At 66.6% G+C, this 56,068-nt stretch carries 51 protein-coding genes, 1 tRNA gene and 1 pseudogene (1 of these 53 running past the window's edge); 20 read left to right on the forward strand and 33 right to left on the reverse strand.

Features of this window, described 5'->3' with window-relative positions:
* Positions 1-46: 46 nt before the first annotated feature.
* Positions 47-772, forward strand: coding sequence for a DUF2726 domain-containing protein (locus AC3WW4_RS15745; RefSeq protein ID WP_488829392.1), 726 nt, complete (start codon positions 47-49; stop codon positions 770-772).
* Here the strand turns inward: AC3WW4_RS15745 and htpG are convergent.
* On the reverse strand, positions 741-2,639 hold the full coding sequence (htpG, locus tag AC3WW4_RS15750; RefSeq protein ID WP_488829393.1) for a molecular chaperone HtpG: 1,899 nt from the start codon (positions 2,637-2,639) through the stop codon (positions 741-743). The two genes, AC3WW4_RS15745 and htpG, sit on opposite strands and share 32 nt — an antisense overlap.
* A gap of 163 nt (positions 2,640-2,802) precedes the next feature.
* Here htpG and AC3WW4_RS15755 point away from each other — a divergent pair.
* Together AC3WW4_RS15755 and AC3WW4_RS15760 are read left to right on the forward strand one after the other, a co-directional pair.
* Positions 2,803-2,879 (forward strand) — tRNA-Met (locus AC3WW4_RS15755).
* Between the two features lie 215 nt (positions 2,880-3,094).
* Complete coding sequence (locus AC3WW4_RS15760; protein ID WP_488829394.1) at positions 3,095-4,696, forward strand: methyl-accepting chemotaxis protein; 1,602 nt, start codon at positions 3,095-3,097, stop codon at positions 4,694-4,696.
* 33 nt (positions 4,697-4,729) lie between these two features.
* Here AC3WW4_RS15760 and gdhA read toward each other — a convergent pair whose 3' ends face one another.
* Positions 4,730-6,076, reverse strand: a complete 1,347-nt coding sequence (gene gdhA / locus AC3WW4_RS15765; protein WP_488829395.1) for an NADP-specific glutamate dehydrogenase — start codon at positions 6,074-6,076, stop codon at positions 4,730-4,732.
* Between the two features lie 237 nt (positions 6,077-6,313).
* Here gdhA and AC3WW4_RS15770 point away from each other — a divergent pair, with 237 nt between their 5' ends.
* Positions 6,314-7,339, forward strand: coding sequence for a Fe(3+) ABC transporter substrate-binding protein (locus tag AC3WW4_RS15770; protein WP_488829396.1), 1,026 nt, complete (start codon positions 6,314-6,316; stop codon positions 7,337-7,339).
* 3 nt (positions 7,340-7,342) lie between these two features.
* Here the strand turns inward: AC3WW4_RS15770 and AC3WW4_RS15775 are convergent, their stop codons facing one another.
* A complete protein-coding gene (locus tag AC3WW4_RS15775; protein ID WP_488829397.1) occupies positions 7,343-9,055 on the reverse strand; it encodes an ABC transporter permease in 1,713 nt (570 codons plus the stop codon).
* Between the two features lie 54 nt (positions 9,056-9,109).
* On the opposite strand from AC3WW4_RS15775, the gene AC3WW4_RS15780 reads away from it, so the two are divergent.
* From AC3WW4_RS15780 to AC3WW4_RS15805, 6 genes are all read left to right on the forward strand, one after another.
* Entirely contained in the window at positions 9,110-10,222 is a 1,113-nt protein-coding gene (locus tag AC3WW4_RS15780; protein WP_488829398.1) for an ABC transporter ATP-binding protein, read from the forward strand.
* Positions 10,191-10,934, forward strand: coding sequence for an N-acetylmuramate alpha-1-phosphate uridylyltransferase MurU (gene murU, locus AC3WW4_RS15785; protein WP_488829399.1), 744 nt, complete (start codon positions 10,191-10,193; stop codon positions 10,932-10,934). Before AC3WW4_RS15780 ends, murU begins: the two co-directional genes overlap by 32 nt.
* Positions 10,935-11,025: 91 nt before the next feature.
* Positions 11,026-11,409, forward strand: coding sequence for a hypothetical protein (locus tag AC3WW4_RS15790; protein WP_488829400.1), 384 nt, complete (start codon positions 11,026-11,028; stop codon positions 11,407-11,409).
* Between the two features lie 14 nt (positions 11,410-11,423).
* Positions 11,424-12,791 (forward strand): tRNA (N6-isopentenyl adenosine(37)-C2)-methylthiotransferase MiaB, encoded by a 1,368-nt coding sequence (gene miaB, locus AC3WW4_RS15795; protein WP_488829401.1) that lies wholly within the window; start codon positions 11,424-11,426, stop codon positions 12,789-12,791.
* 55 nt (positions 12,792-12,846) lie between these two features.
* Entirely contained in the window at positions 12,847-13,773 is a 927-nt protein-coding gene (locus AC3WW4_RS15800; RefSeq protein ID WP_488829402.1) for an HD-GYP domain-containing protein, read from the forward strand.
* A gap of 133 nt (positions 13,774-13,906) precedes the next feature.
* A complete protein-coding gene (locus AC3WW4_RS15805) occupies positions 13,907-15,028 on the forward strand; it encodes an HD-GYP domain-containing protein (RefSeq protein WP_488829403.1) in 1,122 nt (373 codons plus the stop codon).
* Here AC3WW4_RS15805 and bioF read toward each other — a convergent pair.
* A complete protein-coding gene (bioF, locus tag AC3WW4_RS15810; protein WP_488829404.1) occupies positions 15,013-16,245 on the reverse strand; it encodes an 8-amino-7-oxononanoate synthase in 1,233 nt (410 codons plus the stop codon). The two genes, AC3WW4_RS15805 and bioF, sit on opposite strands and share 16 nt — an antisense overlap.
* 37 nt (positions 16,246-16,282) lie before the next feature.
* Positions 16,283-17,188 carry a transcriptional activator NhaR gene (nhaR, locus tag AC3WW4_RS15815; protein WP_488829405.1) on the reverse strand — a complete coding sequence of 302 codons (906 nt, stop codon included), beginning with the start codon at positions 17,186-17,188 and terminating at the stop codon, positions 16,283-16,285.
* 120 nt (positions 17,189-17,308) lie between these two features.
* On the opposite strand from nhaR, the gene AC3WW4_RS15820 reads away from it, so the two are divergent.
* Positions 17,309-18,001: a Bax inhibitor-1/YccA family protein gene (locus tag AC3WW4_RS15820; protein WP_320362506.1), complete on the forward strand. Its 693-nt coding sequence runs from the start codon at positions 17,309-17,311 to the stop codon at positions 17,999-18,001.
* Positions 18,002-18,127: 126 nt separating this feature from the next.
* Here the strand turns inward: AC3WW4_RS15820 and bioD are convergent, their stop codons facing one another.
* The 5 genes from bioD to AC3WW4_RS15845 all read right to left on the reverse strand — a co-directional run bounded on the left by bioD (position 18,128) and on the right by AC3WW4_RS15845 (position 21,730).
* The gene (gene bioD / locus AC3WW4_RS15825) at positions 18,128-18,841 is read right to left on the reverse strand and encodes a dethiobiotin synthase (protein WP_488829406.1); all 714 of its coding nucleotides are present in this window, start codon (positions 18,839-18,841) and stop codon (positions 18,128-18,130) included.
* Between the two features lie 23 nt (positions 18,842-18,864).
* Positions 18,865-20,298, reverse strand: a complete 1,434-nt coding sequence (bioA, locus tag AC3WW4_RS15830; protein WP_488829407.1) for an adenosylmethionine--8-amino-7-oxononanoate transaminase — start codon at positions 20,296-20,298, stop codon at positions 18,865-18,867.
* Between the two features lie 98 nt (positions 20,299-20,396).
* Positions 20,397-20,771 (reverse strand): 6-pyruvoyl trahydropterin synthase family protein, encoded by a 375-nt coding sequence (locus AC3WW4_RS15835; protein WP_320362503.1) that lies wholly within the window; start codon positions 20,769-20,771, stop codon positions 20,397-20,399.
* 25 nt (positions 20,772-20,796) lie between these two features.
* The gene (gene queE, locus AC3WW4_RS15840; RefSeq protein WP_488829408.1) at positions 20,797-21,459 is read right to left on the reverse strand and encodes a 7-carboxy-7-deazaguanine synthase; all 663 of its coding nucleotides are present in this window, start codon (positions 21,457-21,459) and stop codon (positions 20,797-20,799) included.
* A 1-nt stretch (position 21,460) separates the two neighbouring features.
* Positions 21,461-21,730: a hypothetical protein gene (locus AC3WW4_RS15845; protein ID WP_488829409.1), complete on the reverse strand. Its 270-nt coding sequence runs from the start codon at positions 21,728-21,730 to the stop codon at positions 21,461-21,463.
* Positions 21,731-21,882: 152 nt separating this feature from the next.
* On the opposite strand from AC3WW4_RS15845, the gene hemA reads away from it, so the two are divergent.
* The 6 genes from hemA (at position 21,883) to AC3WW4_RS15875 (ending at position 27,036) form a co-directional block, all read left to right on the forward strand.
* Positions 21,883-23,226 carry a glutamyl-tRNA reductase gene (hemA, locus tag AC3WW4_RS15850; protein WP_488829410.1) on the forward strand — a complete coding sequence of 448 codons (1,344 nt, stop codon included), beginning with the start codon at positions 21,883-21,885 and terminating at the stop codon, positions 23,224-23,226.
* 8 nt (positions 23,227-23,234) lie between these two features.
* Entirely contained in the window at positions 23,235-24,335 is a 1,101-nt protein-coding gene (gene prfA / locus AC3WW4_RS15855) for a peptide chain release factor 1 (RefSeq protein WP_488829783.1), read from the forward strand.
* On the forward strand, positions 24,328-25,173 hold the full coding sequence (gene prmC / locus AC3WW4_RS15860; protein WP_488829411.1) for a peptide chain release factor N(5)-glutamine methyltransferase: 846 nt from the start codon (positions 24,328-24,330) through the stop codon (positions 25,171-25,173). The genes prfA and prmC overlap by 8 nt, the downstream gene beginning before the upstream one ends.
* A gap of 111 nt (positions 25,174-25,284) precedes the next feature.
* Positions 25,285-26,037, forward strand: a complete 753-nt coding sequence (locus AC3WW4_RS15865) for a hypothetical protein (protein ID WP_488829412.1) — start codon at positions 25,285-25,287, stop codon at positions 26,035-26,037.
* A 100-nt stretch (positions 26,038-26,137) separates the two neighbouring features.
* The gene (gene grxD / locus AC3WW4_RS15870; RefSeq protein ID WP_488829413.1) at positions 26,138-26,461 is read left to right on the forward strand and encodes a Grx4 family monothiol glutaredoxin; all 324 of its coding nucleotides are present in this window, start codon (positions 26,138-26,140) and stop codon (positions 26,459-26,461) included.
* On the forward strand, positions 26,461-27,036 hold the full coding sequence (locus AC3WW4_RS15875; protein WP_488829414.1) for a UbiX family flavin prenyltransferase: 576 nt from the start codon (positions 26,461-26,463) through the stop codon (positions 27,034-27,036). Before grxD ends, AC3WW4_RS15875 begins: the two co-directional genes overlap by 1 nt.
* A 41-nt stretch (positions 27,037-27,077) precedes the next feature.
* Here AC3WW4_RS15875 and AC3WW4_RS15880 read toward each other — a convergent pair whose 3' ends face one another.
* The 3 genes from AC3WW4_RS15880 to AC3WW4_RS15890 all read right to left on the reverse strand — a co-directional run bounded on the left by AC3WW4_RS15880 (position 27,078) and on the right by AC3WW4_RS15890 (position 30,576).
* The gene (locus AC3WW4_RS15880) at positions 27,078-27,914 is read right to left on the reverse strand and encodes a PEP-CTERM sorting domain-containing protein (RefSeq protein ID WP_488829415.1); all 837 of its coding nucleotides are present in this window, start codon (positions 27,912-27,914) and stop codon (positions 27,078-27,080) included.
* Between the two features lie 81 nt (positions 27,915-27,995).
* On the reverse strand, positions 27,996-28,703 hold the full coding sequence (locus tag AC3WW4_RS15885) for a lytic transglycosylase domain-containing protein (RefSeq protein WP_488829416.1): 708 nt from the start codon (positions 28,701-28,703) through the stop codon (positions 27,996-27,998).
* A gap of 109 nt (positions 28,704-28,812) precedes the next feature.
* Positions 28,813-30,576, reverse strand: coding sequence for a proline--tRNA ligase (locus AC3WW4_RS15890; RefSeq protein WP_488829417.1), 1,764 nt, complete (start codon positions 30,574-30,576; stop codon positions 28,813-28,815).
* Positions 30,577-30,677: 101 nt separating this feature from the next.
* On the opposite strand from AC3WW4_RS15890, the gene AC3WW4_RS15895 reads away from it, so the two are divergent.
* On the forward strand, positions 30,678-31,292 hold the full coding sequence (locus AC3WW4_RS15895) for an RNA pyrophosphohydrolase (RefSeq protein ID WP_488829418.1): 615 nt from the start codon (positions 30,678-30,680) through the stop codon (positions 31,290-31,292).
* A gap of 108 nt (positions 31,293-31,400) precedes the next feature.
* On the opposite strand, the gene AC3WW4_RS15900 is transcribed toward AC3WW4_RS15895, so the two are convergent.
* From AC3WW4_RS15900 to AC3WW4_RS15965, 14 genes and pseudogenes are all read right to left on the reverse strand, one after another.
* Positions 31,401-32,462: a putative solute-binding protein gene (locus tag AC3WW4_RS15900; protein WP_488829419.1), complete on the reverse strand. Its 1,062-nt coding sequence runs from the start codon at positions 32,460-32,462 to the stop codon at positions 31,401-31,403.
* A 143-nt stretch (positions 32,463-32,605) separates the two neighbouring features.
* A complete protein-coding gene (proB, locus tag AC3WW4_RS15905; RefSeq protein ID WP_488829420.1) occupies positions 32,606-33,724 on the reverse strand; it encodes a glutamate 5-kinase in 1,119 nt (372 codons plus the stop codon).
* A gap of 731 nt (positions 33,725-34,455) precedes the next feature.
* A pseudogene (cgtA, locus tag AC3WW4_RS15910) lies at positions 34,456-35,493 on the reverse strand (Obg family GTPase CgtA); the annotation flags it as partial.
* Between the two features lie 134 nt (positions 35,494-35,627).
* Positions 35,628-35,885 carry a 50S ribosomal protein L27 gene (gene rpmA, locus AC3WW4_RS15915; protein WP_300156345.1) on the reverse strand — a complete coding sequence of 86 codons (258 nt, stop codon included), beginning with the start codon at positions 35,883-35,885 and terminating at the stop codon, positions 35,628-35,630.
* Positions 35,886-35,930: 45 nt separating this feature from the next.
* Positions 35,931-36,242 (reverse strand): 50S ribosomal protein L21, encoded by a 312-nt coding sequence (gene rplU / locus AC3WW4_RS15920; protein WP_290730197.1) that lies wholly within the window; start codon positions 36,240-36,242, stop codon positions 35,931-35,933.
* A gap of 95 nt (positions 36,243-36,337) precedes the next feature.
* On the reverse strand, positions 36,338-37,363 hold the full coding sequence (locus AC3WW4_RS15925; protein WP_488829421.1) for an HD domain-containing phosphohydrolase: 1,026 nt from the start codon (positions 37,361-37,363) through the stop codon (positions 36,338-36,340).
* Positions 37,356-39,947, reverse strand: a complete 2,592-nt coding sequence (locus tag AC3WW4_RS15930; protein WP_488829422.1) for an ATP-binding protein — start codon at positions 39,945-39,947, stop codon at positions 37,356-37,358. Before AC3WW4_RS15930 ends, AC3WW4_RS15925 begins: the two co-directional genes overlap by 8 nt.
* Positions 39,944-40,873 carry a phosphate/phosphite/phosphonate ABC transporter substrate-binding protein gene (locus AC3WW4_RS15935; RefSeq protein ID WP_488829423.1) on the reverse strand — a complete coding sequence of 310 codons (930 nt, stop codon included), beginning with the start codon at positions 40,871-40,873 and terminating at the stop codon, positions 39,944-39,946. The genes AC3WW4_RS15930 and AC3WW4_RS15935 overlap by 4 nt, the downstream gene beginning before the upstream one ends.
* The gene (locus tag AC3WW4_RS15940; RefSeq protein WP_488829424.1) at positions 40,870-42,120 is read right to left on the reverse strand and encodes a patatin-like phospholipase family protein; all 1,251 of its coding nucleotides are present in this window, start codon (positions 42,118-42,120) and stop codon (positions 40,870-40,872) included. Before AC3WW4_RS15940 ends, AC3WW4_RS15935 begins: the two co-directional genes overlap by 4 nt.
* Positions 42,117-43,067 (reverse strand): arginase, encoded by a 951-nt coding sequence (gene rocF, locus AC3WW4_RS15945; RefSeq protein WP_488829425.1) that lies wholly within the window; start codon positions 43,065-43,067, stop codon positions 42,117-42,119. The genes AC3WW4_RS15940 and rocF overlap by 4 nt, the downstream gene beginning before the upstream one ends.
* A 5-nt stretch (positions 43,068-43,072) precedes the next feature.
* Positions 43,073-43,981 (reverse strand): LOG family protein, encoded by a 909-nt coding sequence (locus AC3WW4_RS15950; protein ID WP_488829426.1) that lies wholly within the window; start codon positions 43,979-43,981, stop codon positions 43,073-43,075.
* A 21-nt stretch (positions 43,982-44,002) separates the two neighbouring features.
* Positions 44,003-44,797 (reverse strand): HesA/MoeB/ThiF family protein, encoded by a 795-nt coding sequence (locus tag AC3WW4_RS15955; protein WP_488829784.1) that lies wholly within the window; start codon positions 44,795-44,797, stop codon positions 44,003-44,005.
* A 31-nt stretch (positions 44,798-44,828) separates the two neighbouring features.
* A complete protein-coding gene (locus AC3WW4_RS15960; protein WP_488829427.1) occupies positions 44,829-46,271 on the reverse strand; it encodes a S41 family peptidase in 1,443 nt (480 codons plus the stop codon).
* Positions 46,272-46,453: 182 nt separating this feature from the next.
* On the reverse strand, positions 46,454-47,422 hold the full coding sequence (locus AC3WW4_RS15965; RefSeq protein WP_488829428.1) for an MBL fold metallo-hydrolase: 969 nt from the start codon (positions 47,420-47,422) through the stop codon (positions 46,454-46,456).
* 120 nt (positions 47,423-47,542) lie between these two features.
* On the opposite strand from AC3WW4_RS15965, the gene AC3WW4_RS15970 reads away from it, so the two are divergent.
* Positions 47,543-50,308 carry a CHASE domain-containing protein gene (locus AC3WW4_RS15970; protein ID WP_488829429.1) on the forward strand — a complete coding sequence of 922 codons (2,766 nt, stop codon included), beginning with the start codon at positions 47,543-47,545 and terminating at the stop codon, positions 50,306-50,308.
* An 18-nt stretch (positions 50,309-50,326) separates the two neighbouring features.
* Here the strand turns inward: AC3WW4_RS15970 and AC3WW4_RS15975 are convergent, their stop codons facing one another.
* Positions 50,327-52,189 (reverse strand): polysaccharide biosynthesis protein, encoded by a 1,863-nt coding sequence (locus AC3WW4_RS15975; RefSeq protein WP_488829430.1) that lies wholly within the window; start codon positions 52,187-52,189, stop codon positions 50,327-50,329.
* Positions 52,190-52,260: 71 nt separating this feature from the next.
* Here AC3WW4_RS15975 and AC3WW4_RS15980 point away from each other — a divergent pair, with 71 nt between their 5' ends.
* Positions 52,261-52,506 (forward strand): DUF1653 domain-containing protein, encoded by a 246-nt coding sequence (locus AC3WW4_RS15980; protein WP_488829431.1) that lies wholly within the window; start codon positions 52,261-52,263, stop codon positions 52,504-52,506.
* 31 nt (positions 52,507-52,537) lie between these two features.
* Here the strand turns inward: AC3WW4_RS15980 and AC3WW4_RS15985 are convergent, their stop codons facing one another.
* The 5 genes from AC3WW4_RS15985 to AC3WW4_RS16005 all read right to left on the reverse strand — a co-directional run.
* Positions 52,538-52,852: a 2Fe-2S iron-sulfur cluster-binding protein gene (locus tag AC3WW4_RS15985; RefSeq protein ID WP_488829432.1), complete on the reverse strand. Its 315-nt coding sequence runs from the start codon at positions 52,850-52,852 to the stop codon at positions 52,538-52,540.
* Positions 52,821-53,066: a hypothetical protein gene (locus AC3WW4_RS15990; RefSeq protein ID WP_488829433.1), complete on the reverse strand. Its 246-nt coding sequence runs from the start codon at positions 53,064-53,066 to the stop codon at positions 52,821-52,823. The genes AC3WW4_RS15985 and AC3WW4_RS15990 overlap by 32 nt, the downstream gene beginning before the upstream one ends.
* A 64-nt stretch (positions 53,067-53,130) precedes the next feature.
* Complete coding sequence (gene dinB, locus AC3WW4_RS15995; RefSeq protein WP_488829434.1) at positions 53,131-54,294, reverse strand: DNA polymerase IV; 1,164 nt, start codon at positions 54,292-54,294, stop codon at positions 53,131-53,133.
* 28 nt (positions 54,295-54,322) lie between these two features.
* Positions 54,323-54,622: a flagellar basal body protein gene (locus AC3WW4_RS16000; RefSeq protein ID WP_488829435.1), complete on the reverse strand. Its 300-nt coding sequence runs from the start codon at positions 54,620-54,622 to the stop codon at positions 54,323-54,325.
* Between the two features lie 19 nt (positions 54,623-54,641).
* A protein-coding gene (locus AC3WW4_RS16005) for a DUF748 domain-containing protein (RefSeq protein ID WP_488829436.1) crosses the window boundary here: on the reverse strand, positions 54,642-56,068 show its final stretch. 2,365 nt of this gene lie beyond the right edge of the window; the window shows 1,427 of its 3,792 coding nt (coding positions 2,366-3,792); its start codon lies beyond the right edge, outside the window; it ends in the stop codon at positions 54,642-54,644.

The raw sequence follows: 56,068 nt of genomic DNA on the forward strand, positions 1-56,068 counted from the left end.
TCGTCAGACGGGCGTCGTACCATCCCACCGTTGAACGGAGAGCGGCATGGCGTCGAGTGCGTGGTTATGGCTAGTGTGTGCGTCAGCCTTGATCGGCGGTTTGCTGTTGGGCTGGGCCGGGCATGCCTATGTCACCCGGGCACGCCACCAAAACTGGCCCAAGCGCTGGAATCTGCAAGCGCGCCCGCTGCTGAATGCCCACGAGCGCGCCCTGTTCCGAGAATTGCAGGCCACACTGCCTCAGCACGTGGTGTTCGCCAAAGTCAATGTGCTGCGCTTTTGCCAGGCCGCCGACACCCGTGACGCCCGCGCCTGGTACGACCGACTGCAGGCCCTCAATGTGTCCCTGCTGGTGTGCACACCCAACGGGGTGGTGATCTCGGCCATCGACCTGGAGTCTCAGTCGCCCGCCCCCCGCTCCACGGGGCGCTCGCAAAAACTCAAGGAAGCCACCCTGGAGGCGTGTCGCGTGCGCTATCTGCGCTGCCGCCCCGGTCAGTGGCCGCAAGGCGCCTTGATGGCCGCCTGGGCCTTGGGGCAGGATGTCGCCACCCCGCAGCATGAGCGCCCGGGCGATGAGTTCAACGATGCGGGCGATCAACTGGCACGCAAGCTCAAGGAGCGGCGCGCCGAACGTGCGGCCTTGTGGGCCGAGTCCAGCTTTGCGCAGGACTCCTTTTTTGCGTTCGACAGCCGCTTTGACGGGGTCACGGGCTCGGCGCCCGCGCCCCTGGACGAGCTCAGACCGACGCGTTCAGCAGCAGCGCGTTGACACGACGCACATAGGCAGCCGGGTCTTCCAGCTGACCCCCTTCGGCCAGCAGGGCTTGGTCGAACAGGATGTGCGCCAGGTCATCGAAGTGGGCGCTGGCGTCCAGCTTCTTGACCAGGGCGTGCTCGGGGTTCACCTCCAGGATGGGCTTGACCTCGGGAGCCTCCTGACCGGCTTGCTTCAGCAGTCGCGCCAAGTGTGCGCTCATGTCGCCCGACTCGGTCACCAGGCAGGCCGGTGAGTCCACCAGGCGGGTGGTGACGCGCACTTCCTTGACACGGTCACCCAAGGCGGTTTGCAGGCGCTCCAGCACGGGCTTGAAGGTGGCCGCAGCTTCTTCGGCCTTCTTCTTTTCTTCCTCGTCCTGCAGCTTGCCGAGGTCGACCGCACCCTTGGTGACGTTCTGCAGCGGCTTGCCCTCGAAGTCGTAGAGGTGCGAGAGCAGCCACTCGTCAACGCGGTCGGTCAGCAGCAGCACCTCGATGCCCTTTTTCTTGAAGAGCTCCAACTGCGGGCTGCTCTTGGCGGCGGTCTGGCTGTCGGCGGTGATGACGTAGATGGCATCCTGGCCTTCCTTCATGCGCGACACATAGTCCGCCAGCGACACGCTCTGGGCACCGGTGTCGTCGTGCGTGGAGGCGAAGCGGAACAGCTTGGCCAGGCGCTCCTTGTTGGCAAAATCTTCGCCAATGCCTTCCTTGAGCACCGACCCGAACTCGGTCCAGAAGGACGCGTACTGGTCGCGCTTGGCCTGGTCTTCGTGGTGGGCCAGCTCCTCGAGCATGGACAGCACGCGCTTGGTGCAACCTTCGCGGATGGCCTTGACGTCGCGGCTTTCCTGCAAGATCTCGCGGCTGACGTTGAGCGGCAGGTCGGCCGAGTCGATCACGCCCTTGACGAAGCGCAGGTAGTTGGGCAGCAGGGCTTCGGCGTCGTCCATGATGAAGACGCGCTTGACGTAGAGCTTGAGGCCGCCACGCTTGTCGCGATTCCACAGGTCGAACGGGGCCTTGGCGGGCACGTAGAGCAGCTGGGTGTATTCGCTGCGGCCTTCGACACGATTGTGCGTGTAGGCCAGCGCGTCTTCGCTGTCGTGGCTGATCTGCTTGTAGAAATCCTGGTACTGCTCGGGGGTGATGTCGCTCTTGCTGCGCGACCACAGGGCGGCCGCCTGGTTGACGGTTTCCCACTCGTCCTGGACGACGTACTCACCCTTGTCCTGGTCCCACTCTTCCTTTTGCATCAGGATGGGCAGGGAGATGTGGTCGGAGTACTTGCCGATGATGCCGCGCAGCTTCCAAGCCGTGAGGAACTCGTCTTCGCCTTCGCGCAGGTGCAAGATGATGTCGGTGCCGCGGGCGGGCTTGGTGATGGCGTCGACCTCGAAGTCGCCGGTGCCTTCGCTGCTCCAGCGCACGCCCTCTTCGGCCTTCAGGCCCGCGCGGCGCGATTCGACGGTGATGCGGTCAGCCACGATGTAGCCGCTGTAAAAGCCCACACCGAACTGGCCGATGAGCTGGGCGTCTTTCTTCTGGTCGCCCGAGAGGCGGCCCATGAAGTCCTTGGTACCGCTCTTGGCGATGGTGCCGAGGTGGTCGATGGCCTCTTGCGCGCTCATGCCGATGCCGTTGTCACGGATGGTGACGGTGCGGTTGGCCTTGTCGACGAGCACGCGCACGTCCAGATTGGGCGCGTCTTCGTACAGGGCGCTGTGGTCAAGCGCTTCGAAGCGCAGCTTGTCGCAGGCGTCGGAGGCGTTGGAGATCAGCTCGCGCAGGAAAATTTCCTTGTTGGAGTACAGGGCGTGCGTGACCAGGTGCAGCAGTTGCTTGACTTCGGCCTGGAAGGAATGGGTTTGCTTGGTCATGGCTGGTTCTGATGCAGACGAAAGGGTTGCAAGAGTTGCGTTAACGGATGGGCCGAGAGATGGCGGCGGTCCTTGTTTTTTCAAGGGTGCGCGATGCGACGAAGATTTTTTGCGACACACCTTGCACGACGGCGAAAAGTCGGCATATACTTTAGGTCTTGATGGCGCTTTAGCTCAGCCGGTTAGAGCGACGGAATCATAATCCGCAGGTCCGGGGTTCGAATCCCTGAAGCGCCACCAGAATTCTTCCAGACGCGACAGCGATTTGGACACCAAGCCACCCTCGAGGTGGCTTTTTGCGTTGTGGCATTCGCGCGACTGAAACGTCCAGAACGCACGGTGCAAACTTGATGTGCAGCAAGATTTGGGTGACTCGTGTCGGGATGACGCAGGGCGTCGGTAGCATGTAACAAATGTTTCACCCCTTGCCCCGGCAAGCCGATCACCGACTGCACATGCTCAAAAACATCAAGATCGTTCAGTACTTCGGCGGCATCATCGTCGCCTTCTGGGTTTCCTTTGGCGCCTTGGCGCTGCTGGCATGGCTGGGCCTGGGCAGCGCGGCCAACAGCTTGCACGAGGTGCACGGCAAGCGCATGCGCAAGGCCGACCAGTTGGCGCAGATGGCCGATCAGGCCACGCGCAACCGCATGGAAGTCCTGCTGATGTTCCAGCACGACCCATCCGGCCAACTGGCAGGTGTTCACGACCACGCCACCACGGTGCATCTGGACAACTTCGCGAAGCGGCGCACGGAGATCGAGCGCCTGTGGACGGCGGTGCGTGAAGGCCAGCCAGATGAGGCCGAGCAGACCTTGATCCAGCAGGTGGATGCCGCCCGCCAAGCGTGGCGCATCCAAACCGATGCAACCCTGCAAGCCGTGCAGCAGGGCAACTTCGCCCCCAATGTGATGGCCAAGTACCTGGTGGCAGGTCGCACCGAAGGCGAAGCGCTGCTGAAAACGCTGAACGACCTGAACGCGTATCAGCAAACGGCGGCCAGCGAGTCGGCCAAGGCCGCTGATGAGCGCCACCAGTTCGCCACGGCAGCGTTTGTGGCCATGGCGATCGGCCTGGGACTGCCGGCCAGTCTTCTGGCGCTGTATGTGTTGCGGCGCATGCGCCAAGGCTTTGTGCGCGCGGATGAGAGCACCAAAGCGATTGCGTCGGGTGACCTGACCCAAAGCTCCTATACAGATGGCCGTGACGAAATCGCGCAGCTGCTCAATCACATGGAGCTGATGCGCGCCAACCTGATCCGAGTGATCTCGGAGGTGTTGGAGTCGGCCGACAGCATCCAGGTGGCGTCGTCGCAGGTGGCGGCAGGCAACGCGGACCTGAGCCAACGCACCGAGCAGACCGCCGGCAACCTGCAGCAAACCGCCAGCTCGACCGAAGAGCTGGGCGTGACCGTGCGCCAGAACGCCGACAACGCCCGCCAGGCCAATCTGCTGGCCCAGGGTGCGTCGGAAGTGGCCACCCGCGGGGGCACCGTGGTGGCCGAGGTGGTGGACACCATGAAGGGCATCAACGACAGCTCACGGCGCATTGCCGACATCATCGGTGTGATCGACGGCATTGCGTTCCAGACGAACATCCTGGCCTTGAATGCGGCCGTGGAAGCGGCACGGGCGGGCGAACAGGGGCGAGGCTTTGCGGTGGTGGCGGGCGAGGTGCGCTCGCTGGCGCAACGCTCGGCAGAAGCCGCGCGCGAGATCCGCAGCCTGATCGCGGCCAGTGTGGAGCGCGTCGAGGCCGGGTCGCGTCAGGTGAACCACGCGGGCGCCACGATGAGCGAGGTGGTGCAGGCGATCAGCCGCGTGCGCGACATCGTGAGCGAGATCAGCCAGGCCAGCGTGGAGCAAAGCGAAGGCGTGTCGATGGTCGGGCAGGCTGTCAGTCAGATGGACGCCGCCACGCAACAGAATGCGGCGCTGGTCGAAGAGAGTGCTGCCGCCGCCGAGAGCCTGAGCAATCAGGCCCGCAACCTGGTGAACACCGTGGCGGCGTTCAAATTGAGTGCGGCGGATCTGCGAGAGGTCCCACAGATCCGCTGAGCGCGCACAAGGGCGCTCGGATCGGTCAAGCGATCAGATCACGCCCTGTGCGAGCATGGCGTCGGCCACCTTGACAAAGCCGCCCACGTTGGCGCCGTTGACGTAGCTGACCGAACCATCCGCGCGACGGCCGTAACGCACGCAGACGTCATGGATGCTGCGCATGATGCCCAGCAGGCGGGCATCGACTTCTTCGCGGGTCCAGGACAGACGGATGGCGTTCTGGCTCATTTCCAGACCCGAGGTGGCGACGCCGCCAGCATTCGAGGCCTTGCCTGGAGCGTAGAGAATGCCATTGCCTTCGAAGACATGGACAGCCTCCAGCGTGGAGGGCATGTTCGCGCCTTCGGCCACGCAGATGACGCCGTTCTTAACCAAGGTCTGGGCGTCCTTGCCGTCCAGCTCGTTCTGGGTGGCGCAAGGCAGGGCCACATCGACCGGGATGTCCCAAGGACGCACACCTTCCAGGAAGGCGGCGCCCGGCACGCGCTTGGCATAGTCACCCACGCGACCGTAGAGGTGGTTCTTCACTTCCATCAGCTCGGCGAGCTTGGCGGGGGTGAAGCCTGCTTCGTCGTACACGGTGCCGCTGGAGTCGGACACGGTGACGACCTTGGCGCCCAGGGCCATGGCCTTCTCGACCGCATACTGGGCCACGTTCCCCGAACCAGAGACGCTGACGCGCATGCCTTCGAAGCTGCGGCCCTTGAGCTTGAGCATTTCTTCGGCGAAGTAGACGGTGCCGTAGCCGGTGGCTTCCGGACGGATCAGCGAGCCGCCGAAACTCAGGCCCTTGCCGGTGAAGACGCAGTCGGCGCGGTTGCTGAGCTTTTTGTACATGCCGGCCATGTAACCGACTTCACGGCCGCCCACGCCGATGTCACCCGCCGGCACGTCGGTGTCCGCGCCCACATGGCGGAACAGCTCGCTGACGAAGGCTTGGCAGAAGCGCATGATTTCGCCCTGGCTCTTGCCCTTGGGATCGAAATCGGAGCCGCCCTTGCCGCCACCCATGGGCAGCGTGGTCAGGGCATTCTTGAAGGTCTGCTCGAAAGCCAGGAACTTCAAGATGGACAGGTTGACCGAGGGGTGGAAGCGGATGCCGCCCTTGTAGGGACCGATGGACGAGCTGTGCTGGATGCGATAGCCGCGGTTGACCTGAACCTGCCCACGGTCATCGACCCAGGAGACGCGGAACATGATGGTGCGCTCTGGCTCGACCAGTCGCTCCAACAGGCTCTGCTCGGCATACTTGGGGTTCTGCTCGATGAAGGGCCACAGGCTGTCCATCACCTCGGTGACGGCCTGGAGGAATTCGGGTTGGCCGGGGTTGCGGGCCGCAACTTGGCTCAGAAAGCTGTCCAGCGACTGAATTTTCATGATGTGGGCACCACCGAGGTGCATTTGTGAAAAGCGGGTCGAACATTCTGGCATAGCGGACCCCACCATGGTGCGATCGTGGGCAACAGGTGAGCAAGCCGGTCAAGCAATTGCACCAAAATGAGGCGTTCAGATGATGCTCCAGAGCATGACAATACGAATGATTCCTGTTATCTTTGATGGCATGTCAGGTCGGGCCTGCGGCCCCTCTTCATCCACTCACAAGAAAGCTGTCACATGGCTCGTCTGACCCCTCGCTTTGCGGCCCTCACCCTGATTGCACTGGCCTGTCAGGGCACCACCCACGCCGCCGATGCGGAGCTCAACATTTACTCGGCCCGCCACTATCAGACGGACGAGGCGCTGTACAACGACTTCACCAAACAAACAGGCATCAAGGTCAACCGCCTCGATGGCAAAGAAGATGAGCTGCTCGAGCGCATCAAGAATGAAGGCGCGAACTCCCCGGCCGACATCCTGATCACGGTGGACGCAGCCCGCCTGGAAATCGCCGACAGCCTGGGCCTGTTCCAGCCGATTTCGTCGAAGGTGCTCAACGCCCGCATCCCTGACCATCTGCGCACCCCGACGTGGATCGCGTTCTCGACGCGCGCGCGCCTCATTGCCTACAACAAGCGGGCTGTGAAGGCCGAGTGGGTGCAGACCTATGCCGACCTGGCCAACCCACGCCTGAAGGATCAGGTGTGCGTGCGCTCCGGCTCACACCCCTACAACCTGTCGCTGGGGGCAGCCATGATCGCGCACGAGGGCGAGGCCCAGACCGAAAACTGGGCGCGTGGCCTGGTGGCGAACTTCGCACGCGCGCCCAAGGGTGGCGACACCGACCAGCTCAAAGCCGTGGCCGCTGGCGAATGCGGCGTCACGATCTCCAACAGCTACTATCTGGCGCGCCTGATGCGCTCGACCAAGCCGGAAGACCGCAAGGTGGTGGAGTCGCTGGGCGTGGTGTGGCCGAACCAGAAGACCTGGGGCACGCACATCAACATCTCGGGCGCGGGCATCATCAAGACTGCTCCGAACCGTGCCGCCGCCGTCAAGTTCATGGAGTACCTGAGCAGCGACAAGGCCCAGGCCTACTTCGCCGATGGCAACAACGAGTGGCCGGCCGTCAACACGGTGAAGATCGACAACCCGGCCCTGAAGGCACTGGGCACGTTCAAGCCCGACACCTTGCCGGTGGGCGACCTGGCCCGCAATGCGGCCAAGGCGCAGAAGGCCTTCGATCGCGCTGGCTGGCGTTGAGGATCAGTGCGGGGTCGACGAGCCCTGACGGGCTTTGGCGATCTCGCGACTGAGCACAATCAGGGGCAGCAGCCCCACCACCACGATGGCCAGCGCCGCGGTGGAGGCCTCGGCCAGGCGCTCGTCGGAGGCGAGCGTGTAGGCCTGTGTGGCCAGGGTGTCGAAGTTGAAGGGGCGCATCACCAAGGTGGCGGGCAGCTCCTTCATCACGTCGATGAAAACCAGCAAGGTGGCCGTCAGCAGGCTGCCGCGCAAGAGCGGAAAGTGCACGCGACGCAAGGTGGCCGCCGGACTCAGGCCCAGGCTGCGCGCCGCGTTGTCCATGCTGGGCGTGATCTTGAGCAGGCCCGCATCGACCGACTGCACGGCGGGCGTGAGGAAGCGCACCACACAGGCGTACACCAGGCCGGCAATGCCACCGGTGAGCACCAGGCCAGACTGCCAGCCCCAATGGGCGATCAACCAGTTGGTGAGCACGTTGTCGATGCGAGAGACCGGGATGAGCACCCCGACCGCGATGACGGTGCCCGGCAAGGCATAGCCCAGCCCCCCCAGACGGTGCACGCTGCGCACCAGCCAGGACTTGGCGCGCAGACGGGCCGCGTAGCCCAGCAGCAGCGCCAGACTCACGGCGATCAAGGCGGTGAGGCCGGACACGGTGACGCTGTTGGTGGCCAATTCGATGAAGCGGGCGCCAAACTGCGCGTCGCCTTCGGTGATCGCCATCTCCAGCAGGATGCCGGCCGGCAGCAGGAAGCCGGCCACCAGCGGGATCAGGCAGGCGATGACGGCCAGCGCCGCGCGCACGCCCCGCAGGCGTCGCGCCTGGAAGCGGGCTCGGCGCAGGGTCGTGTCATGGAAACGGGCGCGGCCGCGTGACAGGCGCTCGAAGGCCAGCACCAGGATGACGAAGCCGAGCAAGGCCGTGGCCAACTGCGCGGCCGCCACCCGGTCACCGAGCGAGAACCAGGCGCGGTAGATGCCGGTGGTGAAGGTCTGCACGCCGAAGTAGGACACGGCCCCGAAGTCGGCCAGCGTTTCCATCAGCGCCAGCGAGACGCCCGCGGCAATGGCCGGACGCGCCAGCGGCAAGGACACGCGCCAGAAGCTGGCCCAGGGCCCCAGGCCCAGCGAACGCCCGACTTCGAGCATGCCCCCGGCCCGCTCCAGAAAGGCGGTGCGCGCCAGCATGTACACATAGGGGTAGAGCACCAGCGAGAACAGGATCACCGCGCCGCCCAGCGAGCGCACATCGGGGAACCAGTAGTCGGCCCGTGTCCAGTCGAAGGTGTCGCGCAGCGCCGTCTGCACGGGCCCGACAAACTGCAGCAGGTCGGTGTAGGTGTAGGCCATCACGTAGCCGGGCACGGCCAGGGGCAGCACCAGGGCCCACTCCAGGGTGCCCCGCAGCGGGAAGTTGTAGCGTGTGACCAGCCAGGCCGCCCCCACCCCCATGCTGGCGGTACCCAGACCCACCCCCAGGCACAACCACAGGGTGGACCAGAGGTAGTCGGGCAGCACGGTGGACACCAGGTGGGACCAGGTGTCGCTGGTGCCGGTGCTGAGCACGTGGCTGATGACCGCGAGCACCGGCAGGGCCACCAGGGCCCCGACCAGCAATGCCCAGGCGGTGAGCCACCCGGCCCGCCAGCGCTCAGCGAAAGGCCGGACGGAGGACGCGGACGAGGGAGAAAGAGAGGGGACAGCCAGCTTCATGGTGAATTGAGAATTATCATCGTTTCATCGCCTGTTTCCGAATCTGTTTGCCTCATGCCCGTCCCGGCCCCCACTGCCCTGCCCCCGGTCACCGATCCCAGCACCGCCTGGCTGGTCGTCGACGACATTGCCTTGCGCTATGGCAAACGCACCATCCTGGAACACCTGAGCTTTGCCCTGCCCCAGGGCGGCATCGCCTGCCTGCTGGGCCCCTCGGGCTGCGGCAAGACCACCGCGCTGCGTGCCATCGCCGGCTTCGAGCCGATCAGCGCGGGCGCCATCCGCTTGGCCGGGACGGTGCTCAGCGCGCCGGGGCAGATCACGCCCCCCGAGAAGCGCCGCATCGGCATGGTGTTTCAGGACTACGCGCTGTTCCCGCACCTGACCGTGGCGCAAAACGTCGGGTTCGGCCTGAAGGGCCGTGCCGAGGCCGATCAGCGCGTGGCTGAGATGCTGGACACCGTGGGCCTGGCCCATGCCGCACAGCGCTTCCCGCACGAACTCTCCGGCGGCCAGCAGCAGCGCGTCGCCCTGGCGCGCGCGCTGGCGCCGCAGCCCAGCATCCTCCTGCTCGACGAGCCCTTCTCCAACCTGGACGTGGCCCTGCGCGAGCGCCTGGCCGGCGAGGTGCGTGACATCCTCAAGGCCACGAACACCACCGCCGTGCTCGTCACCCACGATCAGCACGAGGCCTTTGCGATGGCCGATGTCATCGGCGTGATGGCCGATGGCCACTTGCAGCAGTGGGACACGGCCTACGGCCTGTATCACCAGCCCGCCAACCGCCGGGTCGCCAACTTTGTGGGACAGGGGGCCTTCGTGCCGGCGGTGGTGGTCGATGAACACCACCTGCGTCTGGACGTGGGCCACAGCACCGGCGACCAGACCGTGTTCGCCACCGATGACGTGATGACCCACGCCCCGGGCACCCGCGTGGACGTGCTGATGCGACCGGACGACGTCGTGCATGACGACGACAGCCCGGTGAAAGCACGGGTGTTGCACAAGGCTTTCAAAGGTGCCGAGTTTCTGTACACCCTGGCCCTGAGCGATGGCACCGAGGTGCTCTCGGCCATCCCGTCCCACCACGACCACGCCATCGGTGAGGCCATCGGCATTCGCCTGGACCTGAGCCATGTGGTGGCCTTTGCCCACGCCGCCGAGTGACGCCATGCGCAACCTGCCTGCCCTCATTCTGGCCGCCGGACGCGGCGAACGCATGCGCCCGCTCACCGATGTCACACCCAAGCCGCTGCTGAGCGTGCAGGGCAAGCCGCTGATCGTGTGGCACCTAGAAGCCTTGGCGCGCGACGGCGTGCGCGAGGTGGTGATCAACACGGCCCACCTGGAAGACCAGTTCCCCGCCGCACTGGGCGATGGCGCGCGCTGGGGGCTGCGCATTTCCTACTCGATGGAAGGCCGCGACCACGGCGGTGCGCTGGAAACCGCTGGCGGTATGGCCCAGACCCTGCCGATGCTGGGCGACGCATTCTGGGTGCTGGCAGGTGATGTGTTCGTGCCGGGTTTCCGATTTGAGGCGAGCGCCGCGCAGGCCTTCGTCGAAGACGAAGACTGGGGCCAGATGTGGCTGGTGCCCAACCCGGCCCACGTGCCGCAGGGCGACTTTGCCCTCACGTCCGACGGACGCGTGCAGCGCAAGGATCAAGCAGCGGCGGGCACGCCGGCTTACACCTATTCCACCATCGGACTGTACCGACCCGCCATGGTGGCGGGCATCCAGCCCGGCGAGAAGGCAGCGCTGCGCCCCTGCCTGGAGCGGGCGATCGATGCCGACCGCCTGAGCGGCCGCCTCTACACCGGGCCCTGGGTGGACGTGGGCACGCCGGAGCGTCTGGCTGAGCTGAACACCGCCCCCTGACCCTCGGACGGCGGGCCCGGAAAAGCCCCCACACAGACAGGGCTGCGGCGGGTAAAATTGTTGCTTGATCAACAGCCCCTGGATCTACACCATGCCCCGCTGTCTTTCGACGGCCTTGGCCGTTGCGGCCCTGGCTGTCCCGGCGCTGACCTGCGCCCAGGTCACGCGCACCTTGCCGATGGACTCCCTGCGTGGAGAAGTCACCTTCGGCCAACCGCCTGAAGTCCTGCTCAATGGCGAGCCCATGCGCCTGGCCCCCGGCGCCCGCATCCGTGACCCCCAGGGCATGGTGCAACTCTCCGGCGCCCTGGCCGGGCAAAAGTTCAAGGTCAACTACACGGTCGACCCGTACGGGCTGTTGCTCAACGTGTGGATCCTGCGTCCTGAAGAGCTGGCCCAGCGCTGGCCGAGCACGCCCAAGGAAGCCGCCACCTGGACCTACGACCCGATCAATTTCACCTGGATCAAGCCCTGATCCCCACCTGCCCCATGAGCACCGCGCCCGAGACCAAGAAGGTCTACATCAAGACCTATGGCTGCCAGATGAACGAATATGACTCGGACAAGATGTCCGACGTCATGAACGCTGCCCAAGGCTACACGCCCACCAACGACCCCGAAGAAGCCGACCTGATCCTCTTCAACACCTGCTCGATCCGCGAGAAGGCGCAGGAAAAGGTGTTCTCCGACCTGGGCCGCGTCAAGCACCTCAAAGACAAGGGCGTGATGATCGGCGTGGGCGGCTGCGTGGCCAGCCAGGAAGGCGCGGCCATCATCGCGCGCGCACCCTATGTGGACGTGGTCTTCGGCCCGCAGACCCTGCACCGCCTGCCCGCCATGCTGGCGCAGCGCGCGGCCTCCCAGCGCCCGCAGGTCGACATCAGCTTCCCCGAGATCGAGAAGTTCGACCACCTGCCGCCCCCGCGCAAGGAAGGCGCCTCGGCTTTCGTCTCCATCATGGAAGGCTGCTCCAAGTACTGCAGCTACTGCGTCGTGCCCTACACCCGTGGCGAAGAGGTCTCGCGCCCGTTTGACGACGTGCTGACCGAGGTGGCCGACCTGGTCGACCAGGGTGTCAAGGAGATCACGCTGCTGGGCCAGAACGTCAATGGCTACCGCGGCAAGATGGGTGACACGACCGAAATCGCCGACTTTGCGATGCTGCTGGAGTACGTGGCCGAGATGCCCGGCCTGGAGCGCATCCGCTTCACCACCAGCCACCCCAACGAGTTCAGCCAGCGCCTGATCGACGTCTATGGCAAGACCAACAAGCTGGTCAACCACGTGCACCTGCCTGTGCAGCACGGCTCTGACCGCATCCTGATGGCCATGAAACGCGGCTACACGGCGCTGGAGTACAAGAGCACCATCCGCAAGCTGCGCGCCGTGCGTCCCACCATCCGCCTGTCGACCGACTTCATCGTCGGCTTCCCTGGCGAGACCGACGAGGACTTCGACAAGCTGATGAAGCTGGCCACCGACCTGGAGTTCGATGCGTCCTTCAGCTTCATCTACAGCGCCCGCCCCGGCACCCCGTCGGCCGCGCTGCAGGACGACACGCCGCACGAGGTCAAGCTTCAACGTCTGCAAACCCTGCAGGCTTATCTGGAATCCAACGTGCTGCGCTACAGCGAGGCCCTGGTGGGCCAGACGCAGCGCATCCTGGTGGAGGGCCCGAGCCGCAAAGACCCGAGCGAGCTGATGGGCCGCACCGAGTGCAACCGGATCGTCAACTTTGCCGCTGGTCCCACCCAGGCCCTGCGCGAGCGACTGGTGGGGCAGCTGATCGATGTGAAGATCACCAAAGCCTTCCCGCATTCGCTGCGGGCGGACATCCTGCTCGACCAGGCCGCCTGACTCTCTCGGCATGACGACGTCACCACAGCCCCGAGACCTGACCAAGAGATCGAGCATGTCTGACGCCGTTACCACTGACCCCATTGCCTGCTGGGACACCCTGCTGGCCCAGGCGGCGCATGTGCTGCACCACCCCGACGAGGTGGGCTTCGCGCCACGCCTGGAGGCCCTGGCCGACGCCATTTTCGCGGCCCTGGCGCGGGACCCAGACGCTGGCGTCTTCGCGCTGCTCCATGGCGAAGACGCGGCCGGCTATGCCGTCACCCACGCGCTGCGCACGGCCCTGGTGTCCGCCCTGGTGGCCGAGCGCTGCGGCTGGAGCCCGGGCGCCCGGCGCACCCTGGTGCGCGCAGGCCTGACGATGAACATCGCCATGCTGGACCTGCAGAACACGCTGGTCACGCAGACCACCCCACCCACGTCGCGCCAGCGCGCCGAGATCGCCTCGCATGCCCACCGGGGCCGGGCCATGCTGGAGGCCGCCGGCATCACCGATGCCGATTGGCTGGACACCATCACCCATCACCATGTGACCCCGGGCGGTCACGCCCTGCCGCGCCAGCACCGTGAACTGTGCCCGCTGGCCTGCATGATCCACTATGCCGATGTCTACCTGGCCAAACTGAGCCCCCGGGCCACCCGTGCGGCCATCGCCGTCAACGTCGCGGCACGGGAGTTTCACGTCAGCGCCGGGGGGGCCGACAACCCCTTTGTGACCGCCATCCTGCAGGAGATGGGGATCTTTCCGCCCGGCACCTTCGTCAAGCTGCGCAACGGCGAAACCGCCATCGTGCTACGGCGTGGCGCCACACCGGACAGCCCGGTCGTGCACAGCGTGATGGACCGCAACGCCCACCCCCTCCCCGCCCCGCTGGCACGCGACACAACCCAGCCCACGTTCAAGGTGGTGGCCGCCCTGCCGCGTGGTCAGGTGCCGCTGCACCTTGACCGGCAGATGCTGTTTGGCCATCCCGGCACCTGATCACTTGTCGCAGCAAGCCCCCTCATTCGCGTGACATCGTCCACGAATGGCGACACACCCGGGGGTTTGTCCCCCGACACATCTTCGGCCAAATGTCCGAATCTGCAAGAAATTGCAGTAGTGAGTGTCGCCCATGAAGCTCCTGAGACTGTGCACCCAGCACATCCGCCTCAACCACCCTCTGCCCTGGAACGTCCACAACGAGCCCGGGCAGTTGCTGTTGAGCAAGGGCTTCGTGCTCACCAGCCAGGACCAGATTGACGCGCTGCTGGCGCGTGGCATGTACGTCGATCAGGACGAGTACGAGCAGCATGCCCGCAACGCCGCCGAAAGCGCCGTCGGCGCCAAGATGGACCCGTTCACGCTGTGGTCCAACATCCTGAGAAGCGTGGCCCAGGTACTGCTGCGCCCGGACAGCCCGACCTTCGTGCCCGAGATCCAGCAGCTGTCGGGGACCATCCAGAAAGCGATGCGGGACGACATCGAGATCGGCTCCTTCGAGATGCTGCATGGCCAGCCCGTGGGCTATGCGGTGATGCACTCTCTGCAGACTGCGTTTGTGGCCTGCCTGGTCGCCGAGCGATTTGGCTGGAGCGAATCGGAACGCAACACGCTGATGCAGTCGGCGCTGACCATGAACATCAGCATGCTCAACATGCAGAATGTGCTGGCCAAGCAGCCCACCCCCCCCACCCCCGAGCAACGCGCCGAGATCGACGCACACCCAAAGAAGAGCCGCGCCATGCTGGAGGCTGCGGGCGTCACCGACGCAGCCTGGCTGCACACCGTCGAGCACCACCACGTGACCCAGGGTGGCAAGCCCCTGCCTCCTGACCATGGCACCTTCGGCCCCTTGGCCTGCATGATCCACTATGCCGACGTGTACCTGGCCAAGATGAGCCCGCGCGCCACCCGCCCGGCCCTGGCGGTCAACGTGGCGGCGCGTGATCTGTATGTCCATGCGGGCGGCGCCGACAACCCCTATGTGGGGGCCATCATCAAGGAAATGGGGATCTTTCCGCCGGGATCCTATGTGAAGCTCGCCAATGGCGACACCGCCGTGGTGACCCGCAAAGGCCCCACGGCCAACGCGCCGCTCGTCCACAGCCTCATCAGCGCCGACGGCTGGGTGTTTCCCGACGCCAAGCTGCGTGACACCACCAAAGGTGAGTACAAGGTGGTCGCCGCCGTGCCGCGAGACAACGTCCTGCTGCGCCTTAACCGCCAGCGCCTGTTTGGCTACGCCACGGCCTGAGACAAGGCGGCCACGAGCTGGTCGACCTGCGCCAGTGTGTGAGCCGCGGACAAGGAAATGCGCAGGCGCGCAGTCCCTTCCGGCACGGTTGGTGGCCGGATGGCGGGCACCCACACCCCCTGTTCATCGAGCTTGGCCATCACCGCCAATGCCGCTTCGTTGCTGCCAATGATCAAGGGCTGGATGGCCGTGTCCGATGGCATCAGATGCCAGGGCAGACCGGCCGCCGCCACGCCCTCGCGCAGGCGCTGTTGCAAGGCCCGAAGGTGATCGCGGCGCCAACCCTCTTCCTGCATGACGCGGACGCTGGCGCGCAGGGCCTCGGCGATCATCGCCGGGGTGGCCGTGGCAAACATGTAGGTGCGCGCCTTTTGCAGCACCCATTCGACCATGCTGGGCTCACCGGCCACAAAGGCGCCGGCCACGCCGGCCGCCTTGCCCAAGGTCGCCATGTAGATCAGGCGATCCATGCGTCCCTGCCAGGCGGGCGCCACGCCGTCGCGCCCGGCCATGCCGAAGTACGACAAGGTGCCCTCGCCATGCTCGCCCAGCACACCAAAGCCGTGGGCGTCGTCGATCATCAGCCAGGCATCGTGGCGTTCGCACAGGGCCATCAAGGCCGGCACATCGGCCACATTGCCATCCATGCTGAACACCGCGTCGGTCACCACCAGCTTGCGCCGGGCCGTGCTGGCTTGCAGCGCCTGCTCCAGCGCAACCAGATCGGCGTGCGGCACCACGTGCAGCTCGGCGCGTGACAGCCGGATGCCATCGATCAGACAGGCGTGGTTGAGCGCGTCGGAGAAGACCGCATCCCCACGCCCCACCAGAGCCGGGATGATGCCGACATTGGCCGCATAGCCCGCGTAAAAGTACAAAGCGCGCGGCAAACCCACCAAAGCGGCCAGCTCGCGCTCCATGGCCTCGTGGGCCGGACTGTGGCCACAGACCAGGGGCGAGGCGGTGGCCCCCACACCATAGCGGGCGGCGGCATCCTGCGCGGCCGTGATGAGCGCCGGATGCTGAGACAGGCCCAGGTAGTCGTTGCTGCCGAAGGACAGACGGGGGCGACCGTCGATCAGGTAATGGGTGCCACGAAGATCCTCTTCGTCGGCAGACAGGTCCACGGGCCCCTTCAGAGGCATCACCTGGCGACGTTGGCGGGCCAGATGGGCGGTGCGCAGTTGCGCCAGTTCTTGGTCAAACAATCCAGTCATCCGCCAAGGTTAACCCCAAGTGCTGGGTTTTCCGGCCTCAACGGTTCCAGGCAGCGAACAGGCCTGCACGGGCCGCCTGGGTGATCGCGGCCACCCCGGGATGGGTGATGCGCCGCTCCACCGTGATCACATAAAACTCCTCGATGAGATCAGTGGCCTCGCCCAACAGGTGCACACCGTACTGGGCGCGCACCTCCTGGTCCAACACCATGGGCGCGACAAACACCCCGTGACCCTGCTTGCCCAGCTCGGTCACCAGCGCCCCATCGTCGAACTCACCGACCACGCGGGGGCGCAGCTTGTGCTTGCCCAGCCACTGGGTCAGGCGCACGCCCATGGCCGAATCGGCCCCTGGGGCCAGCAAAGGCAGACCATCCAGGCAGGCGGGGAACGCCCCTTTGGCGTGCTCGGCCAGGGCCGGGCTGGCGTAAAAGCCCACATTGGCGCCTCCGAGTCGGTGGTTGAAGGCGGTCACGCTCAAGGCGGGCGGCAGCGGGATGTCGGACAGGACGAGGTCCAAGCGGTGCACCGCCAGCTCGGCCAGCAGGCTGTCGAGCTTGCCCTCGCGGCTGATGACCTTGAAGGGCTGGGCCTGGCTCATGGCGGGCTCCAGCAGGCGGGTCACCACGAGCTTGGGCACCGCATCGGCGTTGCCCACGCGCAGCTCGACCGGGCGCAACGCGCCCTTGGGCTGGCGCACCACCTGCTCCAGCTCGGCCCCCAGGTTGAAGATGTCTTGCGCGTAGCTGAACGCGAGCTGACCGGTCTCGGTCATCTCCAGCTTGCGGCCCTTCTTGCGAAACAGCGGACGGCCGAAATGTTCTTCGAGCAGCTGGATCTGGCCACTGATGGTTTGGGGCGTGACGTGCAGGTGCTCGCCCGCCTTCACGACACCACCCAGGCGTGCCACGGTCCAGAAGTACAGCAGGTGCTTGTAGTTCATTTCGGTTTCACCGATATGTTTTCGTCAAAAAACCGAATTTACGCGAAACATCATCGTCCGTACAGTCTGTGCTGTCGTGGTTCGTATCCGGTGCCACAGTTTTCTGCAAGGAGTTTCTCCATGTCCAACGACATCCGATCCGAAGTGCGTGCCTTCCCCATGGGCGACGTCACCACGGTGACGCCTGCCAGCGCCCAACGCGTGCTGCGCAACACCTACGCCCTGCTGGGCCTGACCCTGGCGTTCAGCGCCCTGGTCGCCGGCGTGGCCATGAGCCTGAAGCTGCCGCATCCTGGCATCCTGGTGACCCTGGTGGGCTTTTACGGCCTGTTCTTCCTGGTCAACAAGACCGCCAACAGCGGCAAGGGCGTGCTGGCCGTGTTCGCCCTGACCGGCTTCATGGGCTACACCCTGGGCCCCACCTTGAACGCCGTGATGAGCCTGCCAGGTGGCAGCGCCGCCATCACCAATGCCCTGGCGGCCACGGCTGCGGCCTTCCTGGGTCTGTCGGCGATTGCCTTGACCACCAAGCGTGACTTCAGCTTCATGGGCAAGTTCCTGATGATCGGCATGCTGACCGCCATGGTGCTGGGCCTGGGTGCGATCTTCTTCGAGATCCCCGCGCTGAGCCTGGCCGTGTCGGGCATGGTGGTCCTGCTGGCCAGCGGCATGATCCTGTTCGAGACCAGCCGCATCGTCAACGGCGGTGAAACCAACTATGTGATGGCCACGGTGGGCCTGTTCGTGTCGATCTACAACCTGTTCAGCAGCCTGCTGATGCTGTTCGGCCTGGGTGGCGGCAGCGACGACTGAACACGTGAACGAGTGTGGTGCCAGCTTGACGGACGGGGTTGTGTGACCCACAGCCCGTAGTGGGGTCAAGCTTTGATCGCCCGGTGTCGGCTTCGGCCACACCGGGCGTTTTTCATGGCGACGCCGTCAGGGCAGACGCAGGCCGCGCGCCAGTTCGGCCGGATCGGCATCGGGCTGCCAGGGCCAGTGCGCCAGCAGGGGCGCCTGCAAGCGCGCCTTCAGCGTGGCCAGGTTGGCCGCCTGCTCCGACATCTGAGGGTCGATCACATTGGCGACCCAGCCGGCCAGCTTCAGCCCCCGCGCGAGGATGGCCTCTTGCGTCAACAGCGCATGGTTGATGCAGCCCAGACGCACCCCCACCGTCAGGATGATGGGCAGGTTCAGGCGCTGAGCCAGGTCGGCACTGGTCACCCAGTCGCCGCCCAGATCGGGATCGGGCTCGCACAGCGGCACGATGAAGCCGCCCGCGCCTTCGACCACCACGGCATCGGCGTGCTGGCGCAGCGCATGGAAGCTGGCCTCGATGTGGTCGAGGTCGATCACCACACCAGCCCGGCGCGCGGCAATGTGCGGGGACACAGCATCGGGCAAGGCATAGGGGTTGTCGAAGCCGCCGGGCACTGGCAGGCTCGATGCCGCACGCATCGCCGCCACATCCTCATTGAGCCAGTGGCCGGGGACGTCACCCTGCTCGTCCACCCAGTCGCAGCCGGAGGCCACGGGCTTCATGCCCACCACGCGGGCCTGGCCGGCCTGGCGCAGGGCATGGATGACGGTGGTGCTGGTGCGGGTCTTGCCGACGCCGGTGTCGGTGCCGGTGATGAAGTAAGCGAGGGACATGTGGGCGCTCGGGGTCAGATGAGTCAGGCCATGCGCACGGTATCGGTGGCAGGCGCGGCACTTGGCGTCTGCTGCGGCAAGGCATCGATCTCGGCCAGCACCTGGTCGAGCACGCGCACCAGGCCCTCGGCCAGCACGCGCTGGTCGGCCTCGGTCAGCACATAGGGCGGCATGACGTAGAGCGTGCTGCCGATGGGACGCAGCAACAGGCCCGCGTCCAAGGCCGCGCGGTGGTAGCGGGCGGCAAAGGTGGGCTCGGCGGTGTCGATGTCCCAGGCCCAGATCATGCCCAGGTGGCGCGTGGCCTTGACGCGGGGGTGGGCACGCAGCGGGGCCGTCAGATCGGTGAAACGCGCGGCAGCCAGGCGGTTGCGGCTCAGCACATCGTGGCCGTCGGCATCGCGGGCGGCAAAGGTGTCGAGCACGGCCAGCGCAGCCCGACAGGCCAGCGGGTTGCCGGTGTACGAGTGCGAGTGCAGGAAGCCGTGCACGGTGCGATCGTCGTAGAAGGCCGCGTACACCGCATCGGTGGTCAGCACCGCCGACAGGGGCAGCATGCCACCGGTCAGGCCCTTGCTCAGGCAGATGAAATCGGGCTTGACCCCGCTGCCATCGGCCCGGCGCGCCTGCTGGTGCGCAAACAAGGTGCCGGTGCGGCCAAAGCCCACGGCGATCTCGTCGGCGATCCAGTGCACGGCGTAGCGGTCGCACAGTTCGCGCACGGCCACGAGGTAGTCGGGCGCGTACATGGCCATGCCGGCGGCACCCTGCACCAGCGGCTCCAGGATGAGCGCGGCCGTGCGCGTGTGGTGCTCGGCCAGGTAGGCGGCCAGCGCGTCGATGGCGGCCTGGGTGTGGGCCTCGGCGCTCACGCCGGGTGCGGCGTGACGCGGGTCGGGCGAGGGCAAGGTGGCGCTCAGGCGCAGCAGGGGCGCATAGGCCTCGCGGAACAGCGGGATGTCGGTGACGGACAAAGCGCCAGCGGTTTCACCGTGGTAGCCGCCTTGCAGGCCAATGAACTGGTTCTTGCCGGATTGGCCGAGGTTGCGCCAGCTGTGGGCACTCATCTTGAGCGCGATCTCGGTGGCACTGGCGCCGTCGCTGGCGTAGAAAGCGTGGCCCAGGCCGGTGAGCGCGGCCAGGCGCTCGGACAGCTCCACCACGGGTGGGTGCGTCAGGCCGGCCAGCATGATGTGATCGAGCTTGCCCAGCTGATCGGTGATCGCCTCACGGATCGGGCCGAAGTTGTGGCCGAACAGGTTGACCCACCAGGAGCTGACCGCATCCAGGATGTGATGGCCCTGGTCGTCGATCAGCCAGGGCCCCTCGGCGGCGACGATGGCGCGCGGCGGGAAGCGCTCGTGCACCTTCATCTGCGTACACGGGTGCCAGACGGCCTGGCGGCTGCGTTCGGCCCAGTCCGGCTGTGTGGGAGACAAGGGCGTCGGTGCACTCATGGGTCGGGCCTTCAGTCAGTCGGTTCGGCAGTCGGTGCCGTCAGGGGCGATACAGGCCGGCGCCGGGCTTGAACCTGATCAAGGCGGATCCCGCCGGATCAAGCCGGCTCGGGACGGTACAGACAACGGTCGCCTGCAGCCCGCGACACGGCCACGCCCGCCACCTGCGGGATGCGCGGCTGGATGCGCTCGAAGATGAACACGCACAGGTTTTCCAGCGTGGCGGCACCCAGGCCGGGCACTTCGTCGAGGAAGTGGTGGTCGAGCTGGCTGCGCACCTCGGCGATCACCTCGCGCAAGATGGCCAGGTCCACGACCATGCCGGATTCGGGCTGGCGCGGGCCACGCACAATGACCTCGGCGGTGTAGGTGTGGCCGTGGATGCGGCGGCTGCCGGCGGCCTCTTCGGGCGACACCTGGCGCTTGAGCGTGTGCGCCGCATCGAAGGCAAAGGTCTGACTCAACTCGAACATCAACAATCCTTACAGGGGCAGCGCGTCAGCGGATGCCCAATGATTTGTGGGTCTGGACGCTGAGCAACCAGCGTGGGTGGTCCAGACACCATTGCACGGCCCATGCCATCGCCTGGCGGCGTGCTTCGGGCTGGGCGCTGTCCATGGCCTGCACGCGCAGCTGCTGGAAATCCAGCTGCTCGAAGGCCAGCAGGTCCGCCTCGGTGAAGCCGGCTTGCGGCACCACCACCTTGAGCTCATGGCCCCGCGTCTGCACCAGCTTGGAGCCCGCCTTGGGGCTCACGCAGATCCAGTCCAGCCCTGGCGGTGCGGCGATCGTGCCGTTGGTTTCCACCGCGATCTCGAAGCCTTGTGCATGCAGTGCGTCGATCAAGGCCGCGTCCAGCTGCAACAGGGGCTCACCACCCGTGACGACGACGAAGCGCTGGCCTTGCCGACCCGCCGGCGTGTCTGGCCAGAACGAGGCAATGCGCGCTGCCAAAGCCTGCGCCGTGTCGAACTTGCCGCCGCCCAGGCCGTCGGTGCCGACGAAATCGGTGTCGCAGAACTGGCAGACAGCGCTGGCGCGGTCGGCCTCGCGGCCTGTCCACAGATTGCAGCCGGCCATGCGGCAAAACACCGCCGGACGACCAGCATGCGTGCCCTCGCCCTGCAGGGTGTAGAAAATTTCCTTGACGCTGTAAGTCATGTCACCGCCATCCTGTCCACCACACCACCACCGCTGAAGCCAGCACCAGGCCGGCATACGTGGCCACCGCACCGTCCTGACCGGTCAGGACCAAACCCACGATCAGCACCCCGGCGTTGGCCAAGGCCGACCACTTCACTTGCCCGCGCCAGGCCTTGCCTTTGAGCTCGGCGCGCCACACCAGGCGCGCCAGCGTGGGCACCAGCAGCGCCATCGTCAGGGCGGGCAACAAGAAATTCCACAGATGATTCAGCGCGTTGAAGAAACCCATGTCTGGCCTTGAGAGACGGACGCAGTCGAGGCGCCGAACTTGCGCTGCATCAAAAAAACACGCTGTTTGCGGGTCGACACCCCAGCGCACACCCAGGGCTTCCGCATCAACGGAACCCCATGTCAGGTTGTGGATTTTATAATCCCTGTCATATGACCGTCTTGACCCTGGGACTCAACCACACAACCGCCACTGTTGACCTGCGTGGACGGTTTGCGTTTGCGGTCGACCAAGTCGCCCCGGCGCTCAAGACCTTGCACCAGCAACTGACGGGGGCACCGCAGTCTGAAGCGGCGCTGTTGTCCACCTGCAACCGCACCGAACTGTACGTGGCGGCGGCGGGTGCGGGCAAGCCAGTCCAGCAACTGAGGCATGCGGCCATCGACTGGCTGTCTCGCACCGGCGGGGTCTCTCCCGACGAACTGCTGCGCCACACCTACGTGCTCGAAGGCGGCCAGGCGGCGCGCCACGCCTTCCGCGTCGCCAGCGGGCTGGACTCCATGGTGCTGGGCGAGCCGCAGATCCTGGGCCAGATGAAGCAGGCCGTGCGCGAGGCCGACACTGCGGGCACGCTGGGCACGACCCTGCACCAACTATTCCAGCGCAGCTTTGCCGTGGCCAAGGAAGTGCGCACCTCCACCGAGATCGGCGCGCACTCCATCAGCATGGCCGCCGCCGCCGTGCGCCTGGCCTCGCAGCTGTTTGAAGACCTGGGCAAGACGCGTGTGCTGTTTGTGGGCGCTGGCGAGATGATCGAGCTCACCGCCACGCACTTTGCCGCCCGCAACCCGCGCGCCATGGCCGTGGCCAACCGCACCTTGGAGCGCGGCGAAAAGCTCGCCTCCCACCTGGGCGCCCAGGCCATCCGCCTGGCGGACCTGCCCCAGCGCCTGCATGAGTTCGACATCGTGGTGTCCTGCACCGCCAGCTCCCTGCCCATCATCGGCCTGGGCGCCGTCGAGCGGGCGCTGAAGGCCCGCAAGCGCCGCCCCATCTTCATGGTGGACCTGGCCGTGCCGCGCGACATCGAACCCGAAGTTGCCCGCCTGGACGACGTCTACCTCTACACCGTCGATGACCTGTCGACCATGGTGCAGACCGCCGGCGAAAAGCGCCAGGCGGCCGTCGCCCAGGCCGAGGCCATCATCGACACCGGCGTGCAAGGCTTCGTGCACTGGCTGGACCAGCGCAGCATCGTGCCCCTGATCCAGGCCCTGCACGGTCAGGCCGACCAATGGCGCAGCGCCGAACTGGCGCGTGCCCGCAAGCTGCTCGCCAAGGGCGAAGACGTGGAGGCTGTGCTCGACGCCCTCACCCATCGCCTGACGCAAAAAATGCTGCATGGTGCCATGGCCGAGCTGCACAGCGCCGACGCCCACAGCCGGCCCCAGGTCGCCTCGGCCTTGTCGCGCCTGTTCCTGCGCGGCGACACCGTCTTGCCCACCGACCTGCAGCCCCTGCACACCCGGCGCCTGAGCGACGAGGACCTCGCGTGAGCGCCGCCCTGGCGCCCTCCCTTGCCTCTTCGCTCGAACGCCTGGCCCAGCGCCTGCAAGAGCTGGACATGGCCCTGTCCGACCCGGTCGTCGCCGCCGACAACAAACGCTTTCGTGAGCTCTCGCGTGAACACGCCGAGGTCAGCAGCGTGTGCGACCTGGCCCGCCGCCACACCCAGCGCCAGCACGACCTCGACACCGCCCGCGAACTGCTGGCCGACGCCAGCGACGACGCCGAGATGCGCACCATGGCCCAGGACGAGATCGCCCAGGCCGAGGCCGACCTCGACCAACTCGTGGCCCAGTTGCAGACCGCCCTGCTGCCCAAAGACCCGGACGACGCCCGCAACGCCTTCATCGAAATCCGTGCGGGCACCGGCGGCGACGAGTCCGCCCTGTTCGCCGGCGACCTGGCACGCATGTACACCCGCTTCGCTGAGCGCCAAGGTTGGCGCAGCGAGATCATGTCGGCCAGCGAGTCCGACCTGGGCGGCTACAAGGAAGTGGTGCTGCGCTTCGAGGGCGATGGCGTCTACGGCCAGATGAAATTCGAATCGGGCGGCCACCGCGTGCAGCGCGTGCCCGCCACCGAAACCCAGGGCCGCATCCACACCAGCGCCTGCACCGTGGCCGTGATGCCCGAGCCCGACGAGGCCACCGCCATCACGCTCAACCCGGCCGACCTGCGCATCGACACCTTCCGCGCCAGTGGCGCAGGCGGCCAGCACATCAACAAGACCGACTCGGCCGTGCGCGTGGTCCACCTGCCTACGGGTCTGGTGGCCGAATGCCAGGACGGCCGCAGCCAGCACAGCAACAAGGCCAAGGCCCTGCAGGTGCTGCAAGCGCGTCTGCAAGAAAAAGAGCGCAGCGAACGCGCCACCAAGGAAGCCGCCCTGCGCAAGGGCCTGATCGGCAGCGGCGACCGCTCCGACCGCATCCGCACCTACAACTTCCCGCAAGGCCGCCTGACCGACCACCGCATCAACCTGACGCTCTACAAGCTGCTGGCCGTGATGGAAGGCGACCTCGGCGACGTGATCGCCGCGCTGCTGAGCGCCCAGGCCGCCGACCAGTTGGCCGAGCTGGAGGCCGCCACCGGTGTCTGACACCAACGCCACTCCCACCGCCCTCACCGTCGCCCAGGCGCTGGCCCAGGCCCGCACCTGCGGCGTCGACCGGCTGGACGCGCACCTGCTGCTCGGCCACGTGCTGGGCCGCTCGCGCACCTGGCTGCTGTCCCACGACACCGACCTGCTAGACCCTGAGGCGCAAGCCCGTTACCTGGCCCTGCTCACGCGCCGTGCCGAGGGCGAACCGGCGGCCTACCTGCTGGGTGACAAAGAGTTTTTCGGCCTGAACCTGCGCGTCACCCCCGACACCCTCATCCCCCGCCCGGACACCGAAACCCTGGTGCACTGGGCGCTGGAGCACCTGCCCACCGACCAGCCCCGGCGCGTGCTCGACCTGGGCACCGGCAGTGGTGCCATCGCGCTGGCCCTGGCCCACGAGCGCCCGCTGGCCGACGTGACGGCCGTGGACGCCAGTGCCGGCGCCCTGCAGGTGGCCCTGGACAACGCCACCGCCCTGGGCCTGCGCCTGCGCGGCCTGCTGGGCTCCTGGTTCACCCCCGTGGCGGGCGAGCGCTTCGACCTCATCGTCAGCAACCCGCCCTACATTGCGCAGGGAGACCCGCACATGGCCGCCCTGCGCTTCGAACCTGAAAGCGCCCTGACCGCCGGCCCCGACGGCCTGGATGACCTGCGCCAGATCGTGGCCCAGGCCCCCGATCATCTGATCCCCGGAGGCTGGCTGTTGCTGGAGCACGGCTATGACCAGGCAGAGGCCGTGCAAACCCTGATGCGCCAGCGCGGCTTTCAAGAAGTGAGCACCCGCTTCGACCTGGGGCCGCAAGCACGCTGCACCGGCGCTTGCTGGCCGGGCTGAGCCCCCCATCCGCCCAGCCCGAAACCCGAGCGGCGGTCACGAATGCACACATCTCGCTGACACAGGGCCGAGGCCACGGCGTAGCATGACCTTCCCGCGACGGAGCCCGACATGCACACGCCCATCGACGCCCAGCCCTGCCCTCCGCCCAAGCGGCCCACCCGGCATCGCCTCGATGCCGGGGCGTTCTGCGGCCTCCTGCTCCTGGCCTGCTCGGTGCCGGCCCAGGCCCAGTTGGTGCCGCCCGCCGCCCATGCCTTGCGCCAAATGGCCCAAGCGCCCTACACCGCCGTGCACCTGCCCTGGCGTGCGACGGTCGACGGCGCCGGCTTGCAGGCCAAAGGGCGCCAGCTCTGGCCCCAGTGGGAAGGCCGCATCGGCGTCGTCATCGACCGCCCCGTCGACCCGCTGAAAAACAACTTCGTGCTGGCCCAACCCAGCCCTGCCGGCTTGCAGCTGCGCAGCCTGCACATCCTGTCCGACTACCACCTCGACGGCGGCTTCCGCGCCACGGCCGGCCTCTTGCGCGGCCACGTCGAGCAAGCCTGGTGGACCGGCGGCGCGCAAAGCCCCGGCCTCAACCTCAGCCTGCAGCGCCTGGACCTGCTGCGTCTACCCGACCACCACCAGGGCAGCGACCGCACCATGGCCTACATCGGTGCGGGCTACAGCACCTCACTGGGGGACACGTCCGATGGCGCACTCCCCTCGCATTTCAATGCCGACATCGGCCTGACCGCCGCCGGCCAACGCGACCCCCAACGCCCCGGCGTCTCGGCCACCGATGGCCTGGGCGGCAATCCGTTGGCTGGCAAACTGCAATGGCGCCCCCTCATCAAGGTGTCGGTGGACTACGCCTTCTGAACTAAGCCTTCTGAACGCGGGTGAATCCACCGCAGCGTGCGCCAGACGGCCGGTCCTGATATAAGCTCGGCTGTTTTCTTTTCAACAAGATGGTGTGGTTATGAGCGACGTTCAACAACGCATTGACGATCTGGTCAAAGGCAACCGCGTGGTGCTGTTCATGAAGGGCACGGCCCAGTTCCCGCAATGTGGTTTCTCCGGCCGCGCGGTGCAGATCCTCAAGGCCTGCGGCGTGACCGATCTGGCCACCGTGAACGTGCTGGAAGACGAAGGCATCCGCCAGGGCATCAAGGAATACGCCAACTGGCCGACCATCCCCCAGCTCTACATCAACGGTGAATTCGTCGGCGGCTCGGACATCATGATGGAGATGTACCAGGCCGGCGAACTGCAACAGATCCTGGGCGGCCAGCAAGCCGGCTGATGAGCGCCACGCGCCCATCGCGCCTCATCGTGGGCATCACAGGGGCCAGCGGCGCCATCTACGGCGTGCGCCTGCTGGAGCGTGCCCGCACCCTCGGGGTGCAGACCCATCTGGTCGCGACCCCGGCGGGCATCCTCAATGTGCACCATGAACTCGGCCTTGACCGTTCGGCGCTGGAGGCCCTGGCGACCGAAGCCCACGCTCCCGGTGACGTGGGCGCCTGCATCGCCAGCGGCAGTTTTGCCACCGACGCGATGGTGATCGCCCCCTGTACGATGAAGACCCTGGCCGCCGTGGCGCACGGCCTGGGTGACAACCTGCTGACCCGTGCGGCCGACGTGACGCTCAAAGAGCGCCGTCGCCTGGTGTTGATGGTGCGCGAAACGCCCTTCAATCTGGCCCACCTGCGCAACATGACCGCCGTCACAGAGATGGGCGGCATCGTCTTTCCGCCGCTGCCGGCGTTCTACCACCGGCCGCAAAGCATCGACGAGTTGGTCAACGAGACGGTCGAGCGCGTGCTGGCGCTGCTGCAAATCGAGCAAGCGCACCCGCAGGAATGGCAGGGTTTGTGACCCTGTATGTTGGTTGCCCGTGACGGGCAACCACAACGTGATCAGACGCGACGGCGCCCGAGCACCCACAAGCCGACCAGACCCAGGCCCATCATCGCCCAGGTGGCGGGCTCGGGTACGGCGGTCACATTCCGGACCAGAAACACCCCGAAATCCGGACTGCTGGCATCAAGGGCAACCAGCGCATCGCGACGGCGCAAAAAGTCTCCCAGACTTTGGGATGAGCCAGACTGGGCCTGATAGGCCAACAGGTCTTCCCGAAGCTCAGGTGAGAGCGCGGACCAAACGTCTTCCGGACTGCCGACTGGGCCAGACATTGCGATCGGCGTTGTGCCGAGGTTCTCTGGGTCGGATATGGCCATCGGCGTTGTGTGAGAGTAGTCCGTGAGCACATCACCGCCAGGTGAGATGACCGTCTCGCGGGTCAGCCACAAGGTCACCAGAGGAAGCTGCGTCTGGGCTTCCAGCAAGCCGTCGTCGCCCACGGCCCCCGCCAGCACGGTGGTCGGCCCGCCCAGGTTCGCGCTCAGCTCCGGCGATGCGGCCCAGCCGCCCAGCCAGTCCACCACATCCAGGTTCGAGGCACTGTGCGCCACGAGTTCATCCACTTCGGCCAAGGTGGCGAAGCGAAAGCCTTGCGCCAGCCACTCACTCGTTCTCACCTGCGTGACCGACAGCCCCCGCGTCGCACTCAGGTCCAACCAGGCCAAGCCGGACACACTGTCCAGCGTGAGCAGGGCATCGCCGCTCACGGTGGCGTCCGCCGTCGAGAAGGCCGCCGTAGCCCAGGTGGAACACAGCGCCATCGCGCCCGCGACCAAACCGGTCTTCCAGTTGCGCCAGCCTGCCATCCCTGCCCCATTGGTGTGTGTGGTCATACAGAGGATTCTGACCGACCGGCAACGCCCACGGCATCACACCCGCCCCCCGGCTCACGGGGGCGTGAGGCTGTTACCCGCTCAAGGCCGGGTGTAGCTGACCTTCTGCACCGTGGCCGAACCCTCGGCCAGACGCGTGGCCGCGGCGTCCTGATTGCGCCAGACCCGTGCGGCGGCGGTGACCATGTTCGGGTACTCGGCACGCCCGCGGCTGCCGTTGTAGCGCCCCAGCGCCATGAAGAGGTTGCCCTTTTCACGGTCGAGGTAGTGGCGCAGGATCACGCAGCCAAAGCGGATGTTGGTCTGCATGTGGAACAAGGTGGACGGATCGCCATTGCCGATGGTGCGCGACCAGAACGGCATGATCTGCATGTAGCCGCGCGCCCCAGCGTGAGAAATGGCGTGCTTGCGGAACCCGCTTTCCACCTGAATCAGGCCCAGCACCAGCGAAGGCTCCAGGCCCGCCCGCTTGGCTTCGTAGCAGACGGTGTTGAGGAACTCGGTGCGCACCAGTTCCTCGGGCTTGCGTTTGCGCAAGCGGGCTTCCTGAGCCTGCGTCCAGCGGGCGCACTGCTGGCGTTGTGCCTCGTCGGCGAACACAAGCTTGGGCGGTTCACCACGCCCCACAGCGGCGGACAGGGCAGAGCGCACCGAGTCGGCCAAAGGCTCCTCGATCTGCGCCCCGGCCCAGGCGCTGGGCAGGCTCGCGGCCAGCAGGCCGACGGCGCACAGCGCACGCGCACCTGCACGACACCACACGCGCCCTGCGTGGGGCCCACGGTGGTTCATGAACAGAGACCCTGGAATTTGCCGAAAGCAGCGAAACAACGACCCAACAGACATCACCGAACCATACCGCATCTGGTGCGCCTTGTCGCTCGCCTCTGGCAAGCTTCCCTCACGCTCCGTGCAATCGTGCCAGCACATGCACCAACACATCGCTCACCGGCACCTTGGTGGCTTCGGCATCCTGGCGGCCTTGGTACTCCGCCAGGCCCTCCTTGAGGCCCTTGTCGCCCAGCACCACGCGGTGCGGCACGCCAATCAGCTCCCAGTCGGCAAACATCGCGCCCGGACGCTCGCCCCGGTCATCGAGGATCACGTCCACGCCCTTGGCCAGCAGGTCGGCGTGCAACTGGTCGGCCGCCGCCTTGACGGCTTCGGAGCGGTCGTAGCCCACCGGGCAGATCACCACGGTGAACGGCGCGATGCTGTCGGGCCAGATGATGCCGCGCGCGTCGTGCTTTTGCTCGATGGCCGCCCCCAGGATGCGGGTCACGCCGATGCCGTAGCAGCCCATCTCGAAGTGCTTGGGCTTGCCGTCCACGTCCAGGAAGGTTGCGTTCATGGCCTGGGAGTATTTGGTGCCCAGGTAGAACACATGGCCCACTTCGATGCCGCGCTGGATGGCCAGCACGCCTTGACCGTCCGGCGACGGATCGCCTTCGACGACGTTGCGGATGTCCGCGACCAGATCAGGCTCGGGCAGGTCACGGCCCCAGTTCACCCCCTGAATGTGGAAGCCTGCTTCGTTGGCACCACAGACGAAGTCGCTCATGGCCGCCACGGTGCGGTCGGCGATCACCTTCACGGGCTTGCGCAACTGGACCGGGCCCAGGTAGCCGGGCTTGGTGCCAAAGTGTTCGACGATTTCGCTCTCGGTGGCAAAGCGGAAACCGGCCTTCAAACCGGTGCCGTCGGCCAACTGGATCTTGCCGGCTTTGACCTCGTTGAGGTCATGGTCGCCACGCACCAGCAGCAGCCAGACCGTGGACTTGACGATCTCGCCGACCTCATTGGTCTCATCGGTCGCCAGCACCAGGGACTTGACGGTCTGGCTCAGCGGCAGACCCAGCAACTCCGCCACGTCCGGGCAGGTACTCTTGCCCGGCGTGGCGACTTTGGTCAGGGCGGCGGCCGGGGCGGCGCGGTGGTCGATCAGGGCCACGGCCTCGGCCAGTTCGATGTTGGCGGCGTAGTCGCTGGTGGGGCAGTAGACGATGGCGTCTTCGCCCGTGTCAGCGATCACCTGGAACTCGTGCGAACGGTCGCCACCGATGGCGCCGGTGTCGGCCGCCACGGCGCGGAACTGCAGGCCCAGACGCTCGAAGATGCGGGTGTAGGCGGCAAACATGCCGTCGTAGGTCTTGCCGGCGCTCTCGACGTCCCGGTCGAAGGAGTAGGCGTCCTTCATCGTGAACTCGCGGCCGCGCATCACGCCAAAGCGCGGACGGCGCTCGTCGCGGAACTTGGTCTGGATCTGGTAGAAGTTCTTGGGCAGCTGGCGGTAGCTGCGCAGCTCCTGGCGGGCGATGTCGGTGATCACCTCTTCGGCGGTGGGCTGGATCACGAAGTCGCGGCCATGGCGATCCTTGAACCGCAGCATTTCCTCGCCCATCTTCTCGAAACGACCCGTTTCTTCCCACAACTCGGCGGGCTGCACCACGGGCATGACCAGCTCGACGCAACCAGCCTTGGTCAGCTCGTCACGGATGATGGCCTCGACCTTGCGGATGCTGCGCAGACCCATGGGCATGTAGTTGTAGAGCCCGGCCCCCAGCTTCTTGATCAGACCAGCGCGCATCATCAGCTTGTGGCTGACGATCTCGGCATCGGCCGGGGCTTCCTTGAGGGTGGAGATGAAGAACTGAGAGGCTTTCATGGGAACCAATGCAAAGGCACCGCAAGGTGCCGGGATGACCACACTAGGCGATCCGGCACAGCGGTGCAATAATGAAACCAGTTGAAAATTTGGAGTTGATTATGCTCGACCGCGAAGGCTTTCGGCCTAACGTCGGCATCATCCTGCTCAATCACCGTAACCAGGTCTTCTGGGGCAAACGCATCCGCACCCACTCCTGGCAGTTCCCACAAGGCGGCATCAAATACGGTGAGTCGCCCGAGCAGGCGATGTTCCGCGAGCTCCACGAAGAAGTGGGCTTGCTGCCCGACCACGTCCAGATCATCGCGCGCACGCGCGACTGGCTGCGCTACGAGGTGCCCATGCACTTCATCCGCAAGGACGCGCGCGGCCATTACCGCGGCCAGAAACAGATCTGGTTCCTGCTGCAGCTCACGGGTCGCGACAGCGACATGAACCTGCGCGCCACCAACCACCCCGAGTTCGACGCCTGGCGTTGGCACGAGTACTGGGTGCCGTTGGAGAGCGTGATCGAGTTCAAGCGGGGCGTGTACGAGATGGCCCTGTCCGAGCTGGCCCGCTTTCTGCCCAAGCCACAGGTCCCGGGCAACCGCTTCCTGCGTGGCAACATGCGCTCGCATCGGCTGGATGAAGCCCACGACGGGAGCTCGGAGAGCGACGACGCGATGTCCGTGGACGACGAGCACCACCACACCGTCCCCGTTTCACGCTATTGAGCGCTTGCGCACCCATCAGGAACAGAAAGGCCCGACAGGCTTGCGCCTCCGGGCCTTTGCTTTGATGCCCACACCACCCGACCGCAGCCGGGCGGTGTGCAGCGTCAATCAGTCGATTTCACGCGGGGTGGCGCACTCGGCATCCGAGGGGTTGACGCTGCAACGGGCCTTCTTCATCACGTTCAGGGTCGTCTTGTTGTAGATGCCCTGCTTGGCGATGTCCAGGCGAGCCTCACGGTACATGATGGCGTACTTGGGGATGCTCTCGGCCGGGAAGTCCTCCCAGGTGCTGGCGGGAATGCCCTTTTCAGCGGTCTTGACGATGTTCAGCGCGCGGTCAAACTGGGCCAGCCAGAACTGACGCGACTTGTCGCCAAAGCCTTCGGGGAACTTGCTCTTGTTGAGCATGATCTGCACGGTGGGGATCACGATGGGCAGACGGCCGATGCCGCCGGTCTTGCCAATGCCCTTGTGCAGCTCGAAAGGCTTGTAGGCCACGGCCGGCAAGGTCACCATGTCGAGGAAGCCGTTGTTGAACTTCGGACCGATGTTGGTCACGTCCACGGACACCGGCTGGGCGCCGATGCGCTGGATCATCATGCTCTGAGCCTTGTCGTAGTCGAAGGCGGCGATCTTCTTGCCCGACAGAGACTCGACGGTGTTGTTCTTGCGGTCACGGACGATGGGATAGGCTGCGCCCAGCGGGAAGATGCCGCCCACTTCGTAGTTGCCGTCGACCATCATCTTGCCGGCCTGGGGAGAGGAAAACACCTGGATGACCTTGCGCAGCACTTCGTAGCCTGCGTCGATGTCGACCTTGCCATTGCGGATGATCAGGGTCGAGCCGACGCTGTCGATCGAGCCGGCGATGCCATTGAACTGGCGGGTGCGGAAGGAGGTGGCCACCACGGCATCGCACTGGCCGGCGCGGAAGTCTTCGATGGCCACGCGTTCGTCGACGTAGCCCTTGAGCTCCATGTCAGCCCCGTTCTTTTGCATGGCCAGGGCATAGTCGGTGGAGGCCGCGTAGACGTCGCCGGACTTGCCAGCCACGTCCCAGACGCAGACGACGTTCTTGGCATGGGCCGACACGGCCACGGAAGACAGCAGCGCGGCGGCGGCCAGTGCCAGGGATTGGGGGCGGAAGAAGGAGCGGGTGGCGAGGGACATGGTGAGGGTCTCCGGGGGCAGAACACGTGAAATAAGTCTCGGGACTGATTCTCACGTGACGTCCGAACGCCCCTATGCAGGGTGAACCCGCCTCCCTCCCCATTCAGGGGATCGCGTCAGGCGCCTCTCGCGGGCTGGACCGCTCAGGCCAGCACGAGGTTGTCGCGGTGGATCATTTCGGGCTCGTTGGTGAAGCCCAGCGCCGCCTCGATGTCGGCCGAGGCCTTGCGCACCAGCAGGCGCGCTTCGCTGCTGGCGTAGTTGGCCAGGCCGCGGGCCACGTCCTGGCCCTGGCTGTTGCGCACGGCGATGACGTCACCGCGGAAGAACTCGCCCTCCACCTCAGTCATGCCGATGGGCAGCAGGCTCTTGCCTTCGTCGCGCAAGGCCGTCACGGCACCGTCGTCGATGACCACGGCCCCACGCAGTTGCAGGTGGTCGGCCATCCACTGCTTGCGCGCGGTGAGCTTGGCGGTGTCGGCCACGAAGAGCGAACCGATGGCCTCGCCCTGGGTGAGGCGCACCAGCACGTCGGGCTCACGGCCCCAGGCAATCACGGTGGATGCGCCACTGCCGGCGGCACGCTTGGCGGCCAGCACCTTGGTGATCATACCCCCGGTGCCCACGCGCGAGCCGGCGCCGCCGGCCATCTGCTCCAGCGCGGGGTCACCCGCAGTGCAGACGTCGATGAAGCGGGCGTCGGGGTCCTTGCGCGGGTCGGCGCTGTAGAGGCCCTTCTGGTCGGTGAGGATGACCAGGGCGTCGGCCTCGACCAGGTTGGCGACCAGCGCACCCAGCGTGTCGTTGTCACCGAACTTGATTTCGTCGGTGACGACGGTGTCGTTCTCGTTGATGACGGGCACCACCTGGTGCGACAGCAGGGTCAGCAAGGTGGAGCGGGCGTTGAGGTAACGCTCGCGGTCGGCCAGGTCGGCGTGCGTGAGCAGCACCTGGGCGCTGCCCATGCCGTGCTCGCGCAGCTTGGTTTCGTACATCTGCGCCAGGCCCATCTGACCGACGGCGGCGGCGGCCTGCAGGGCGTGGATTTCCTTGGGACGGGTGGCCCAGCCCAGGCGCTTCATGCCCTCGGCGATGGCGCCGCTGGAGACCATGATGACCTCCCGACCATCTTGCGCCAGGGCAGCCATCTGACGGCACCAGGTGCCAATGGCCTCGGCGTCCACGCCCTTGCCCTCGTTCGTGACCAGACTGGAGCCCACCTTGACGACAATGCGGCGGGCGTTCTTCAACACATCGTTCATGGGCGGGAGGCTCGGTCAGGTCAAACGGGGATCAGGACTCAGCGGGCGGCTTTCTTGGCCACGGCTTTCTTGGCGGGAGCGGGAGCCTTCTTGGCCGGTACCTTCTTGGCAGCCGCCTTCTGGGCTGGCGCTTTCTTGACCGCGGCGGTCTTCACCGGCGCCTTGGGGGCCACGGCCTTTTTCGCCGGCACCTTCTTGGCGGGCGCCGCCTTGGGCGCAGCGACCTTCTTCACCGCCACGGGCTTGACCGCCACCGTTTTCTTCGCCGCCACCGGTTGGACGGCCGCCTTCTTCACCGCAGGCTTGACGGCGGTTTTCACCGCCACCTTGCTCACGGTCTTTTTGGCGACCACTTTCTTGGCCGCCGGCGGGGTGACAGGTGTCTTCACCGCCTTCGGAGTCTTCACCGTATTGGCCGATTTGGCTGCGATGGCCTTGGGCTGGGCCGCCTTCTTGGCCGGCGCTTTCTGGGCGCTGGCCTTGGGCGCGACGGCTGCGGTCTTCGCCGTGGCAGTCTTGACCGCAGCAACCTTCGTCACGGCAGTCTTTTTCACGGCGACCTTCTTGGCAGGCACTTTCTTCGCCGCAGCCTTCTTGGCCGGGGCTTTCTTGGCGGCGGCCTTGCGTGCGGCACCCGACTTGGGCTTGATCAAGGCTTCGAGTTCCTCGTCGTACGACAGGCCGGCGCGGGCCATCAGGTCCGACGCCATCGGCAGACTGGCTTCCACGTCGAAGCGAATGTCGGCCTCTTCGTGATGCTCTTGCATGCTGGCCACGTGCTTGTAGATGGTCTGCACCAGCTGCTCGCAGCCCTGGCGGGTCAGCGCAGAAATCTGGAACACAGGGCCCTTCCAGCCGTAGCGGCGCACAAACTCGAGCACGCGGGTGACGCGCTCGGCCTCGGGGACCATGTCGAGCTTGTTCAGCACCAGCCAGCGAGGCTTGTTGTAGAGCTCTTCGTCGTAGATCTTGAGTTCGTTGACGATGGCGCGGGCCTGCTTGACCGGGTCGGTGTCGTCAAACGGGGCCAGGTCAATCACGTGCAGCAGCACGCGGGTGCGCTGCAAGTGGCGCAGGAACAGGTGCCCCAGGCCGGCGCCTTCTGAAGCGCCTTCGATCAGGCCGGGGATGTCGGCGACCACGAAACTCTTTTCCGGGCCCACACGCACCACACCCAGATTGGGATGCAAGGTGGTGAAGGGGTAGTCGGCGATCTTGGGGCGGGCGTTCGAGATGGCCGCGATCAGGGTGGACTTGCCGGCGTTGGGCATGCCCAGCAGGCCGACGTCGGCCAGCACACGCAACTCCAGCTTGAGCTTGTAACCCTCGCCAGGCCAGCCGACGGTCTTCTTGCGCGGGGCGCGGTTGGTGGAGGTCTTGTAGTGCAGGTTGCCGAAGCCACCGTCACCGCCCTTGGCCAGCAGGCGCTTTTCGCCATGCTCGAGCAGTTCCATCATCACTTCGCCGGTTTCGAAGTCGCGGATGATGGTGCCCACCGGCATGCGCAGGACGATGTCCTCGCCGGCCGCGCCGAACTGGTCGGAACCACGGCCTTGCTCACCGTTGCGCGCCTCGTGGTGGCGGGCATAGCGGTAGTCGATCAGGGTGTTGATGTTGCGGTCAGCGACCACATAGACGTGCCCGCCTCGTCCGCCGTCGCCGCCATTGGGGCCGCCGAAGGGGATGAATTTTTCGCGACGGAAGCTGATGCATCCGCTGCCACCGTTGCCGGCGGTCACATCAATGGTGGCTTCATCGACGAATTTCATGAGACGGGTGTCCTTGTGTGGCCTGGGCTGAGATTATCTCTGCCCCAGGCAAAAAATCTGGACGGGCGACAAACACAAAAGCCCCGGCACGCCGGGGCTTTGGTTCAGCAGGCCCGTGGGCTGCCAAAGACCGATCAGATCGCGGTAACAACCACGGTCTTGCGGTTCAACGCGCCCTTGACGGTGAAGGACACGGTGCCATCGACCAGCGCGAACAGGGTGTGGTCGCGGCCGGTGCCGACGTTGGTGCCAGCGTGGAAGCGGGTGCCGCGTTGACGGACGATGATGGAACCTGCGGAGATCACTTGACCGCCGAAGGCCTTCACGCCCAGCATCTTAGGTTGCGAGTCGCGGCCGTTCCGCGTGGAACCGCCGCCTTTTTTCTGTGCCATGGATCTGCTCCTTGGTGACTGAGGTTAGACGAAGAAGGCGCGAGATCAGGCGTTCACAGCGCTGATTTGCAGCTCTGTGTAGTTCTGACGGTGGCCTTGGCGCTTTTGGTAGTGCTTACGACGGCGCATCTTGAAGATGCGGATCTTGTCGTGACGACCTTGCGACAAAACAGTTGCAACGACGGTTGCGCCAGCCACCAAAGGCGTGCCCACCTTGAGTTCTGCGCCGGAGCCGACTGCCAGAACCTGGTCGATCACGATCTCTTGGCCAACGTCCGCAGCAATCTGTTCTACTTTAATTTTTTCGCCAGCAGCAACTTTGTATTGCTTGCCACCGGTTTTTATGACCGCGTACATGTTGAGACCTTTCTAAAAGAACTTGTTCTTCGCCTTTTACAAAGCGAAGCTCTCTACTTTAGCACGCTGTCAATACGAAGTAAAGTGGCCCGCGCTCAGTCAGGCAGGCGATAAGCCTGCTCGCGGAACAGGCGCACGCAGGCATCGACCGCCTGGGCGTCGTACCGTGTGCCGCGGGCCGCGGTGATTTCGGCCAGGGCGGCGTCCAGACCCAGGCTGGGGCGGTAGGGTCGGTGGGACACCATCGCTTCGACCACGTCGGCCACCGCCAGCACCCGCGCTTCCGGGCAGATGGCCTCACCTTGCAGGCCCAGCGGGTAACCCGAACCATCGAGCCGCTCGTGGTGCTGGCCCACGGTCTCGGCGATCGGCCAGGGAAAGTCGATGGTCCGCAGGATGTCGCGACCGATGCCGACATGCTCCTGCACCAGGCCGTACTCGATCGGATTGAGTCGCCCGGGCTTGTTGAGGATCTCGGCCGGGACGCGCAGCTTGCCGAAATCGTGGACCACGCTGGCGAGGTACAGGCCTTCGATCTGTTCGGGCGCCATCTGGAGTTCGGTGGCGATGGCCACCGCCAGATGGGCCACCCGGCGCTGGTGCCCTGCGGTGTAGGGGTCGCGCACCTCGACCGTGGCACCCAGCACCGTGATCACGTCGGTCAGGGTTTTTTTGAGTTGCTCGCGGCTTTCACGCAGCTTGTGGGTGCGCTGCTCGACCTGGTCTTCCAGATGATGGCGCAGGCGCACCACTTCGAGGTGGGTGCGCACGCGAGCGAGCAGTTCCTCGCGCTGATAGGGTTTGGTCACGAAGTCCACCGCGCCCAGCTCGAAGCCGCGGACTTTGTCTTCAGTGTCGGTCAGGGCGCTGACAAAGATGACGGGGATGTGGGCCGTGGCAGCTTGCGCCTTGAGGCGACGGCAGACTTCGAAGCCGTCCATCTCGGGCATGCGGATGTCGAGCAGAACGAGCTCGGGCGGGTCGATCTGGGCCGCTTGCAGCGCCAGCTCCCCCTGGATGGCCGAGCGCACATCGTAGCCCTCGGCCTTGAGCAACTCCGTGAGCAGTTTCAGGGAGGCGGGGGTGTCGTCCACCGCCAGGATGCGTCCGTGATCAGCCATGGGGCAAGGTGTGCAATGCTTTCAGGATGGCGGGATAGTCGAAGCCATCGACCAGATGCGCCAGGGTGTCGGCCAAGCCCACATTGTGCGCGTGGACCTGTGTCAGGACGCTGTCGATGCGCGTGCTGTCCAGACTTTGCAGCGCCTGCGCCAAGGCTTCACGCAGTGGGGCGGGCACGGTGGCCAGCGCTTCGGGGAGCAGGGTTTGCGGCTCCGCAGAGGCCAACGGCGCGCTGTCTGCGTACACGTAGCGCAAACCCAGATGACGGGCCATGCAGGCGTAGATCTCGCCGGCGCGGTAGGGCTTGCGCACGAAATCGTCCATGCCGGCGGCGATCAGTTCGGCTCGCTGCTCGCGCAGCGCCGAGGCGGTCACGGCGACGATCTTGACCTGCTGCCCGCCTGGCAACTGGCGGATGCGACGGGTGGCTTCCTCGCCGTCCATGACGGGCATGCGGTGGTCCATCCAGATGAAGTGGGGCTGCCAGGACGGGAACAGCGCCACGGCTTCCTGGCCGTTCTCGGCCAGCTTCCAGGGCAGGCCCACGGCGTCGAGCAGGCGCGACAGCAGCACCTGGTTGTCGCGCTGGTCTTCCACGATGAGGATGCGGCAAGGCGGCTGATCGGGCTGCAGGCCGGTGACCCGGCCGGCTTCGGCCTGCTCGGCTTGGGGCAGATCGGCGACCTGCGCCTCGTGCAGTGGCAGGTTCAGCCGGAAGACCGAGCCCTGGCCCACGGTGCTGTGCACTGTGATCGCCCCGCCCATCAAGACGGCAAACTGTCGGGTGATGGCCAGGCCCAGGCCTGTGCCCTTGTTGACGCCTTGCTCGCCCAGCTGAATGAAGGGCTCGAAGATGCGAGCCTGCTCGGCCTCGAGGATGCCGGCCCCGGAGTCTTCCACCTCGATGACGAGGCGTGCGGCCCCGCCCTCGCCGGGCTGTCGCTGCAGGCGAATCGCCACCCCACCCTGTTCGGTGAACTTGATGGCGTTGCCCAGCAGATTGATGAGCACCTGGCGCAGTCGGGCTTCGTCGCCGACGATGTAGCGAGGAAACTGCGAGGACTGGTCGACCAGCAGGGACAGGCCCTTTTCCTGGGCCCGCACCGTCATCATGTCGGTGACGTCGCGCACCAGGCCACCCAGGTCGAACGGGGCCTCCTGCAACTGCGCCCGGCCGGCTTCGATCTTGGCCATGTCGAGCACATCGTTGATGAGGTGTAGCAGGTGTTCGCCGCTGCGGTTGATGATGTCGAGCGTGCGGCGGTGGTCGGCGGGCAGATCGGCCGCCATGGTCAGGAGGCTGGAAAAGCCCAGGATGGCATTGAGCGGCGTGCGCAGCTCATGGCTCATGTTCGCCAGGAAGGCGCTCTTGGCCTGGTTGGCGGTTTCGGCGGCATTGCGCGCCAGCACGAGGTCGGCGGTGCGCTGCTGCACCTCGGCTTCGAGGCGGTCCTTGTAGCGGCGCAGGGCGTCGTCGAGCCGCTGCCGCTCGGTGACGTCGCGGCCCGACACCAGCAGGCCGCTCACCTGCCCGTCGGGTGCGCGCAGCAGCGTCGCGTTGTTGAGCATGTAGGGCTGCAGGCCGGCCACGTCGGCCACGCTCAGGGGGTAGTCGTGGACGGTGCCGTCGCGCAGCACCTGCTCGCACAGTGCGCGCGCTCGGTCGGGCTCGGTAAAACAGTCGGCAAACGGGGTGCCGATGAGCGCCGCACGTGTGCGACCCGAGACGCGCTCGGCCGCCTGATTGAGGTCGGTGATGCGCCCGTCGGGTGTGACGACCACCAGGGGGTCGAGGTTGGCCTCGATCAGGCTTTGGCTGTAGGTCGAGGCCGCCTTCAGGGCCTGCGCGTTGTCGGCCAGGCTGCCGAGCATGCGGTTGAAACTCTCGGCCAGGGCGTCGATTTCGTCATGGCGGCCGGAGACGCTCGCCCGCACATCGAGGTGCCCGTCGCGCACCTCTTCGGTCACCTGCACGAGGGCCTCGACCCGTTGCCCGAGGCGCTGCGCGATGTACAAGGCGGCCAGCAAAGCCAGCAGGGTCGAGCCGAACACGAACACGGCGCCATGCACACGGATCAGGCGCAGGTCAGCCTGGATGGCCTCGCGCCCCAGGGCCACCCGGGCCCAGGCCACCGGTTTGTCGCCGGCGCGGATGGACGCGGCCAGATCGATGCCCGCCTCGCCGTCGCTCAGGGTGAAGGCCGAACGCGTGGCGACCAGCAGGGCCTGGCTGACCGGATCGCTGAGAAAAAGGCCCACCTTGGTGGGATCGGTGTGGGCCAGCACGCGACCAGAGGGCGAGATGACCATGGCATGACGCAGTCCGGGGTAACGCTGCACAGCCTCGACCACCTCTTGCAGGCCGGCCACGTCGTTGGCCAGCACCCAGGAGCGTGCACTCACGGCCAAGGCCTGCGCCAGTCCCGCTGCGGCCTGGTTGTTTTCGCGGGCGAAATTGTCGCTTTGCTCACGGACGTTGTGGGCGACAAAGGCCGCGCTCAGGAGACAAAAGCCCAGCACGAACACCCCGATGATCTGGTGCTTGAAGGAAGCGCGTCGCAAGGGCCGCACGGACGATCTCATGGGGCGTACTCCTGGGACAAGGGCCGCACGGTCCGCTGGAAGGTGGCGATGAACTCGCGAACCCCCGCGTAGCGGGCATCGTCCGCGCGCTCGAAGCGCGTCAACTCCATGGCCGCCAGCAGGGCCCGTCCCTGCGGCGTGGTGTGCAGGGTCGCCAACTCCTGGGCCACGCGGTCGGCGGTCGCCGTGGGCACGTCATCGCGCACCATCACGCTGTTGTTGATCAGGGGCGCCGTCTCCCACTGCACGATCAGCTCCTTCGCCTGCGCCGGGTGGGTTTTCTGAAAGGCCTGCCAGGGCTGCGACCAGGTGGCCGCCGCCGCCACCCGCCCCAGGTAGACGTTCAGGATGCTGGACTCCTGGGAGCCCACGTAGACGTTCTCGATGTCGCGGTTGACATTGAGCCCCTGGCTGTGCAGGAAGGCCTGGGACAGCATGGTGGCGGCCAGCGCTGTGGGCGCCGGGTAAGCGACTTTGCGGCCCCGCAGATCGCCGACCTGGCGGATTCCGGCATCGCGCCGCACGAGGAGGATGCCCCGAAACTGCGCGTCGTCGCCCATCTTGGCGATGACGTGGTAGCCGTGATCCATCGCCACCAGCGTTTGGTAGGGGTTGGGCAAGGCGAACGCCACCTGCCGCCGGACCAGCTTGCGCTCGAAGTCCTCGTAGTTGCGCGAGGCCTCCAGCGCGAAAGTGACGGCGGGGATCTGACGGTTGAGGTGCTCCACCAGCGGGCCATACACCTCGAACAGGCGCGCCGGGTTGTGCAGGGGGTGGATGGCCAGCACGTACACCGGGGTCTCCACCTTGCCCTGACGGCTGTACTGGGGGCTGGGGTCGACCTCGGCAGGGCGCTCACCACAGGCGAGCAGGCTCAGGCTCAGCAGCACCATGCCCAGGAGGCGCCACAGGCGTGCAGCGCTCATGTCACGTCCTCCGAGCGCTCGGCGCCCTCACCCCAACCGAAGAAGGCACGGACCTCGTCGCGCTTGGCCAGCGCGTCGGTGAAGCCCAGGTGGATCAGCTCACGGGTGAAGGAGGACTCGAACAACAGGTAACTGGCCAGGGCGGCGCCCCGGGCACTTTTGCCCTCGCCGTAGACGCCCACGGCGCGAAGCATGGCGCGCACCGCCGGCGGCAAGGCCCACAGGTGGCGGGCGGCGATGTCGTCGATGCGCTGGCTGGGCGCGATCACCAGGGCGTCGATGGGCCGCAAGCTGGTGTACTGACGCTGCTCGGGCGTCATCAGGCTGAGCGTGTGGTTGATGCGCTGCATGCGCTCGATGTCCACGGTGAGCGAGTCCAGGAAGATGCTGGACATGGCGTGGCCGGCGATCTGGGCCAGGTTGGGGTACTCGACCACTTTCTCGCGCAGGTCGGGCGGCTCGTACAGGCGCCCCACCCCGATCACCAGGATGCGGTCGGCCCCCAGGTGGATGGCCGGCGAGATGGGCGCGGCCTGACGCATGGAGCCGTCGCCGCAGTAATGCGGGCGGCCTTGCACCGACAGCTGGATGGCGGGGAAGACGAAGGGGATGGCCGAGGAAGCCAGCAGGTGATCGATGCCGAGCGGCTCGCGCACGCTCAGGCGCTGCGAGCGCGCCCAGGGCGCGATGTGCTGGGCGCTGTCGTAGAAGGTGACGTGCTCGCCGGTGGTGTAGCTCGACGCGGTGACGGCCACGGCCTCCAGGTGGCCATCGGCCATCAGCTGGGGCAGACGATCAACCTGGAAGAGCTGCGGCAAGAGCTCGCGCAAGGGGCTGTTGTCGAGCAGGGAGCGCGGGCGCATGCGACGCCAGCGCGCCAGGGCCCAGCCCAGCGAGAACAACGTGAGCCATTGCGCCCCGCTGCGGATCACGCCCAGCGAGTCGGCCCGGTAGACCTGCTCGGCGCGGAAGTCGCGCCAGACATCGACCATGGTGCGCAGGGCCAGCTCGTAGTGGTCGGCCTGGCAGGCCAGCGCCAGGCCGTTGAGCGCGCCGGCCGAGGTGCCCGCGATGATCTGAAAGGGGTTGCCGCGGCGGCGCTCACCGGCATCGCGGCGGATGAGCTGCAAGCCCTGCAGCACGCCCACCTGGTAGGCCGCGCGCGCGCCGCCACCACTCAGGATCAGCGCGGTCTTGCCTGCGGGGCGGGGACGCAGCGATGTGGGGGCGAGGTGCGACGGGCTCACGGGCGCGGGCGCATCAAGGTGCTTTTGCCAAACAGGCCTTCCAGCAGATCGACGACGATCTCGGCGGTGCGGTTCTGGATGTCGCGTGCCGGGTTGAGCTCGACCACGTCCAGGGAGCCGACGCGCCCGGTGTCGGCCAGCATCTCCATGCACAACTGCGCTTCGCGGTAGGACGGCCCGCCGCGCACCGGGGTGCCCACCCCCGGCGCGATATCGGGGTCAAGGAAGTCGACATCGAAGCTGACGTGCAGGTGGGTGCGCTCGCCCACGCCCATCAGGGCCTGCTCCATCACCTTGCGCATGCCATGTTCGTCGAGGTGGCGCATGTCGAAGACGTCGAGGCCTTGGGCATGGACGAACTGCCGCTCCAGCGGGTCGACGCTGCGCACGCCGATCAGACGCAACGCGCTCGGCTGCAGGACCGGGGCGTCGCCGTCCGTGGGCGCCAGATGGCGCAGTGCCTCAGGCCCGTGCCCACACAGCACCGCCACGGGCATGCCGTGAAGGTTGCCGCTGGGGGTGATGTCGCAGGTGTTGAAGTCGGCGTGGGCATCCAGCCAGATCACCCGCAGCTCCAGGCCGTTGGCCCGGCAATGGGCGGCCACGGCCGTGATGGAGCCAATCGCCAGGCTGTGGTCCCCGCCCATGAGCAGGGGCACCTCACCGGCCCGCAAGGACGCATCGACCTCGCGGTACACGGCACGGTTCCATTGCGCGCACTCGGGCAGGTGGCGGTAGCCCTGGCGGGGCGCCTGCTCTGGATTGGGGGGGCCTTGAACGTTGCCACCGTCGCGCACCGTCAGCCCCTGCCGCATGAGCGCCGGCACCAGGCCCGCCACCCGCAGGGCCTCCGGGGCCATGGAAGCGCCCCGCATGCTGGCCCCGATGTCGGTGGGCGCCCCGATGAGGCGCACACGCACAGGTGGGTTGGGCAGCGCGGCGCTCATGGGGTTCACCAACCGCTGGGGCTTTCTGCGGCACCCGTCTGACCCAGGCCGTACACCTGTTGCAGGGTCTCCCAGGCTTCGTCGGCCGTCTCCACAAAGCGGAAGAGATTGAGGTCTTCGGGGCTGATCATGCCGGTGTCGACCAGGTGATCGAAGTTGATCAGCTTGGTCCAGAACTCGCGTCCGAACAACAGCACCGGGCGCTTGCGGCACTTGCCGGTCTGGATCAGCGTGAGGGTTTCAAACAGCTCGTCGAGCGTGCCGAAACCACCGGGGAAGCACACCAGCGCGATCGAGCGCATCAGGAAGTGCATCTTGCGCAGCGCAAAGTAGTGGAACTGGAAGCACAGGCGTGGCGTGATGTAGGGGTTGGGCTCCTGCTCGTGGGGCAGCACGATGTTGAGCCCCAGGCTCTTGCCGCCCACCTCGAAGGCCCCCCGGTTGCCAGCCTCCATGACGCCCGGGCCCCCACCGGTGACGACATAGATGGGCGTCGCGAGCCGGGCCGAGTGCTCGGTGACCAGGCTGGAAAAGGCCCGCGCTTCTTCGTAGAAACGGGCCATGTCGACGTGGCGCCGGGCGGTGCGCACGGCATGCTCGCGGGCCGGGCCGCTGGGCAGGTCCTCGGCTTCCTGCAGCTTGAGCTGGGCCTGCTCGGCCGCGAGGATGCGAGCGCTGCCGAACACCACGATGGTGGACTCGATGTTCTCCTCGCGCTGCACCATCTCGGGCTTGAGCAGCTCCAGCTGCATGCGCACCGGGCGCAGGTCGGGGTGCAGCAGAAAGTCGTTGTCGGTGAAGGCCAGGTCGTAGCTGCTGTCTTCTCCCGCGTACAGAGACGGACGGCGGGCGCTGCGGGCATCCTGATCGGCCGTGGGGAAGTTGCGTTCGAGCAGTTCTTTGGGGTTGTTCATGTCAGGCATCAGGTCAAAAGGTCAGGGCCGCGCGGCACCCGGGCCGCACGGGCCACACACCGGGCAATCCGGCGAGCGGTGTGCGCGCAAGGTGGTCCAGGACCAGTCGCGCCCGTCGAGCAGCAAGAGACGCCCGGCCAGCGATTGGTGGTGGCCGGGTACGGCCGGCTCATGCAGGCCGGCCAGGAGCTTGATGGCCTCCCCCGCCTGCATCACGCCCATCATGCCGACCACCGGGGCAAACACGCCCATGAGCGCGCAGCGGGTTTCTTCGGGCGGCGCATCGGGCGGGAACAGGCAGGCGTAACAGGGCGACTCGGGCACGCGCGGGTCGAACACGCTGATCTGGCCGTCAAAGCGCACCGCCGAGGCCGAGACCAGCGGCACACCATGGGCGCGGCAGGCGCGGTTGATGGTCTGGCGGATGGCGAAGCGGTCGGTGCAGTCGAGCACGACCTGGGCCTGGGGCACCCAGGTGTCGAGCAAGGCCGCGTCGGCGGCTTCGGCAATGGCATGGACCTGTACGCCCGGGTTGAGCTCGGCCATGGCCAGCTCGGCCGACAGCACCTTGGGCTGGCCAATGCGGGCCGTGGTATGGGCGATCTGGCGCTGCAGGTTGGTGAGGTCGACCGTGTCCGGGTCGACCACGGTGATGCGCCCCACCCCGCAGGAGGCCAGGTACATCAGGGCGGGGGCCCCCAGGCCACCGGCCCCGATGACCAGCGCGTGCGCGTTCAACAAACGCTCTTGCGCAGCCTCCGACCACTCATCCAGCAGGAGGTGACGGCTGTAGCGCAGTTGCTGATCGTCGTCCAGAAGCATCACGCCGGCTCATTCCCCCATGGCGTCACTGCGCCTTGGTGTCTTCAGGCTTGCGTTCGGTCAGGGTCTTGGACACCACCACCGGCTTGCCCTTGAGCTGGTTGAGGGCCTGCTGCAGGGGGAAGTCTTCGGCCGAACCGAACTCGGGCAGCGGCTTGGGCGGCTCGTTGGTCTTGCTGCGGGCCTCTTCGAGCTTCTTGAGGGCTTCCTCACGGGCCTTCTCGCGTGCCTCGTCCTTCTCTTCCTTGCCCTGGCCGCTGCCGATGTGCTTTTCCAGATCGGCTTCGCGCACGCGCAGGGCCGAGTAGAGGTTGCCATCGACGGACTCGTCGACCATCACATCGGGCACGATGCCCGTGGCCTGGATGGAGCGGCCGCTGGGGGTGTAGTAGCGGGCCGTGGTGATCTTGAGGGCGGTGTCGGCGGTGAGCTGGCGCACGGTCTGCACCGAGCCCTTGCCGAAGGTTTGCGCGCCCAAGATGGTGGCGCGCTTGTGATCCTGCAACGCACCGGCCACGATCTCGGAGGCCGAGGCGGAGCCTTCGTTGACCAGCACCACCAGCGGCACCTTCTTGAGCGCGGCGGGCAGCTTGGCCAGCGGGTCAACGCCAAAGCGGCGGGTGTAGTCCTCGACGCGGGCCTTGAATGTCTGCTTCGACTCGGGCAACTGACCATTGGTCGAGACCACGGTCACGTCAGCGGGCAGGAAGGCGGCCGAGATGGCGATGGCACCTTCGAGCAGACCACCGGGGTCGTTGCGCAGGTCGAGCACCAGGCCCTTGAGCTTGGGATCGTCTTTGTAGAGCGCGGCCACCTTGGTGGCGAAGTCTTCGACCGTGCGGTCCTGGAACTGGCTGACACGGATCCAGCCGTAGCCCGGCTCGATGAGCTTGGCGCGCACGCTTTGCACACGGATTTCTTCGCGCACGATGGTGACAGGGAAGCTGCGGTTCTCGTTCTTGCGGAAAATGGTGAGAACGACCTTGGTACTGGGCTCGCCGCGCATGCGCTTGACAGCCTGGTCCATGGTCAAGCCCTTGACGAAGGTGTCGTCAATCTTGGTGATGAGGTCGCCCGTCCTGAGGCCGGCGCGGAAGGCGGGGGAGCCTTCAATCGGGGAGACGATCTTGACCAGACCGTCTTCCATGCCGATTTCAATGCCAACGCCGACGAACTTGCCGGTCGTGCCCTCGCGGAATTCCTTGAACGAGGTCTTGTCAAAATAGACCGAGTGCGGATCGAGCCCGGCGACCATGCCGGAGATGGCGTCGCTGATGAGCTTTTTCTCGTCGGTGGGCTCGACATAGTCGGTCTTGACCATGCCGAAGACGGCAGCGAGTTGCTGCATTTCTTCCAAAGGCAGAGGCGCCATGGCGCTGCGTGCGGTGGCCCCGAACTGCATGGTGGTCAAACCACCCGCCAGCGCCCCGAGCGCGACCCAGCCTGCAATTTTGAATTTGGAAGTCATGGCGTGTGTGTGCCTATTCGAACCCGCGATGCAGGCCTGTCACCCAGCCTGCTGATTGATCTTCCAGTATAGGACGGTGGGCGCCCTCACACAGGGGAATAAGGCGGAAAGATGGGCCTAGTTGGTCCATCCTGACCATTTCCCGCCGTTTAACGCCACAAGTTGGCGCCCTCGCACCGGGGTCAGGGCTGGCTGGCCGCGTAATCGACCGGCACCCAGCTGTAGCGTCCCTTGCCTTCGGCACGCACCTGACCGATCCCGGGGAAGGGCAAATGGGCCCCGGCCACCGGCAGCGCGTCCTTGGCCGTCCAGCCTAGCACCTTCAGGCGCGTGGCCAGCGCCTGTGCCGGCACGCTGTCGAATTCGATGGTGACCTGAGGCTTGGGGAACTGCACCGCCGCGTTGTGCACGATGTCACCCCAGATGAGCAGCTGCTGGCCCTGCGAGCTGAACAGGTAGCTGGTGTGGCCCGGGGTGTGACCGTGGGTCTGCACCGGGCGCACGCCTGGCAGGATTTCATCCGTGCCGGCGTAGGTGCGCAGGCGGCCGGCCTGGACGTAAGGCGCCACCGAGTTCTGCGCGGCCTGGAAGAAACCTTGCGCGGCCGCCGGGGCCTTGGCCATGACGGCCGGGTTGAGCCAGTGATCGGCGTCCACCTTCGAGACGTACACCTGGGCGTTGGGGAAAGCCATCTGGCCGTCGGCGGTGCGCAGGCCCCCCACATGGTCACCATGCAAGTGGGTCAGCAAGACCGCGTCCACCTGCTCGGGCTGGTAGCCCGCAGCGCGCAGATTGGCATGCACCTGCCCGAGGCCTGGGCCGAACAGCTGGGCCGCACCGGCATCGACCAGCACCAACTGCTTGCCGGTGTTGACGAGGAAGGCAATCACCGCCGTGGGCATGGGCGAGCTGCGGAACGAACGGGCCAGCAATTGAGAGATGTCGTGGGGCGTGGCGTTCTTCAGCAGCTTGCTGTCGAGCTGGATGCGTCCGTCGTACAGCGCGGTGACCTCGAACTGTCCCACCATGTGGCGCTGGTAACCCGGCACCTGGGTGCGCACCTGAGGTGCTTCGGCGTGCACGGCAGGCACGGCCCCCAAGGTCAACAGGCTCAGCGTGAGAGCGGGCAACAGGCGTGACAGACGGTTCATGGACGGGCTCCTGAAAGATCCAAACAGAGGGCGGCAGTCTAGGCCCCTCCCTCTTGGGAGGGGGGCTCCGGGGCGAAAGCCCAATGCCGCAACACGGGCACCGATGCTAATGTAGAGCGCATGTCCATGCTCCTGACCTCGCCCTGGCTTCGTCTGATCCTCACCTGGCTGATTTACACGATCACCGGGGTGTCCAGCGTCGCCCTGTCCATCCACAGCGACTTCGTCTCGCCCATGTACCTGGCCTCGGGGCTGGGCCTGGCTTTCGCGCTGGGTTGGGGGCCTCGCATGGTGTGGGCTGTGGGCGCGGGCGGCGCCACGGTGTCGGTGTTTTATCACTCGGTCATGCAACACGCCCTGGCCCTGCCCGCGATGGCCGCCCTGGCGGTGGTGGTGGGCGTGGGCATCGGCCTGCAGGCCTGGGTGGCGTGGGCCTTGACCACCGAGCGGGGCCGCAAAGAACTGGCACTGGAACAACCCGGCCAGATCCTGCGCTTTTTACTGCAGGCCGGCCCGCTGACCTGCCTGGTGTCGGCCAGCGTGGCCACCGGCGCGATGGTCCTGATCGGGGACCTCCCCGATGGCGAAGCACTGCACTTTTTTCTCAACTGGTGGGCCGGGGACACCCTGGGGACGCTGATCGGGACGCCGCTGCTGCTGCCCCTGGTCGGCCAACCCGCCAGCCTGTGGCGCCCGCGCCGACGCACGGTCAGCATCCCGCTGGTGATCACCGCCGTGCTGCTGACCTTGGCGGTGCGCCAACTCAGCGCCTGGCATCAGGAGCGACAGAATGCGGTGTTCCAGCAATCGGTCGAGGCCACGACGGGCGCGGTCGAGCTCCGCCTCCATGGCTATCTGCACGCGGTCGAGGCCCTGCATGGCCTGATGGACGGCTCCGAAAGCGTGTCGCGCGTCGAATTTCACCGCGCCACCCGCTACTGGCTGGACACCCTGGACAGCGTGCAGGCCATGGGGTGGGAAGAGCGGGTGGCCATCGCCGATCTGCCGGCGTTTGAAGCCGCGCAGCGCCGTGAGGGCCTGCCCGATTACCGGGTCTACGATGGGCTGGAGCGCCGCCCCCCTCAAGGGAGCGAGGTGCTGGCCCTGCGCTACATCGAGCCCCAGCGTCACAACCTGCGCGCCCTGGGCTTCAACGTCCTGTCGCGCCCCGAAACCCGCACCACCTATGAGCACGCCCGGGACACCGACACGCTGCAAGCCACCCCAGGCTTTCAACTGATCCAGGAAACGGGCATGCAGCAAGGGGTGGTGATCTACCGCCCGGTCTATGACGGCGAGCCCCGGACCCTGGCCGAGCGGCGCCTGGCCGTCCGCGGCACCCTGTTCCTGACCTTGCGCATGGACGACGCCCTGGCCTCCATCTTGCGCGACATGCCGGCCCACCTGGCTGCCTGCCTGTACGAGAGCGGCGCGCTGGGCGAACGCCTGCTGGGCGGCTCGCCCGCCTGCGTGCATCTGGATGCCAGCCATCCGCCTCGCCACCTGCAACGGGTGCCAGTGACCTTTGCGGGACAGACCTGGACACTGGCAGTGTGGGCCCGTGCCCCCATTCCCATGGCAGGCGACGGCGCCACCTTCTGGCTGCTGGCGGTGGTCGGCACCTTGTTGGCGACGGCGCTGGGCACCTTGTTGCTGGTGATGACCGGGCATGCCCGGCATCTGCAAGAGGCCATGCAGGAGGCGCGCCGCCTGCATGAGGCCGCCGACCAGGCCAACCGGGCCAAGTCGGACTTCCTGTCGCGCATGAGCCATGAACTGCGCACCCCGCTCAATGCCGTGCTGGGCTTTGCACAGGTGATGGAGCTGGACAACTCGTCCCCCCTGCCCCCGTCCCAACGCCACCGGGTGCAGCAGATTCAGCAGGCCGGCTGGCACCTGCTGGACATGATCGACGACGTGCTCGACATTTCCCGGGTGGACAGCGGCACCATGCGCCTGAACTGCCACCCCATGCCGGTGACCGAGGCCCTGCAGGCCGCCCTCAGCCTGGTGCAGGACAAGGCTCAGAAACTGGGTATCACCCTGCAGGGGCCCGCCCAGCTGCCCCGTCACTGGGGAGTGCACGCCGACCCCACCCGCCTGCGCCAGATCCTCACCAACCTGATGAGCAATGCCATCAAGTACAACCGGCCGCAAGGTCAGGTGACCGTGAGCGTCACGCGTGACGCCGACGGCACACCACAGCCCAAGTTGCGCATTGCCGTCTCGGACACCGGCCTGGGCATGAGTGCGTCGCAGCAGGCACAGCTGTTCCAGCCCTTCAACCGCCTGGGGCGCGAGGGCAGTCAGACCGAAGGCACGGGCATCGGCCTGGTGATCAGCCGGCATCTGGCCGAACTGATGCAGGGCACCCTGGAGGTGCACAGCCGCGAAAACGAGGGCAGCACGTTCACGCTGGTGCTGCCCACCCTCGACCTGAGCCCCCCAAACCCCGACGCCGGACGCCCCAAGCAGGACACCGGACCGAGCGCCCCGCAGGACGCGCATCGCCATGTGCTCTATGTGGAAGACAACGCCATCAATGCCGACCTGATCCGGCAGGGCTTCAGCGATCACCCTGGCTTGAGCGTGTCGGTGGTGCCCACGGCAGAAGAGGCCCTGGGCGTGCTGCACAACCACCTGCAGGGCCCGCGCCCCAATCTGATCTTGCTGGACCTGCACCTGCCCGACGCCTCCGGCCTGGAGGTATTGAAACTGCTCAAGGCCAACCCGGACACGGCGCACATCCCGGTCATCATGGTGTCGGCCGATGCCATGCCCGCGCAGATGGAGGCCGCGCTGGCAGCCGGCGCGCACAGCTACCAGACCAAGCCCGTGCACCTGCCCACGCTGCGGCAGTTGATCGACGAATTGCTACCGGCCTGAACGGCCGCCTGCAGGCCTTCAACGGGGGGCGTACTCGGGCACCAGCTCGTGCAGTTTGCTGCGCAGCACCGCCGGCGTCGCGGCCGACTCGTCCACCGTCAGGGCCATGAGGCGTGCCAGCCAGTCGGGCGGCAACTCGCCACGCAGCTGCGCCAGGCGCAGACGCGGATGCGGCGTGGCCAAGGTGGTGTCGGCATCGGCCAGCAGCTCTTCGTAGAGCTTTTCGCCCGGACGCAGGCCACTGAAGACGATGGGAATCTCGGCCTCGGTGTGGCCGCTGAGGCGGATCAGTTCGCGCGCCAGGTCGGCGATCTTCACCGACTTGCCCATGTCCATCACGAACACCTGACCGGTTTCGGCCAGGGACGCGGCCTGCAGCACGAGTTGCGCAGCCTCGGGGATGGTCATGAAGTAGCGGGTGATCTCAGGGTGGGTGACGGTGACCGGCCCGCCCTTGGCGATCTGTTCCTTGAACTTGGGGATGACGCTGCCGCTGGACCCCAGCACATTGCCAAAGCGCACCGCCATAAAGCGGGTGCCCGTGCCCTGCGCGGCCCAGTGCGAGATGACCATCTCGGCCGCCCGCTTGGTGGCGCCCATCACGTTGGTGGGGTTCACTGCCTTGTCGGTAGAGATCAGCACGAAGCGCTGCACCCCGCTCTCGGCGGCGGCCTGGGCGGCCAGATAGGTGCCCAGGGTGTTGTTGCGCAGCGCGATCCAGGCGTTGTCGTCTTCCATCAGCGGCACGTGCTTGTAGGCCGCCGCGTGAAAGACCAGATCGGGCTGGTGGGTGGCCATGGCCCGGCGCAGCGCGCCCAGGTCTTTCACATCGCCCACCAGGCGCACCAGTGGCAGGTGCGGGAAGCGCTCGCCCAGGTCCTGCTCGGCCTGGTAGAGCGCAAATTCACTGAGCTCGAACAAGACGAGGCGGCTGGGGCCGAAGCGGGCGATCTGGCGGCACAGCTCGGCGCCGATCGAGCCGCCCGCGCCGGTCACCATCACGGCGCGCCCGCTGATCAGCCCGGAGACGGCGTGCTCGTCAAGCTTGACGGGCTCACGGCCCAGCACGTCTTCCGGCTGGACGTCGCGCACACGGTCGATGCGGGTGCCCCCCTCGCGCAACTCATCGGCCGAGGGCACGGTGACGACCGGCAGACCGGTGGCCGCCGCCAGCGCCAGCACACGTTTGCGCTGCTCCTGGGTGGCCGCCGGCATGGCCAGGATGAGGTGAGAGACCCCGCTGAGGTTGGCGCGGTCGGCCAGCAGGTCGAGCCCGCCCCACACGGTGACACCGGCGATGCTGCTGCCGTGTTTGCGCGGGTCGTCATCGAGCAGGCCGACCACGGTCCAGCTGCGGTGCTGGATACCCGCGATCAGCAGCTTGGCCGCCGCTCCGGCGCCCAGCACCAGGGCCCGCTGACCGTTGTCCTGGGCGCCCGTGCGCCGGGCCCGCGAGGCCTCGCTGAGCATGCGCACGGTCATGCGCCCCAGCGACAAACCGATCAGCGTGAACACCGGATGCAGGGCCAGCACGGCGCGCGGCACCTCGGTGAGCTGCGCCATCAGGATGACGACGGCACACGCCAGCCCGGCGCCCAGGCACACCCAGGCCAGCCGGGTGATGTCGTGAAAGCTGGTGTAGCGCCAGCTGGCACGGGGCACGCGCAGGGCCCAGGAGGCCGCGCTGTAGACCGCGATCACGCCCAGCAACACGGCCCAGTCGTAGCTGGGACGCTCATGCAGCCAGCGCTCCATCCCCATGCGAAACAGGTAGGTGAAGTGCCACGCCAGCAGGATCAGGAAGGCATCGGCCAGCATGACCACGCCCTGACGGCGGGGGCGGAGTTGGTCCAGAACGCGGTTCAGGGAGTGCCAGAGCATGATGGGGCGAGAGCGTGACGGCAGGAAAAGCGGCAACCCGACATTGTGCCTCCGCGCACGACAATGCGGGGATGAGCGACACGCATGACCTCCCGCCCCTCCCCCACCTGCCCACGGGCGAGTACGAGCATTACAAACGATTGCGCTACCGCGTACTGGGCGTGGTGCGCCACAGCGAGACGCTGGAAACGCTGGTGCTGTACCAGCCGCTGTATGGCGAGGGCGCGCTGTGGGTGCGGCCCTATGCGATGTTTGTGGAGGAGGTGACCGTGGACGGCGTGCGCCGGCCCCGCTTTGCGCGGGTGCAGCCCGACTGAGGGCCGCACACCGCGATGCATCGGTGCGCTGTCAGGGGAGGCGCATCACCAGGTCGCTGGTGGCCTCGGCCACGCAGGGCAGGATGCAGCCCCACTCTTTCTCTTCGGGCGTGAGGCCGGGCCAGTCGATGCGGTAGCGCACCTGGCCGGCTTCCAGCTGAGCCAGGCAGCTGCGACAGCTGCCATTGCGGCAAGAGCGCGGCCAGTCCCCCCCCGCAGCCAGGGCCGCGGCCAGCACCGTCTGTCCTGGCGCTTGCACAAAAGTGCGACCTTCAGCGGGCAGGGTGATGCGCCAACCCGCGGCCTGCGCCCCCTCAGGGATGGGCTGCGGGGCGGGGGGTGACATCACCGGCCTCCACGCTGGGGGCCTCATCGGCCTCGTCATCGGATCCGGCCACCGCCTTGACCCCCGCTGCGGTCACGTCCACCGCCGTGCCCACCACGGTGGCGCCCACACTGACGGTGGTGGCGACCACGGTCACGGCGGCATCGGCCACGGCAAGCACCGAGCAGCCCGACAGGCACGCCAACAGAGACAGGATCAGGGCCAGACGGCGCATGGGGACTCCAGACACAACAGGAACAGACAGGGCCGCCATTGTCGCCGCGATCCCCGCCGCGCGCTCAGCGCTCGTCAAACAGGGGCAGGCTGTAGGGCGCGTCGGACTCGGCCACCGAGGGCTGGCCATCGCCGGGCACCAGCGACTCCATCTTGACGCCCAGCAGGCGCAGGCGCCGGTTCAGCGGCACGGTCCTGAGGCAACGGCCGGCCCACAGGCGGATGGTGGCCGCATCGCGGGTGGGCTGCGGCAGCGTCAGGCTGCGGGTGACGATCTTGAAGTCGTCGTAGCGCAGCTTGATGCCCACGGTGCGCCCTGCGTAGTTCTTGCGCACCAGGTCACTGGCGAGCTGCTCGCACAGGCGGGTGAAGATGGGGCTGAGCTGAGCGCGGTCGTCGCGCGGGTGCAGGTCGCGCTCGAACGTGGTTTCGCGGCTAATGGACTTGGGCTCGCGCCAGGTGACCACGGGACGGTCGTCGCGGCCATGCGCAGCCTCGTGCAACCAGCCGCCATAGTGGCTGCCGAAGGCACTGGCCAGCTCATGGGCGGGCGTGGCGGCCAGCTCGCCAATGGTGTGGATGCCCATGGCCGCCAAGCGCTCGGTCGCCTTGGGGCCGATGCCGTTGATGCGGCTGGCCGGCAAGGGCCAGATGCGGGTGGGCACGTCCTCGTGCATCAGCACCGTGAGGCCATCAGGTTTGTCCAGGTCGGAGCTGATCTTGGACAGCAGCTTGTTGGGCGTGACGCCGATCGAGCAGCTCAGGCCGGTGGCCTCGCGCACTGCCGCCTTGATGCGCTGCGCCAGCGCTCGCACGCCACCCAGGGGGTCGCCGTCCAAGGCCTCCTGCGCGCCGGGCACCTCGGTCAAGTCCAGGTAGATCTCGTCGATGCCCCGGTCCTCCAGCACCGGCGCAATGCGGGCCACCGCCGCCTTGAACTGGCGCGAGTGATGGCGGTAGGCGTCGAAGTCCATCGGCAGCAAGATGGCATCGGGGGCCAGGGCGGCGGCCTTCATCAGCCCCATGCCCGAGTGCACGCCCAGCGCCCGCGCCGGATAGGTCGCGGTGGTGATGACGCCACGGCCTGCGTAATCGCGCAGGCGGGCGAAGTCGCTCACCTCGTGGGGCTGCGGGGCCGAAGCGCTGCGCCGTGACCCGCCAATGACCACCGGCAGGCCCTGAAGCTGTGGATACCGCAGCAACTCCACGGACGCATAGAACGCGTCCATGTCCAAGTGGGCAATGAGGCGACGGGGATCAGGCTTCAATGTCGAGCAGGCTGCCCATCATCTGCTGGTCGGCCTGGATGCTGCGCAGGTTGGCGCGGTAGGTGTAGGTGGCCATTTTCTGCTCAATCAGATCCTTGGCCAGATCGGGTCCGATCTCCTGCGCCTGAGCCAGCGAGGTGCTCACGCCACCCGATTCCTGGCTCTGCTGGTTGACCACCTGCCGCTGGAACTTCTCGGTCTGCACATTGGCAATGTTGTGTGCGGCCACGTCCATGCGGGTCAATGCTGCCTGGGCACCCGACAAACCGATGGCTGAAATTGCACTCATGGTGGCCTCCGTCACACGATCACTTCAGATCAAACTGTACCCGAGAGCTGGGGCCCTTGTCATCCGGCAAGCCACTGGTGCCGACCTTGGAAGCCGTCAACAACACACGCTCGGACGCGATTTTGGTGAGCAGGTAGGCCTTGACGGCGTCCCCGCGGTGATCGGCCAAGCTCTTGAGGGCGGCATCGTTCACCGGAGCCGCCGCCTGCAGCAGCGCTTCCATCTCGGCAGGCGGCAGGGTTTTGGCCAGCCCCACCAGATTGCGCGGTTTCTTGATGTCGGCCGCCTTGTAGGCCGCGCTCAGCCACTGTGCTTTTTCTTCTGGTGAAATATTGACCTCAGCCACGGGCTGCCCCTGCGCCTTGGCTTTGGCCGCCCGCATCAGGCGGTCCACATGGGCGGCGCGCAGGCCGGCCACGTCCACAGCGGGGTCGGCGCGGCCGGTGGCCTCCAGCTTGAGGGCGGGGCGGTCGTCGAGCTTGCCGGCCAGGGTGTCCAGGCGTGCCCGCGCGGCCTCGCTGAGTTCGGCCGAACCGGGCGCAAAGGGCACGAAGCCCAGTTCATCGCCCCCGCCCGAGAGCAGCGAGAACGGCGCCATCACGGCTTTGGTGATCAGGTTGACGATGACGCGCCAGATGATGCCGCCCACCGAAAACTGCGGATCGTCCAGCGAGCCGGAAATCGGCAGGTTGACGTCGATCTCGCCATGGCGGTTCTTGAGCAGCGAGACGGCAAACAGCACGGGCAGCTTGGTGGCGTCCGGGCTGTCCACCTTCTCGCCGAAGGTGAGCTGGTCGAGGAAGATCTGGTTCTGGGCTTCGAGCTTGCCGCCGTCGATCTTGTAGTGCACGGTCATCGACAGCGAGCCCTTCTCGATCGCGTAACCCGCGTAGCGCGCCGCGTACGGCGTCAGGCGGGTGAGCTCGATGCCTTTGGCGCTGCCCTGAATGTCGGTGAACAGGCGCGGGCCCAGGGGGTGCAACTGACCGGTGATCTTGAGCGGTGCGCCGTCGTCCACCGTGCCGGCCACATCCACCGTGGCCGGCTCGGGCTTGTCGGAGGCCACGGCCGAGATGGTGCCCTCGATGCGCGTGAGGTTGGCCGAGTAATTGGGCTTGATGAAGTTGTCGGTGAAGTCCACCCGCCCCTTGCTCAGCTGAATGCCCTGCCAGCGCAATTTCATGGGGGAGGCGCTCGCAGGCGATGCCGCTGGGGCAGAGGCCGCCGAAGCCACCACCGGCGCGGCCGCAGGGGGCGGTGCCGGCGAGACCGAGGGCGCCGAGGCGGCCGGCTCCGGGGTGGTGAGGGACTTGGGCTGAGCCCCGACCTCGCGGCTGGCAATGCTGGCGAGGTTGAGCTGCCCGTCGGGGTTGATGATGACGCGGCCGAAAAACTCGTTCAGCGCGATGCGGCCCAGGTTGGCGTTGACCTGTCCGTTGGCCCAGG

The sequence above is a fragment of the Aquabacterium sp. TM01 genome, from assembly GCF_057808345.1.

Excerpts from the sequence above, each read along its gene's own strand:
- AC3WW4_RS15745 (WP_488829392.1), top strand. The coding sequence starts at position 47 with ATGGCGTCGAGTGCGTGGTTATGGCTAGTGTGTGCGTCAGCCTTGATC.
- htpG (WP_488829393.1), bottom strand. The coding sequence starts at position 2,639 with ATGACCAAGCAAACCCATTCCTTCCAGGCCGAAGTCAAGCAACTGCTG.
- AC3WW4_RS15760 (WP_488829394.1), top strand. The coding sequence starts at position 3,095 with ATGCTCAAAAACATCAAGATCGTTCAGTACTTCGGCGGCATCATCGTC.
- gdhA (WP_488829395.1), bottom strand. The coding sequence starts at position 6,076 with ATGAAAATTCAGTCGCTGGACAGCTTTCTGAGCCAAGTTGCGGCCCGC.
- AC3WW4_RS15770 (WP_488829396.1), top strand. The coding sequence starts at position 6,314 with ATGGCTCGTCTGACCCCTCGCTTTGCGGCCCTCACCCTGATTGCACTG.
- AC3WW4_RS15775 (WP_488829397.1), bottom strand. The coding sequence starts at position 9,055 with ATGAAGCTGGCTGTCCCCTCTCTTTCTCCCTCGTCCGCGTCCTCCGTC.
- AC3WW4_RS15780 (WP_488829398.1), top strand. The coding sequence starts at position 9,110 with ATGCCCGTCCCGGCCCCCACTGCCCTGCCCCCGGTCACCGATCCCAGC.
- murU (WP_488829399.1), top strand. The coding sequence starts at position 10,191 with ATGTGGTGGCCTTTGCCCACGCCGCCGAGTGACGCCATGCGCAACCTG.
- AC3WW4_RS15790 (WP_488829400.1), top strand. The coding sequence starts at position 11,026 with ATGCCCCGCTGTCTTTCGACGGCCTTGGCCGTTGCGGCCCTGGCTGTC.
- miaB (WP_488829401.1), top strand. The coding sequence starts at position 11,424 with ATGAGCACCGCGCCCGAGACCAAGAAGGTCTACATCAAGACCTATGGC.
- AC3WW4_RS15800 (WP_488829402.1), top strand. The coding sequence starts at position 12,847 with ATGTCTGACGCCGTTACCACTGACCCCATTGCCTGCTGGGACACCCTG.
- AC3WW4_RS15805 (WP_488829403.1), top strand. The coding sequence starts at position 13,907 with ATGAAGCTCCTGAGACTGTGCACCCAGCACATCCGCCTCAACCACCCT.
- bioF (WP_488829404.1), bottom strand. The coding sequence starts at position 16,245 with ATGACTGGATTGTTTGACCAAGAACTGGCGCAACTGCGCACCGCCCAT.
- nhaR (WP_488829405.1), bottom strand. The coding sequence starts at position 17,188 with ATGAACTACAAGCACCTGCTGTACTTCTGGACCGTGGCACGCCTGGGT.
- AC3WW4_RS15820 (WP_320362506.1), top strand. The coding sequence starts at position 17,309 with ATGTCCAACGACATCCGATCCGAAGTGCGTGCCTTCCCCATGGGCGAC.
- bioD (WP_488829406.1), bottom strand. The coding sequence starts at position 18,841 with ATGTCCCTCGCTTACTTCATCACCGGCACCGACACCGGCGTCGGCAAG.
- bioA (WP_488829407.1), bottom strand. The coding sequence starts at position 20,298 with ATGAGTGCACCGACGCCCTTGTCTCCCACACAGCCGGACTGGGCCGAA.
- AC3WW4_RS15835 (WP_320362503.1), bottom strand. The coding sequence starts at position 20,771 with ATGTTCGAGTTGAGTCAGACCTTTGCCTTCGATGCGGCGCACACGCTC.
- queE (WP_488829408.1), bottom strand. The coding sequence starts at position 21,459 with ATGACTTACAGCGTCAAGGAAATTTTCTACACCCTGCAGGGCGAGGGC.
- AC3WW4_RS15845 (WP_488829409.1), bottom strand. The coding sequence starts at position 21,730 with ATGGGTTTCTTCAACGCGCTGAATCATCTGTGGAATTTCTTGTTGCCC.
- hemA (WP_488829410.1), top strand. The coding sequence starts at position 21,883 with ATGACCGTCTTGACCCTGGGACTCAACCACACAACCGCCACTGTTGAC.
- AC3WW4_RS15865 (WP_488829412.1), top strand. The coding sequence starts at position 25,285 with ATGCACACGCCCATCGACGCCCAGCCCTGCCCTCCGCCCAAGCGGCCC.
- grxD (WP_488829413.1), top strand. The coding sequence starts at position 26,138 with ATGAGCGACGTTCAACAACGCATTGACGATCTGGTCAAAGGCAACCGC.
- AC3WW4_RS15875 (WP_488829414.1), top strand. The coding sequence starts at position 26,461 with ATGAGCGCCACGCGCCCATCGCGCCTCATCGTGGGCATCACAGGGGCC.
- AC3WW4_RS15880 (WP_488829415.1), bottom strand. The coding sequence starts at position 27,914 with ATGACCACACACACCAATGGGGCAGGGATGGCAGGCTGGCGCAACTGG.
- AC3WW4_RS15885 (WP_488829416.1), bottom strand. The coding sequence starts at position 28,703 with ATGAACCACCGTGGGCCCCACGCAGGGCGCGTGTGGTGTCGTGCAGGT.
- AC3WW4_RS15890 (WP_488829417.1), bottom strand. The coding sequence starts at position 30,576 with ATGAAAGCCTCTCAGTTCTTCATCTCCACCCTCAAGGAAGCCCCGGCC.
- AC3WW4_RS15895 (WP_488829418.1), top strand. The coding sequence starts at position 30,678 with ATGCTCGACCGCGAAGGCTTTCGGCCTAACGTCGGCATCATCCTGCTC.
- AC3WW4_RS15900 (WP_488829419.1), bottom strand. The coding sequence starts at position 32,462 with ATGTCCCTCGCCACCCGCTCCTTCTTCCGCCCCCAATCCCTGGCACTG.
- proB (WP_488829420.1), bottom strand. The coding sequence starts at position 33,724 with ATGAACGATGTGTTGAAGAACGCCCGCCGCATTGTCGTCAAGGTGGGC.
- rpmA (WP_300156345.1), bottom strand. The coding sequence starts at position 35,885 with ATGGCACAGAAAAAAGGCGGCGGTTCCACGCGGAACGGCCGCGACTCG.
- rplU (WP_290730197.1), bottom strand. The coding sequence starts at position 36,242 with ATGTACGCGGTCATAAAAACCGGTGGCAAGCAATACAAAGTTGCTGCT.
- AC3WW4_RS15925 (WP_488829421.1), bottom strand. The coding sequence starts at position 37,363 with ATGGCTGATCACGGACGCATCCTGGCGGTGGACGACACCCCCGCCTCC.
- AC3WW4_RS15930 (WP_488829422.1), bottom strand. The coding sequence starts at position 39,947 with ATGAGATCGTCCGTGCGGCCCTTGCGACGCGCTTCCTTCAAGCACCAG.
- AC3WW4_RS15935 (WP_488829423.1), bottom strand. The coding sequence starts at position 40,873 with ATGAGCGCTGCACGCCTGTGGCGCCTCCTGGGCATGGTGCTGCTGAGC.
- rocF (WP_488829425.1), bottom strand. The coding sequence starts at position 43,067 with ATGAGCGCCGCGCTGCCCAACCCACCTGTGCGTGTGCGCCTCATCGGG.
- AC3WW4_RS15950 (WP_488829426.1), bottom strand. The coding sequence starts at position 43,981 with ATGAACAACCCCAAAGAACTGCTCGAACGCAACTTCCCCACGGCCGAT.
- AC3WW4_RS15960 (WP_488829427.1), bottom strand. The coding sequence starts at position 46,271 with ATGACTTCCAAATTCAAAATTGCAGGCTGGGTCGCGCTCGGGGCGCTG.
- AC3WW4_RS15965 (WP_488829428.1), bottom strand. The coding sequence starts at position 47,422 with ATGAACCGTCTGTCACGCCTGTTGCCCGCTCTCACGCTGAGCCTGTTG.
- AC3WW4_RS15970 (WP_488829429.1), top strand. The coding sequence starts at position 47,543 with ATGTCCATGCTCCTGACCTCGCCCTGGCTTCGTCTGATCCTCACCTGG.
- AC3WW4_RS15975 (WP_488829430.1), bottom strand. The coding sequence starts at position 52,189 with ATGCTCTGGCACTCCCTGAACCGCGTTCTGGACCAACTCCGCCCCCGC.
- AC3WW4_RS15980 (WP_488829431.1), top strand. The coding sequence starts at position 52,261 with ATGAGCGACACGCATGACCTCCCGCCCCTCCCCCACCTGCCCACGGGC.
- AC3WW4_RS15985 (WP_488829432.1), bottom strand. The coding sequence starts at position 52,852 with ATGTCACCCCCCGCCCCGCAGCCCATCCCTGAGGGGGCGCAGGCCGCG.
- AC3WW4_RS15990 (WP_488829433.1), bottom strand. The coding sequence starts at position 53,066 with ATGCGCCGTCTGGCCCTGATCCTGTCTCTGTTGGCGTGCCTGTCGGGC.
- dinB (WP_488829434.1), bottom strand. The coding sequence starts at position 54,294 with ATGGACGCGTTCTATGCGTCCGTGGAGTTGCTGCGGTATCCACAGCTT.
- AC3WW4_RS16000 (WP_488829435.1), bottom strand. The coding sequence starts at position 54,622 with ATGAGTGCAATTTCAGCCATCGGTTTGTCGGGTGCCCAGGCAGCATTG.